The organism is Cohnella sp. GCM10012308 (assembly GCF_042649185.1).
Taxonomy (GTDB): domain Bacteria; phylum Bacillota; class Bacilli; order Paenibacillales; family Paenibacillaceae; genus Cohnella.
In genome coordinates, this window is the sequence record NZ_JBHRYU010000001.1 from 115344 (window position 1) to 173014 (window position 57671).

Annotated in this window: 55 protein-coding genes (2 of these 55 cut by a window edge); all 55 read right to left on the minus strand. The window is 59.8% G+C overall.

The features are described from left to right. On the minus strand, window positions 1–487 hold the beginning of the coding sequence (gene dapG, locus ACFOTD_RS00540; protein ID WP_378114749.1) for an aspartate kinase. It extends 731 nt beyond the left edge of the window; 487 of the gene's 1218 nt are visible here — the first part of the coding sequence; its start codon is at window positions 485–487; its stop codon lies beyond the left edge, outside the window. A 133-nt stretch (window positions 488–620) separates the two neighbouring features. Beyond that, window positions 621–1661: an aspartate-semialdehyde dehydrogenase gene (locus ACFOTD_RS00545; protein WP_378114750.1), complete on the minus strand. Its 1041-nt coding sequence runs from the start codon at window positions 1659–1661 to the stop codon at window positions 621–623. Between the two features lie 49 nt (window positions 1662–1710). Beyond that, complete coding sequence (locus ACFOTD_RS00550) at window positions 1711–2307, minus strand: dipicolinate synthase subunit B (RefSeq protein ID WP_378114751.1); 597 nt, start codon at window positions 2305–2307, stop codon at window positions 1711–1713. Next, window positions 2304–3200, minus strand: a complete 897-nt coding sequence (dpsA, locus tag ACFOTD_RS00555) for a dipicolinate synthase subunit DpsA (protein WP_378114752.1) — start codon at window positions 3198–3200, stop codon at window positions 2304–2306. The genes ACFOTD_RS00550 and dpsA overlap by 4 nt, the downstream gene beginning before the upstream one ends. A gap of 213 nt (window positions 3201–3413) precedes the next feature. After that, window positions 3414–4772: a DUF4179 domain-containing protein gene (locus tag ACFOTD_RS00560; protein WP_378114753.1), complete on the minus strand. Its 1359-nt coding sequence runs from the start codon at window positions 4770–4772 to the stop codon at window positions 3414–3416. Then, complete coding sequence (locus tag ACFOTD_RS00565; RefSeq protein ID WP_378114754.1) at window positions 4735–5364, minus strand: sigma-70 family RNA polymerase sigma factor; 630 nt, start codon at window positions 5362–5364, stop codon at window positions 4735–4737. The genes ACFOTD_RS00560 and ACFOTD_RS00565 overlap by 38 nt, the downstream gene beginning before the upstream one ends. Before the next feature lie 108 nt (window positions 5365–5472). Then, window positions 5473–5916, minus strand: a complete 444-nt coding sequence (gene dut / locus ACFOTD_RS00570; RefSeq protein ID WP_378114755.1) for a dUTP diphosphatase — start codon at window positions 5914–5916, stop codon at window positions 5473–5475. Further along, window positions 5879–7159 carry a M16 family metallopeptidase gene (locus ACFOTD_RS00575; RefSeq protein WP_378114756.1) on the minus strand — a complete coding sequence of 427 codons (1281 nt, stop codon included), beginning with the start codon at window positions 7157–7159 and terminating at the stop codon, window positions 5879–5881. Before ACFOTD_RS00575 ends, dut begins: the two co-directional genes overlap by 38 nt. Before the next feature lie 92 nt (window positions 7160–7251). After that, the gene (locus ACFOTD_RS00580) at window positions 7252–8307 is read right to left on the minus strand and encodes a polysaccharide deacetylase family protein (RefSeq protein ID WP_378114757.1); all 1056 of its coding nucleotides are present in this window, start codon (window positions 8305–8307) and stop codon (window positions 7252–7254) included. A gap of 201 nt (window positions 8308–8508) precedes the next feature. Continuing rightward, a complete protein-coding gene (pnp, locus tag ACFOTD_RS00585) occupies window positions 8509–10614 on the minus strand; it encodes a polyribonucleotide nucleotidyltransferase (protein WP_378115671.1) in 2106 nt (701 codons plus the stop codon). Between the two features lie 167 nt (window positions 10615–10781). Further along, window positions 10782–11051, minus strand: a complete 270-nt coding sequence (gene rpsO / locus ACFOTD_RS00590) for a 30S ribosomal protein S15 (RefSeq protein WP_090115765.1) — start codon at window positions 11049–11051, stop codon at window positions 10782–10784. Window positions 11052–11225: 174 nt separating this feature from the next. Next, complete coding sequence (locus ACFOTD_RS00595; protein ID WP_378114758.1) at window positions 11226–12200, minus strand: bifunctional riboflavin kinase/FAD synthetase; 975 nt, start codon at window positions 12198–12200, stop codon at window positions 11226–11228. 58 nt (window positions 12201–12258) lie between these two features. Continuing rightward, window positions 12259–13191, minus strand: coding sequence for a tRNA pseudouridine(55) synthase TruB (gene truB, locus ACFOTD_RS00600; protein WP_378114759.1), 933 nt, complete (start codon window positions 13189–13191; stop codon window positions 12259–12261). Beyond that, window positions 13169–14173, minus strand: a complete 1005-nt coding sequence (locus ACFOTD_RS00605) for a DHH family phosphoesterase (RefSeq protein ID WP_378114760.1) — start codon at window positions 14171–14173, stop codon at window positions 13169–13171. The genes truB and ACFOTD_RS00605 overlap by 23 nt, the downstream gene beginning before the upstream one ends. Further along, on the minus strand, window positions 14170–14526 hold the full coding sequence (rbfA, locus tag ACFOTD_RS00610; RefSeq protein ID WP_378114761.1) for a 30S ribosome-binding factor RbfA: 357 nt from the start codon (window positions 14524–14526) through the stop codon (window positions 14170–14172). Before rbfA ends, ACFOTD_RS00605 begins: the two co-directional genes overlap by 4 nt. A 33-nt stretch (window positions 14527–14559) precedes the next feature. Further along, complete coding sequence (gene infB / locus ACFOTD_RS00615; RefSeq protein WP_483862629.1) at window positions 14560–17505, minus strand: translation initiation factor IF-2; 2946 nt, start codon at window positions 17503–17505, stop codon at window positions 14560–14562. After that, the gene (locus ACFOTD_RS00620; protein WP_378114762.1) at window positions 17498–17830 is read right to left on the minus strand and encodes a L7Ae/L30e/S12e/Gadd45 family ribosomal protein; all 333 of its coding nucleotides are present in this window, start codon (window positions 17828–17830) and stop codon (window positions 17498–17500) included. Before ACFOTD_RS00620 ends, infB begins: the two co-directional genes overlap by 8 nt. Then, window positions 17814–18134: an RNase P modulator RnpM gene (rnpM, locus tag ACFOTD_RS00625; RefSeq protein WP_378114763.1), complete on the minus strand. Its 321-nt coding sequence runs from the start codon at window positions 18132–18134 to the stop codon at window positions 17814–17816. The genes ACFOTD_RS00620 and rnpM overlap by 17 nt, the downstream gene beginning before the upstream one ends. 48 nt (window positions 18135–18182) lie before the next feature. Continuing rightward, window positions 18183–19280: a transcription termination factor NusA gene (nusA, locus tag ACFOTD_RS00630; protein ID WP_378114764.1), complete on the minus strand. Its 1098-nt coding sequence runs from the start codon at window positions 19278–19280 to the stop codon at window positions 18183–18185. 26 nt (window positions 19281–19306) lie between these two features. After that, window positions 19307–19768 (minus strand): ribosome maturation factor RimP, encoded by a 462-nt coding sequence (gene rimP, locus ACFOTD_RS00635; RefSeq protein WP_378114765.1) that lies wholly within the window; start codon window positions 19766–19768, stop codon window positions 19307–19309. Window positions 19769–19995: 227 nt separating this feature from the next. Further along, window positions 19996–24312: a PolC-type DNA polymerase III gene (locus ACFOTD_RS00640; RefSeq protein ID WP_483862630.1), complete on the minus strand. Its 4317-nt coding sequence runs from the start codon at window positions 24310–24312 to the stop codon at window positions 19996–19998. A 171-nt stretch (window positions 24313–24483) separates the two neighbouring features. After that, on the minus strand, window positions 24484–25416 hold the full coding sequence (locus ACFOTD_RS00645) for a Gfo/Idh/MocA family oxidoreductase (RefSeq protein WP_378114766.1): 933 nt from the start codon (window positions 25414–25416) through the stop codon (window positions 24484–24486). Beyond that, on the minus strand, window positions 25413–26639 hold the full coding sequence (locus ACFOTD_RS00650; protein ID WP_378114767.1) for a M20 metallopeptidase family protein: 1227 nt from the start codon (window positions 26637–26639) through the stop codon (window positions 25413–25415). Before ACFOTD_RS00650 ends, ACFOTD_RS00645 begins: the two co-directional genes overlap by 4 nt. Continuing rightward, on the minus strand, window positions 26636–27523 hold the full coding sequence (gene sdaAA / locus ACFOTD_RS00655) for an L-serine ammonia-lyase, iron-sulfur-dependent, subunit alpha (RefSeq protein ID WP_378114768.1): 888 nt from the start codon (window positions 27521–27523) through the stop codon (window positions 26636–26638). Before sdaAA ends, ACFOTD_RS00650 begins: the two co-directional genes overlap by 4 nt. Continuing rightward, complete coding sequence (sdaAB, locus tag ACFOTD_RS00660; RefSeq protein ID WP_378114769.1) at window positions 27520–28203, minus strand: L-serine ammonia-lyase, iron-sulfur-dependent subunit beta; 684 nt, start codon at window positions 28201–28203, stop codon at window positions 27520–27522. Before sdaAB ends, sdaAA begins: the two co-directional genes overlap by 4 nt. Before the next feature lie 36 nt (window positions 28204–28239). Continuing rightward, on the minus strand, window positions 28240–29310 hold the full coding sequence (locus ACFOTD_RS00665; protein ID WP_378114770.1) for a dihydrodipicolinate synthase family protein: 1071 nt from the start codon (window positions 29308–29310) through the stop codon (window positions 28240–28242). Beyond that, complete coding sequence (locus ACFOTD_RS00670) at window positions 29310–30326, minus strand: NAD-dependent epimerase/dehydratase family protein (RefSeq protein WP_378114771.1); 1017 nt, start codon at window positions 30324–30326, stop codon at window positions 29310–29312. Before ACFOTD_RS00670 ends, ACFOTD_RS00665 begins: the two co-directional genes overlap by 1 nt. A gap of 126 nt (window positions 30327–30452) precedes the next feature. After that, complete coding sequence (locus ACFOTD_RS00675) at window positions 30453–31775, minus strand: hypothetical protein (protein ID WP_378114772.1); 1323 nt, start codon at window positions 31773–31775, stop codon at window positions 30453–30455. 70 nt (window positions 31776–31845) lie between these two features. After that, window positions 31846–33294, minus strand: a complete 1449-nt coding sequence (gene proS, locus ACFOTD_RS00680) for a proline--tRNA ligase (RefSeq protein ID WP_378114773.1) — start codon at window positions 33292–33294, stop codon at window positions 31846–31848. 31 nt (window positions 33295–33325) lie between these two features. Further along, window positions 33326–34588 (minus strand): RIP metalloprotease RseP, encoded by a 1263-nt coding sequence (gene rseP, locus ACFOTD_RS00685; protein ID WP_378114774.1) that lies wholly within the window; start codon window positions 34586–34588, stop codon window positions 33326–33328. A 96-nt stretch (window positions 34589–34684) separates the two neighbouring features. Continuing rightward, window positions 34685–35833, minus strand: coding sequence for a 1-deoxy-D-xylulose-5-phosphate reductoisomerase (locus tag ACFOTD_RS00690; RefSeq protein WP_378114775.1), 1149 nt, complete (start codon window positions 35831–35833; stop codon window positions 34685–34687). 82 nt (window positions 35834–35915) lie between these two features. Next, entirely contained in the window at window positions 35916–36758 is an 843-nt protein-coding gene (locus ACFOTD_RS00695; RefSeq protein ID WP_378114776.1) for a phosphatidate cytidylyltransferase, read from the minus strand. Further along, window positions 36706–37509, minus strand: coding sequence for an undecaprenyl pyrophosphate synthase (locus tag ACFOTD_RS00700; RefSeq protein WP_378114777.1), 804 nt, complete (start codon window positions 37507–37509; stop codon window positions 36706–36708). The genes ACFOTD_RS00695 and ACFOTD_RS00700 overlap by 53 nt, the downstream gene beginning before the upstream one ends. Window positions 37510–37642: 133 nt before the next feature. After that, entirely contained in the window at window positions 37643–38197 is a 555-nt protein-coding gene (frr, locus tag ACFOTD_RS00705) for a ribosome recycling factor (protein ID WP_378114778.1), read from the minus strand. Further along, window positions 38198–38926, minus strand: coding sequence for a UMP kinase (gene pyrH, locus ACFOTD_RS00710; protein ID WP_378114779.1), 729 nt, complete (start codon window positions 38924–38926; stop codon window positions 38198–38200). It abuts the gene before it with no gap. Window positions 38927–39040: 114 nt separating this feature from the next. Continuing rightward, a complete protein-coding gene (tsf, locus tag ACFOTD_RS00715; RefSeq protein ID WP_277535778.1) occupies window positions 39041–39691 on the minus strand; it encodes a translation elongation factor Ts in 651 nt (216 codons plus the stop codon). A gap of 139 nt (window positions 39692–39830) precedes the next feature. Continuing rightward, window positions 39831–40529 (minus strand): 30S ribosomal protein S2, encoded by a 699-nt coding sequence (gene rpsB, locus ACFOTD_RS00720; RefSeq protein WP_090117358.1) that lies wholly within the window; start codon window positions 40527–40529, stop codon window positions 39831–39833. Window positions 40530–40741: 212 nt separating this feature from the next. After that, entirely contained in the window at window positions 40742–41341 is a 600-nt protein-coding gene (locus ACFOTD_RS00725) for a hypothetical protein (protein WP_378114780.1), read from the minus strand. Then, the gene (locus tag ACFOTD_RS00730) at window positions 41338–41955 is read right to left on the minus strand and encodes a hypothetical protein (RefSeq protein ID WP_378114781.1); all 618 of its coding nucleotides are present in this window, start codon (window positions 41953–41955) and stop codon (window positions 41338–41340) included. Before ACFOTD_RS00730 ends, ACFOTD_RS00725 begins: the two co-directional genes overlap by 4 nt. A gap of 27 nt (window positions 41956–41982) precedes the next feature. Beyond that, window positions 41983–42312 carry a hypothetical protein gene (locus ACFOTD_RS00735; RefSeq protein WP_378114782.1) on the minus strand — a complete coding sequence of 110 codons (330 nt, stop codon included), beginning with the start codon at window positions 42310–42312 and terminating at the stop codon, window positions 41983–41985. Between the two features lie 21 nt (window positions 42313–42333). Beyond that, complete coding sequence (locus tag ACFOTD_RS00740; RefSeq protein ID WP_378114783.1) at window positions 42334–43746, minus strand: FapA family protein; 1413 nt, start codon at window positions 43744–43746, stop codon at window positions 42334–42336. A gap of 21 nt (window positions 43747–43767) precedes the next feature. Continuing rightward, complete coding sequence (locus tag ACFOTD_RS00745; protein ID WP_378114784.1) at window positions 43768–44553, minus strand: FliA/WhiG family RNA polymerase sigma factor; 786 nt, start codon at window positions 44551–44553, stop codon at window positions 43768–43770. A gap of 16 nt (window positions 44554–44569) precedes the next feature. After that, window positions 44570–44989 (minus strand): hypothetical protein, encoded by a 420-nt coding sequence (locus ACFOTD_RS00750; RefSeq protein ID WP_378114785.1) that lies wholly within the window; start codon window positions 44987–44989, stop codon window positions 44570–44572. A 1-nt stretch (window position 44990) separates the two neighbouring features. Beyond that, on the minus strand, window positions 44991–45485 hold the full coding sequence (locus ACFOTD_RS00755; RefSeq protein WP_378114786.1) for a chemotaxis protein CheD: 495 nt from the start codon (window positions 45483–45485) through the stop codon (window positions 44991–44993). Next, window positions 45485–46102 (minus strand): chemotaxis protein CheC, encoded by a 618-nt coding sequence (locus ACFOTD_RS00760; RefSeq protein ID WP_378114787.1) that lies wholly within the window; start codon window positions 46100–46102, stop codon window positions 45485–45487. Before ACFOTD_RS00760 ends, ACFOTD_RS00755 begins: the two co-directional genes overlap by 1 nt. A gap of 4 nt (window positions 46103–46106) precedes the next feature. Next, on the minus strand, window positions 46107–46568 hold the full coding sequence (locus ACFOTD_RS00765) for a chemotaxis protein CheW (RefSeq protein WP_090117367.1): 462 nt from the start codon (window positions 46566–46568) through the stop codon (window positions 46107–46109). 27 nt (window positions 46569–46595) lie between these two features. After that, window positions 46596–48686: a chemotaxis protein CheA gene (locus ACFOTD_RS00770; RefSeq protein WP_378114788.1), complete on the minus strand. Its 2091-nt coding sequence runs from the start codon at window positions 48684–48686 to the stop codon at window positions 46596–46598. Between the two features lie 31 nt (window positions 48687–48717). After that, window positions 48718–50379 (minus strand): chemotaxis protein CheB, encoded by a 1662-nt coding sequence (locus tag ACFOTD_RS00775; protein ID WP_378114789.1) that lies wholly within the window; start codon window positions 50377–50379, stop codon window positions 48718–48720. A gap of 37 nt (window positions 50380–50416) precedes the next feature. Further along, window positions 50417–51283: a MinD/ParA family protein gene (locus ACFOTD_RS00780; RefSeq protein WP_378114790.1), complete on the minus strand. Its 867-nt coding sequence runs from the start codon at window positions 51281–51283 to the stop codon at window positions 50417–50419. Then, window positions 51276–52880, minus strand: coding sequence for a flagellar biosynthesis protein FlhF (locus ACFOTD_RS00785; RefSeq protein ID WP_378114791.1), 1605 nt, complete (start codon window positions 52878–52880; stop codon window positions 51276–51278). The genes ACFOTD_RS00780 and ACFOTD_RS00785 overlap by 8 nt, the downstream gene beginning before the upstream one ends. Continuing rightward, window positions 52877–54910 (minus strand): flagellar biosynthesis protein FlhA, encoded by a 2034-nt coding sequence (gene flhA / locus ACFOTD_RS00790; RefSeq protein ID WP_378114792.1) that lies wholly within the window; start codon window positions 54908–54910, stop codon window positions 52877–52879. Before flhA ends, ACFOTD_RS00785 begins: the two co-directional genes overlap by 4 nt. Before the next feature lie 48 nt (window positions 54911–54958). Next, entirely contained in the window at window positions 54959–56077 is a 1119-nt protein-coding gene (flhB, locus tag ACFOTD_RS00795; RefSeq protein ID WP_378114793.1) for a flagellar biosynthesis protein FlhB, read from the minus strand. Window positions 56078–56092: 15 nt separating this feature from the next. Then, window positions 56093–56881, minus strand: coding sequence for a flagellar biosynthetic protein FliR (gene fliR, locus ACFOTD_RS00800; protein ID WP_378114794.1), 789 nt, complete (start codon window positions 56879–56881; stop codon window positions 56093–56095). Between the two features lies 1 nt (window position 56882). Continuing rightward, a complete protein-coding gene (fliQ, locus tag ACFOTD_RS00805; RefSeq protein WP_282909079.1) occupies window positions 56883–57152 on the minus strand; it encodes a flagellar biosynthesis protein FliQ in 270 nt (89 codons plus the stop codon). Window positions 57153–57179: 27 nt separating this feature from the next. Beyond that, window positions 57180–57671, minus strand: partial view of a flagellar type III secretion system pore protein FliP gene (fliP, locus tag ACFOTD_RS00810; RefSeq protein WP_378114795.1) — the 3' portion only. Its footprint extends 255 nt past the window's final position; 492 of the gene's 747 nt are visible here — the last part of the coding sequence; the start codon falls outside the window, past its right edge — the gene reads right to left on this strand; its stop codon occupies window positions 57180–57182.

A 57671-nucleotide genomic window follows, 5' to 3' on the forward strand; every position in this document is an offset into this window, starting at 1 on the left:
CGGTAGCCGACGTATCGCTGCCGCCGCGTCCGAGCGTGGTGATCTCTCCGTCTGCCGTAGCGCCCTGAAATCCCGTCACGATGACGATCTTGCCTTCCGTAAGGCTTGCAAGGATCCGATCGGTCTTCACCTCGACGATACGCGCGGCACCGAACTTGTTATCCGTAAGGATGCCGGCTTGCGCGCCCGTTAAGACAACGCTCGGCAGGTCATGGGCACCAAGCAGACTGCATAAAGTAGCTGCGGAGATTAACTCTCCGCAGCTCATCAGCAAGTCCTTCTCCCGTTCGGCCAGACCGGCGCCGTTCGAGCCGATCCACTCCAGCAGCGTATCGGTCGCATACGGCTCGCCCCGCCGTCCCATAGCGGATACCACGACGACCAGCCCGGCACCCGCTTCGTATTCTCGCCGAATATGACGGAGGACGTGCCTCCGAGCATCAGCATCGGACAGCGACGTCCCTCCGAACTTTTGAACCGTAACCATCGATACATCCTTCCTCGCCTCAAAAATGTCGGAACCGCGTTTTTCCTGGGCGCCGTTCAGAAAAGGGAGGGAATGAGACCGCAACCGTCAGACCAGCCCTCCCCGGCTTCGGGAAGGGCTGGGGGTTGTCGATTTAGGCGCGGGAAGCTGCGATGTGTTCGGCGATCTGTACGGCGTTCCAGGCTGCGCCCTTGAGCAGATTGTCGGATACGATCCACAGATTAAGCGCGCGCGGGTTGGAAAGGTCGCGCCGGACGCGTCCGACGAATACCTCGTTCTTGCCCGCCGCATCGGTCGCAAGCGGATAAAGCTGGCTGTCCGGATCGTCCTGGAGCACGATGCCCGGCGAACCGGCGAGCAATGTCTTGATCTCGCCGATGTCGAAGTCTTGCTTGAGCTCTACGTAGACCGACTCGGAGTGACCGTACACGACCGGGATCCGTACGCAAGTCGCGGTGACTTCGAGCGCGTCGTCGTCCATGATCTTTTTCGTTTCCCGGATCATCTTCATCTCTTCGAGCGTGAAGCCGTTGTCCTGGAACTTGTCGATCTGCGGGATCGCGTTGAAGGCGATCTGATGCTTGACCGGCAGCGATCCTACCGGCAAAATGTCCGGCTGCGGATCGTTGCCAGCGAGCACTTCCTTCGACTGCCGAAGCATCTCGTCGATCGCGCGAGCGCCGGCGCCGGAAACGGCTTGGTACGTCGACACGATGATGCGGGAAATGCCGTAACGGTCGTATAGCGGCTTAAGCGCTGCGACCATCTGGATCGTCGAACAGTTCGGGTTCGCAATGACGCCCTTGTGCTCCGCTACCTTGCCGATGTTAACCTCGGGCACGACGAGCGGTGTCGTCGGGTCCATCCGGTAAGCGTTCGTATTGTCGATGCACACGGCTCCATGCTCGATCGCGTGCGGAATAAGCGCCTTGGATACGTCCCCGCCCGCGCTGAAAAGCGCGATCTCGACGCCCTTGAAGCTGTCCGGCGTCGCCTCTTCGACCGTGTAGGTCTGGCCTTTAAATTCGATCTTCGTTCCGGCGGAGCGCGCCGAAGACAGAAGCTTCAGTTCCTTGATAGGGAAGTTGCGCGCTGCGAGCTGCTTCAGGATCTGTTCCCCAACGGCACCGGTGGCTCCCACGACGGCGACGTTAAACAACGTAGGCGTAGACATGATGATGACTCTCCCCTCTAATCAAAAGACAATCTCTATATGGATAAGTTCAAGCGAATAAAAACCGTTCGATAAGCATCGGCTGCAGCTGCTTGCCCTGAAGGGCGGCTTCGCACGTATCGATCGCCAGATCCATTCGTGCGACAAGCGAGTTGGGCTTCTGCTGCGGATTGTCCTGGCCGAACGGCACGAAGAAAATATTCTTCGCGACGAGCAGCTTCGCGATATTCGCGGCGTTAAGGCCAAGTCCGTCGTTCGTGGAGATCGCCAGCACGAGCGGCCTACCGTTGCGCATCTGGGCCTTGGCGGCCATCAGCACCGGTCCGTCCGTCATCGCATTGGCCAGCTTGCTCGTCGTATTGCCCGTGCAAGGCGCGATGAGCATAACGTCGAATCGCTTGGAAGGACCGAGCGGCTCGGCGTCCACGATCGTACTGATGATCTCGTTGCCCGTCATGCGGGTCAACTCCGATCGCCAATGCGCCGATGCCCCGAAGCGGGTGTCCGTCGTCAGCACGCTCTGGCTGACAACCGGCACGACGTTTGCTCCGGCATCTACGAAGCGCTGGATCTGAGGCATGATCTCCGGCAACGTGCAGTGCGAGCCGGATAGCGCGTATCCGACCGTGATTCCTTGCCAATTCATGGCGCTTCCCCCTGTTTGTAGTCGTCCAGAATGCTCTGGCACAGACTGTTCGCGATGATGCGTCCTGCCGTCTTGGGGGCGACGATGCCGGGCAATCCGGGTGCCAGAAGCGCCTTGATGCCGCGCTTCTCCGCGAACCGAAAATCGGTGCCGCCGGGCTTGGATGCAAGGTCGATAATGACCGCGCGAAGGGGAAGTTTGGAGATCACTTGTGCTGTGACTATCATATTCGGTATCGTATTAAAAATCAAGTCAATATTCCCCGCCAGGCGCGCCAGATCAGCGATGTTGAAGGGCTCGAAGCCCATCTCGTACGCCCTTGCGAATGCGTCTTCCCGACGCACGCCCGCCATCACGACCGCCCCGAGTCCCTGCAGCGACCGGGCCATCGTCATCCCCGTCCGGCCGAGTCCGAGCACCATGCATCTCGAACCGTGAATCGTAATGTCCGTATGCTGAATCGCCATCATCAAGGCGCCTTCCGCCGTCGGTATCGAATTGTAAATGGCTACGTCGTCCCGCTCGAACAGCTCTACGACCGTCAGCCGGTGCTTTTCTCCGATCTTGCGCAAATAGGATCTGGCAAGTCCGGTATAAATTTTGCACGTTTTCGGCAATGCGGCGGCGTAATCGTCCGTAAACTTCAACTCTTGATCCGTGAAAATCGCCGAGACCGCACCGTCCTCTTCCGTTCCGGCCACAGGCAGCAGCAGCGCGTCCGCGCTTCGCAGCGCTTCCGGCGTCCACTCCGCCTTGGTCACGCCCGAAAAAGGCGTGTCGAGACGCTCGAATCCCATCAGCGTTACCGTCGCATCGAGCTCGGTAAGCCGCCTTATGACCTCGAGCTGCCGCGCGTCGCCTCCGGCGACGATAATATGCACGCCCGTAAGCATGACTTCTCCCTCCTTTGACCTTGGCGCCTGGCGGCTTCCTCAGCGCAGACGGCCGAGGCCGATGCCCCCGGGCGTTGGCTCGCGGCTCGGGCGGCACGCATCGCGACTTGCATAGCACATCGTATGCAGACGCCCCCCGGCGGGTGCGGATGCGCGGGGAAACGCGAGGGCAACGAAAAAGCGCGAAGCGACTATCGCCTCGCGCGGAATAAATCATTGATCTAGCGGTATTTCGATACGGTACGGCTTCTCGATGTATTGCGGATACATGTACACGTCGAAGGTTAGCGGCTGGACGTAATCGCCGGTCGAAAGTTCGTACCGATCTTCCTCGAGCATGTATTCTCCGCCCGCAAAGCCCATTGACGTTCCCAACGCCGTAGCTGTCCCCTTTTTCCCGGCCGCGTCGACGAACGGTCCCGCGAGCAGCATGTAACCCATATTGTCGTCTTTGCGCGACCGGGTAAGCTTGAACGTAACGAACGTTTTTCCAAAGCTTGTGTTTACGTCACTCACCGCCACCTGGCCGTCCGGCGCTTGGACGATCGACTTATGATCCGTGTCGACGACCAGACGAAGCTTGCCCTTGTCGACGGCTCTGAACCAGGAGCCGGTCAGATACAGCTTCTTGGGCTTGCGGAAATAGCTGCTCTTAAACTCGAAGTGCGCCTCATTCTTCTCGGCTGCGCCTAAGCTAAAATTCGGGAGGTTCCATTCCTTGCCGGCGTCGTCTACGATCCGCATGTCCCCGCCGCCGAATATCGCTTTCGTGTTGCTTTCCGCGTAATATCCGTCGATCGCAATCTGCAGCGGCGAGATCCGTGCCTGCTCAATTACGATTGTTTGTCCGTCGACTTCGATCGTTTCATTCAAAGGAATCGTCCGTCCGTTTCCCGCGAACAGCTTCTTGTTAACGGGAAAGGAGACGGCGTAGGTCGCATTCCGCAGCTTGACCGACAAGCCCAGAACATCCGGCAGCGGCTCGCGCTCCGGGAATAATATCTCGATCGAGTCCGTCTGGGATCGCGCCTCCTCCGCGCCTTGAACATTGCCGGCCGTTCCGTAACCTAGCCCCAGCTTACGTCCCGTACCGTCTGTCCAGTCGATGTCTTGCATGGACAATTGTTCGCCGGGCGCGAGTCCATCCAGCGTGTATACGAGCACCATGCGAGACTCGTCGGCGACGATGCCTTCTACCGTCAGCTTGAGTCCGTCATGCTCGTCGGACACGCCCACCTTTTGCAGGTATCCGTTGTCGATCGCGTCCTGCAGCGTATCGTCGTTCGGATAATCGTGACGAATCGCTTCGACGAGCGCTTCCATGCCGGGAATCTGACGAATGGCCGACGCGAAGGCGGGAGATACCCGAATTGAAGCGAAACAAACGATCAGCGCTAAACAGGCAGCCGCACCGGCGAATAGTCTTCTTCGAAATTTAAAGCGTTGCCTTTTTACATGCACCTTTCCTAACTCCAACCCGGCCATAATCGCATCGTCCGTCCGCCGGAGCAGATCGGAATCGGAGGCCCGCTCCTCAATCCGCGCCCAAAAATCGCGCCGCTCCTTCTCCATCCAGCGTCCCCTCCTCCCCCAGCTCCCGCCTTAATTGAGCGAGCGCTCTGTTCAGCCAAGTTTTAACCGTCCCCTCCGGCCGCTCCAGCAGCTTGGCGATATCGCTTAATGTCATGTCTTCCGCATACTTTAATATGATGACTCGTTTCCATTTCGGGTCCAAGTCTGCAATCGCTTCTTCGAACTTCATGGAATCTCCTGGCTCCGAAGCGAATGCAGCCGGCTCAGGCACTTTCTCCACGGGCCGCTGCCGCTTGCGACGCTTCTGCTCGTCGGCGCACACATTCATCAAAATGCGGATCAGCCAAGTTTTGAAAAAAACCGGTTGCTTTAAACCTGGCAGCTTGGCATACGCGCGGCAAGTCGTTTCCTGGATCGCTTCCAGCGCCGCGTCCTCGCTAAGCAGGTATGCGAACGCAACGCGCAGCAGCGTACTGCGGGCCAGGCCCATCAGCTCAAGAAAAGCTTGGTCGTCGCCATTTTTTGCGCGTGCGGCAAGCAGCCGTTCCGTTTCCTGATCCGCAGCTTGCAGTCCTTGCGGACCGTCCGGCGCCCGCTGACCGGTCAGCCTCGCCTCTCCCTCTTCCTTCAAGCGACCCGACCTCCATTCCCAACATTAGACTGCCGAGAGCCGCTAACGGTTTCGAAAACCATAAAAAAAGTCTTGCAGGGCATGGATGCCCTGCAAGACTTTTTAAACTTAAACTCCCGTATGGCCGAAGCCGCCGGCGCCCCGCACCGTATCCGGAAGCTCGTCGGTCTCCTCGATCGTAACCTGAGGCACCCGCTGAAACACCATCTGCGCTATGCGCTCGCCGCGCTCGATCGCGAAGGGCTGCTGCCCCAGGTTCACGAGCAGCACCTTAACCTCGCCCCGGTAATCGGCATCGATCGTGCCCGGCGAGTTCAGGCAGGTAATGCCGTGCTTAAAGGCCAGACCGCTGCGCGGTCTGATCTGGGCCTCAAGTTCCGCGGGCATCGCCATTGCGAAGCCTGCCGGAATCAATGCCCTGTCGCCCGGCGCGAGCACGACCGGCTCGGCCACGGCGGCATGAAGGTCAAAACCCGCAGCCCACTCGGACATGCGGCGCGGCAGCGGAACGTCTTCATTCCCCGGCAGCCGCTTCAACTGGATTGGATACAACGAATTCCCTCCCTATTCCCGACAACACCTTATCTTGCGAACCGACAAGCGCCAAAGCCGCGGGCTGGCTCATGATGCGGTCCATCATGTGAGCGACGTCATCCATCGTGACCGCGTCGATTCGTTCGATCATCTCGTCGAGCGTCAGATGGCGTCCGAGCATAAGCTCGTTTTTGCCGAGCCGGTTCATGCGGCTGCTCGTGCTCTCGAGGCTCAGAATCAGGTTGCCCTTGAGCTGCTCCTTGCCGCGGTTCACTTCGGCTTCGCTCATTCCTTTGGCATGCGCCTCGGAGAGCATCTCCATCGTCAGATCGTAAACGTCCCTCGTCTGCTTCGGCGCCGTGCCCGCATATACGGTGAACAAACCGCTGTCCGCATAACTCGTATGGTACGAATAGACCGAATAAGCAAGACCGCGTTTTTCCCGGATCTCCTGGAACAGACGCGAGCTCATTCCGCCGCCGAGCGCATTGTTAAGCAGCGTCATCGCGTACATTTTCGGGTCGTCGATCGGACAGCCTGGAAAAGTAAGGCACAGATGATTCTGCTCCGTTTTTTTCGTATGGAACAGCGCATCGGACCTGAAGGCTGGCGCAGATAGCGTCGGCGCTTCCGAATGAATCGCAAAGTCGCCGAAGTGCTTTTCGAGCAAACTCAGCACGCTCTCGTCCACGTTGCCCGCCAGGCTGACGACCGTATTGTCGATCGTATAGCGGCGAGTCATATACCCTCGCAGATCGTCCGGGCCCATCGCATGCAAGCGCTCGGCCGTCCCCAGGATCGAGTAGGCCAGCGGATGATCGCCGTACGCAGCCGTAGAGGCCAGGTCGTGAACCGTGTCGTCCGGCGTATCGTCGTACATGGCGATCTCTTCGAGGATCACGTTTTTTTCCTTGGCCAGCTCTTCCTCGGCGAGTTGGGATTCGAAGAACATGTCAGATAAGATGTCCACGGCGATCGGCAGATGCTGATCAAGGACCTTGGCGTAATAACACGTATACTCCTTGGCGGTGAAGGCGTTGACGTTGCCGCCGATGCCGTCGAAGCGGTCGGCGATATCCTTCGCCGAGTGGCGGCGCGTACCCTTGAACAGCATATGCTCGACGAAATGCGAGATTCCGTTGTCCGCCGTCGTCTCGTATCGGGACCCCGTCTTCACCCAAATGCCGAACGCAACCGACCTGCTGGTCGGGATATTCTCAATCATCACGCGCAAGCCGTTCTTCAGCGTGTACTTGTTCAACCGTTCTCCCCCTTGCCATGAATGATAACATGATATCAAAAATCGACATCCCTCACAACCGAAGATGCGCCGCAAAGCGCTTCCTTGAAGATTTAATTACCCAGCGCCGACGCATCCAACCGCCGCTCCGACAGCACCTCGGATACCGTTCCGGGCACGAGCCCCTTCGACCTGGTCTGACGGATGATTCCCTTAAGCGCCTGCTCCGTCGTCGATGTCGGATGCATCAGAATGAGCGTTCCCGGCCCAACTCCCGCACCGATCTTCGCGATGACGCCCGCAGCGGGCGGACGCTTCCAGTCGACGGTATCCAGCGTCCACAAAACGGTAGTCAGGCCGAGTCCGGCCGCGATTCTAACCGTTCTTGCGTCGAAATCGCCGGAGGGCGGCGCAAACAGGCGGTTGTCGACGTTTAGCGACTTTTTCAACAGCAATTGCGTCTTGGCGATCTCCTCGAGCTGCTTGGCGTCCGTAATCGTGCTCATGTTTTTATGCGTGTACGCATGGTTCGATACCTCGTGACCGCGCCGGATGATTTCTTCCGCCGCTTCCTTGTTTTTGCTGAGCCAGCTCCCGTCGAGGAAAAACGTCGCTTTGACATGCTCGTCGTCCAGCGTCTTTAATATAGAAGCTAAATATTCGTTGCCCCATGCGACATTGATCATCAACCCCACCGCAGGCTTCGCCGGATTGCCGCGATAGACCGGCGAAGGCGGCAGATCCCGCAGCGATACTTTTGGTGCGATCTCCTTGTACACCCAGGGAACCTTGTCCGCGGCGCCTGCTGCCGATTCGGCCGTCCACCCCGCCGCTTTTGCCTTCGCGTACGTCGCTTCCACGTCCACCGACCTGCCGTTGTACCCCGGTATCGCCTTCCATACCCGGTCGACCATTGCATCCTTAGCCGGGATCTCGCGTTTTTGCGCTTCTTTCTTAAGCCACGCCATCAACGGTTCTTCCCCGTACGATTGCTCTTCCGCCGTCGGCCGGTCCTTGCCGCCGAGGAATCCCGTCTCCGCGTATGTCGCCTCGCCGCTTGCAGACTTGGCTGACTCCACGTATGCGTGCAGCGGACCGTACCGGCCCGCCCCAAGCAGCAGGACGAGCAGCGCCAGCATGACCGCGGGCGGCCAACGCGTTTTGCTCATGGCAGGTTCCCAGCTCCTATCCGGGCGCGGACGCGCCCCTCGCTTGTCTACATCCTATGCAATCGCGGCGGATATTATGAACCGTGGCAAGATGCAGATGCCTTCATTGCGAGGGGCAACGCTTCATTCGCAAATAAAAAAAGAGACTGAAAAAACCGGTCTCTTTTGCTTATCGTATGCGATTGAAGAAGCGAGCGGCGATTACTGGCCGCTCTGGACCTGCTCGGTCGTGAGCAGCGCCTTGCGGGAAAGGTTGACGCGACCCATGTTGTCGATCTCGGTGACCTTGACCATGATCTTGTCGCCGATCGCGACGGCGTCCTCGACCTTGGCTACGCGCTCGGTCGACAGCTGGGAAATGTGAACCAGGCCGTCTTTGCCCGGCAGGATCTCGACGAACGCGCCGAACTTCTCGATGCGCTTAACCGTGCCGAGATACGTCTCGCCGACGATGACTTCGCGGACGATGCCTTCGATGATCGAACGCGCCTTGTCGTTGGCTGCCGCATCCGAAGAGGCGATGTAGACGGTGCCGTCCTGCTCGATATCGATCTTGACGCCGGTCTCCTCGATGATCTTGTTGATGATCTTGCCGCCGGAACCGATGACGTCGCGGATCTTGTCCGGGTTGATGTGCATCGTAATGATTTTCGGCGCGTATTTGCTCAGTTCCTTGCGCGGCTCGGTCATGACTTCCATCATCTTGCCGAGGATGAACATGCGGCCTTCCTTCGCTTGCTCGAGCGACTGCGTCAGGATGGAACGGTCGATGCCGTCGATCTTGATATCCATCTGGATCGCGGTGACGCCCTTCGCCGTGCCTGCCACCTTGAAGTCCATGTCGCCGAGATGGTCTTCCATCCCTTGGATATCCGTCAGGATCGTGAAGTGGTCTCCGTCCTTGATGAGGCCCATCGCCACGCCTGCGACAGGCGCTTTAATCGGCACGCCTGCATCCATCATCGCCAGCGTGCTGGCGCAGATGCTCGCCTGGGACGTCGAACCGTTGGATTCGAGCACTTCGGAGACAAGACGAATCGTATACGGGAACTCAGCTTCAGACGGGATGACCTTCAGCAGCGCGCGCTCGCCGAGTGCGCCGTGACCGATCTCGCGGCGTCCCGGCGCGCGGAGCGGACGGGCTTCGCCGACCGAAAACGGCGGGAAATTGTAGTGATGCATAAAGCGCTTGGATTCTTCGAGACCGATGCCGTCGAGAATTTGCACTTCGCCGAGCGGACCGAGCGTACAAATGCTGAGGGCTTGGGTCTGACCGCGGGTGAACAGGCCGGAGCCGTGCGTGCGCGGCAGCAGCGATACGTCGCCGGAGATCGGACGGATCTCTTCCGGCTTGCGGCCGTCGGGGCGCACCTTATCGTGCGTAATCAAGCGGCGAACTTCGTTTTTGACGATATCGTAGAGCACTTCCTTGACATCGCCGAGCTTGCCAGGCTCGTCCGCGTAAACGGCGGAAAAATGCTCGACCGTCTCGGCGTTGACCGCATCGATCGCTTCCTGACGGGCATGCTTTTCCTCGATGCGGACGGCTTCGACGAGTCTTGCTTGCGCAAACGCGCTGACGTCGCTCTCAACGGCGGCATCGACGGTATGCAGCTTGACCTCCATCTTCGGCTGGCCGGCGACCGCGACGAGCTGGTTAATCGTGTCGACGATCTTCTTGATCTCGTCGTGGCCGAACATGATCGCTTCGAGCACGTCGGCTTCCGGCACTTCGTCGGCTTCGGCTTCGACCATCATGATCGCGTCCTTCGTGCCTGCGACGACGACGTGCATGTCGCTCTTCTCTTCCTCGGCAACGGTCGGGTTAATAATGAACTTGCCGCCGACGCGGCCGACGATGACGCCGCCGATCGGTCCGTCGAACGGAACGTTGGAAATGGCGAGCGCCGCGGAAGTGCCGATCATCGCCGCGATCTCCGGCGGACAATCCTGGTCAACGCTCATGACGAGGCTGACGATCTGCACGTCGTTGCGGAAGCCTTCGGGGAACAGCGGACGGATCGGACGGTCGGTCAGACGGGAAGCCAAGATGGCTTTTTCGCTCGGACGTCCTTCGCGCTTGATGAAGCCTCCGGGAATTTTGCCGACGGCATACAATTTTTCTTCATAATTGACGGTCAGCGGAAAAAAATCCAGGTCCTTCGGTCCGGAAGAAGCCGTAACCGTGGACAGAACGACCGTATCTCCGTAGCGGACGACAACGGCGCCGTTCGCCTGCTTCGCCAGGCGACCCGTCTCGAGCGATAACGGACGGCCGCCGAGCGACATCTCTACTTGGTGTGCCAGTGCAATCCCTCCTCAAATTAGACATATGTAAATTCGACATACTCTCTATTATTTCCTGCCGCACGAATCTTAGGCGCTTGGAACAAGCCTTAAGCTTGAAAAAAGCAACCCGCCGCCCCGGGTCGATACCCGTCTGGCTAAGCAGGTTGCTTGTGTCGCGAAGCAAATTAACGGCGCAGGCCGAGCTTCTCGATCAGCGCGCTGTAACGCTTGACGTCCTTGTTCTTCAGGTATGCCAGCAGCTTGCGACGTTGGCCGACCATCTTAAGCAGGCCGCGGCGCGAGTGGTGGTCTTTCTTGTGGGACCTGAAGTGGGTCGTCAGGTTGTTGATGTTTTCCGTCAGGATCGCGATTTGAACTTCCGGGGATCCGGTGTCCGAAGCGTGCGTCTTGTGCAGCTCGATCAGTTCTTGTTTGCGCTCTTGCGTCAATGCCATCCCAATCACCTCCGTGTTCGATTTGTCTAATCGCCTGTGGCCGAGCTGTCGCCGGTGAGAGCGTCCGGCCAAGCCAAGGTTCTTATGAAGCCGGCATAGCCGACAACGTACAACATTATAGCACAAAGCCTAGGATCATAGCAACAAGCGTCTAGTACGCGACGGTCGACTATCTCAACGTAATCCGAGCGACCGCAATTCCTCGCGCGCCCGCTCGGCATCTCTGCCGATCTGCGACTTGAGCTCCTCGAACGAAGCGAACTTCGTCTCCGGACGCAAAAAGCGGTGGAACCGCACGGTCAGCGTGCGGCCGTACAGGTCGCCCTGGAAGTCGAACAGATTGGTCTCGAGTCTCGGCGCGCCGCCCGGCGCGTCGAACGTCGGACGGACGCCGACGTTGATGACGCCGGAGAGCTCGCGCTCCCCGTCGTCCGCGCCGCCCACCGTCACCGCGTAGACGCCGTGCCGCGGAATGACGTAAGGCACGGCCGGCAGCATGTTCGCCGTCGGAAAGCCGAGCAAACGCCCGCGGGCGTCGCCATGTACGATCTCGCCCGAGATCGCATAAGGACGTCCGAGCAGCAATGCCGCAGCTTCGCAATCGCCTTCCGCCAGACACGCGCGAATCCGCGTGCTGCTGATCTTGGCATCGCCCTCGAACACCGGCTCGACGACGCGAACCGTGATGGCGTCGTCGCTCAGCTGCCGGAGCGCCTCTGCATCGCCTTGCCCGCGATGGCCGAACCGGAAGTCGAAGCCGACGACGGCGGTCCGCACCCCGAGCGGCAGCAGCAGGCGACGGACGAAGCTCTCCGCGGACACTTCAGCGAAGCCGTGATCGAAAGCCACGACATAAGCCAGTTCGATCCCAAGCTCCGCGAACAGCGCCAGCTTGTCCTCAAGCGGCGTCAAAACGGTATGGTAACCGTCCTTGCCGAGCACGGTACGCGGATGCGGGCTAAACGTCAGCACCGCCGGCGTGAATCCCTGCTCTCTCGCGGACGCTACCGCCTGGCGGATTACTTCGGCATGCCCTCTGTGCACGCCGTCGAAAAAGCCGATCGCCATGGCAATGCGGTCCCGGCAGGCGCCGGACGGCAGCCCGCCGTCCATCGTCAACATCGTATGCGTCAAATCGTAACGTTCCACCCTGCTGTCCCCCTGCATCTTCGAAAGAGCAAGGACCGCCGCGGGGCGGTCCCTTACTTCACTCTTCCGGATGAAATACTTTGACAGCCTTGAGCCGGCGGCCCGGCATGTCCGACTCGAACAGGCCCAGAAAAGCGCCGTCCTCGCGATAGAGACGCCACAAGCCGGCTTGCTCCGGCAACAGCGAGAGCAGCTCGAACGGAATGGCCTTGCCCTGCTTCGCATTCAACGCAGCCAGTGATCCGCCGGTCACGCGCGGAAAAGGAACGAGATCGTCGGCCGGAACCAGCCGGTCCCCGAGCCCGCCGTTCTCCCGCAAAAGCGCGATCTCCTCCAGCGTCAAACTGTCGCCGGGAGAGAGTCCCGCGCTTTCCGTCCGCTTAAGAACCGCCATCGCTGCAGGCACGCCGAGCTTGCGGCCGATATCGACGCAGAGCGTGCGGATGTAAGTGCCCTTGGAGCAGCGAACCGAAAAAGAAGCCTCGGGCTGCGGTACGCCCGCCTTGATCTCTCCGATCCGAATCTCGTGGATCGTCACCGGACGCGCCGGGCGTTCGATCGTAACGCCCTCCCTGGCGAGCTCGTAAAGCCGTTTGCCGTCGACCTTCAAGGCGGATACCATAGGCGGCACCTGCATGATGTCGCCGACGAAAGAGAGAATCGTCTCCCGGATCCCGGCTTCCGTCAATCCCCCGGCATCGCAGGTTTCCAGCACCTCGCCAGTCAGATCCTCGGTATCGGTCGCGATGCCGAAGCGAATCGTCGCTTCGTACGTCTTGGGGAGTTCCTGCAAATACTCGACCATCCGCGTCGCTCTGCCGATGCAAATCGGCAGCACGCCGGTCACGGCCGGGTCAAGCGTCCCGGTATGTCCGATCCGCTTGACGCCAAGGATTCTCCTGGCTTTGGCCACGACGTCGTGAGAAGTCCACCCCGCCGGTTTCCATACCGCCAGCACGCCTTCGTAGCTATGCGTTTTGGCTTGCGTCATGCGATTCCAGCGCCTTTCCTACCGCAGCCGTCATTTGGCCGATCGCGTCATCAAGCGCAGCCGCCACCCGGCAGCCCGCCGCGCGCACGTGGCCGCCGCCCCCGAACTGCTGGGATACGGCCGCGACGTCGACCTTGCCTGCAGAGCGCAGGCTGACCTTGACGGATGTCTCCGCGTTTTGCTTGAACAAGATGCCGACCTCGACGCCCTCGACGTTGCGAGGAAAGTTCACGATGCCTTCCAGGTCCTCGTTTTTGGCACCGGTGTCCGCCATGTCCTCGGGCGTTACCCAAAGCCAGGCGATGCGCTTGTCGGCGCTGAACGTCAGACGGGACAACGCCCGCTGAAGAACGAGCATCTGCTGAAGCGTCATCCGCTCGAGCAGCAGCTCGGCCAGCATCGGGCCGTCCACGCCCAGATCGATCAAGCGGGAAGCGATCGCGAGTACGTTCGGCGTCGTGTTACTGTAGCGGAATCCGCCCGTGTCGGTGAGCATGCCCGTATAAATCGCCGTTGCGGCGTCCTTATCCAGGGCAATGCCCGCGCGCTCAATCAATTCATATAGAATCTCGGCCGTCGCCGCGGCGTCCGAACGCAGCAAATTAACGAGGCCGAAGCCATTGTTGGTCGGATGATGATCGATGTTCAGCATCTCGAACTGATCCTCGAACCGCTCCTGCGCATTGCCGACGCGGCTGAAATCCGCGCAATCGACCGCGATGACATGACGATAGGCGCGCCCGGCCGTGCCGGACGCGTTCGTCTCAATCTGGTCGCTCCCTAGCAGATAATGCAGGCGCTCGGGAACGGGGCCTTCATTGTACATGGCGTAGCTTTTGCCCAACTTGCCCAGCAGCCAGGCGACGGCCACCGTAGAGCTGATGGCGTCGCCGTCGGGCTGAACGTGCGAGACGACGAGGAAGTCGTCCCGCTCCCGGATAAAGTCGACTGCGGCGTCGAGCTGCGCGGTCCAGGCGTTCATGAAGGCTGGTTTCCTTTGTTGATGTCCGCCAGCAGCGCTTCGATCCTGCTGCCGTACGCGATCGAACTGTCGAAACGGAATTCGATCTCCGGCGTATGCCGCAGCCGCATGCGGTTGCCGAGCTCCGAACGCAGGAACCCTTTGGCCCTGGCCAGCGCATGCAGCGTAGCTTCTTTCTGTTCGTCGCTGCCCAATATGCTTAGATACACGCGAGCCTGGGACAGATCTCCCGTCACGTCGACGCCCGTCACCGTGATAAAGCCGATGCGCGGATCCTTCAGCTCGGTCTGGATCAGCGAGCTGATCTCTTTCTTGATCTGTTCGCCGACACGGCCGACGCGGAATTTAGCCACTGTCCATCCCCTCTTCCCTGCTTCTTGCTCGGATTAACGCTCGACGGACTCCATGATGAACGCCTCGAGAACGTCGCCGATCTGAAGATCGTTGAACTTGTCGAGCGTAATGCCGCATTCATAGCCTTCCGAAACTTCCTTCGCGTCATCCTTGAACCGCTTGAGGGAATCGATCTTGCCTTCGAAGGCGACGACGCCACCGCGCACGAGGCGCACTTCGGCGTTGCGGGCGACCTTGCCGTCCGTGACCATGCAGCCGGCGATCGTGCCGACCTTGCTGACCTTGAACGTCTCGCGGACTTCGGCGTGGCCGATGACCTTCTCCTTGAATATCGGATCGAGCATGCCCTTCATCGCCTGCTCGATCTCCTCGATCACCTTGTAGATGATGCGGTGGAGACGCAGGTCGACCTTTTCCTGTTCCGCGGCTTGCGCGGCGCGCGGCTCCGGACGGACGTTGAAGCCAATAACGATGGCAGCCGACGCGAGCGCAAGCGACACGTCAGACTCGGTGATCGCGCCGACGCCGCTGTGGATCGTTTTGACGCGCACGCCTTCGACTTCGATCTTCTCGAGAGAGCCCTTGAGCGCTTCGAGCGAGCCTTGAACGTCCGCCTTCAGGATGACGTTCAAATCCTTGATCTCGCCTTCCTTGATCTTGCTGAACAGGTCCTCGAGCGTAACCTTCTGGTTCGAGCGCATCGATTCCTGACGCGTCTTGATCGAGCGCTTGTCGGCGATCTCGCGCGCCTTGCGCTCGTCCTCGAACACCATGAACGGATCGCCTGCTTGCGGCACTTCCGTCAAACCGGTGATCTCGACAGGCGTCGAAGGCCCGGCTTCTTTAACCCGGCGTCCGCGATCGTTGGTCATCGCGCGGATCCGTCCGAAGCAGTCGCCGGCAACGAACGCGTCGCCGACCTTCAGCGTACCGTTCTGCACGAGAATGCGGGCGATCGGCCCCTTGCCCTTGTCGAGCTCGGCTTCGATGACCGTGCCGCGCGCACGCTTGTCGGGATTGGCCTTGTAGTCGTTCACTTCGGAGACGAGCAGGATCATCTCGAGCAAGCCGTCAAGGTTCAGGCGCTGCTTGGCGGACAGTTCGACGAAGATCGTATCGCCGCCCCAGGCTTCTTGAACGAGACCGTACTCGGTCAGCTCTTGCTTGACCTTGTCGGGATTCGCGCCCGGCTTGTCGATCTTGTTGACTGCCACGATAATCGGCACGTTCGCCGCCTTCGCGTGGTTGATCGCTTCGACCGTCTGCGGCATGACGCCGTCGTCGGCCGCAACGACCAGAATCGTAATATCGGTAACCTGGGCGCCGCGCGCACGCATCGTCGTAAACGCTTCGTGACCCGGGGTATCCAGGAACGTAATTTTTTTGCCGTGCACTTCGACCTGGTATGCGCCGATGTGCTGGGTGATGCCGCCGGCTTCGCCGCTCGCGACCTGCGTCTCGCGGATCGCGTCGAGCAGCGTCGTCTTGCCGTGGTCGACGTGGCCCATGATCGTGACGACCGCGGGACGGGTGATCAGATCGGCATCTTCGTCGTTCTCTTCGATCGTCTCGAAGTTGGTGTCTTCGACCGCGATCTTGACCTCTGTCTCGACGCCGAATTCGCCTGCGATGAGCAGGATCGTATCCATGTCGAGATCCTGGTTGATCGTCGCCATGACGCCCATCATGAACAGCTTCTTGATGACCTCGGAAGCGTCCTTATGGAGCAGCTTAGCCATATCGCCGACAGTCATCTCGCCGCGGATAATGATTTTCTTCGGCGTATTGTCGATCTTCTCGCGCGGAGGCATGTTGCTGCGGCCTCTGGCGTTTTTGCCGCCTTTGCCCTTGCGGGGGCCGCCGCGCCCGGATTCCTCAAAGCGCCGGTTGAAATCGTTGTCCTTGCGCTTGGCACCGGCAGCGCCGCCCCGGTTGAAGTCTCCGCCGCGATTGTCCCCGCCGCGGTTGTCGCTGCGCTGTCCGCCCGGACGGCTGCCGAAGCCGCCGCCTTGGCCGCCGCGTCCTGCAGCTGCCGCCGGAGCCGGTGCCGGGCCTCTGCCCGCGCCGCCGCCAAAGCCGCCGCCGCCCGCAGGACGGTTGCCTTGATAACCGCCGCCGCCTTGACCGCCCGCAGGACGGTTCCCTTGGTAACCGCCGCCGCCTTGACCGCCCGCAGGACGGTTCCCTTGGTAGCCGCCGCCGCCTTGACCGCCCGCAGGACGGTTCCCTTGGTAGCCGCCGCCGCCTTGACCGCCCGCAGGACGGTTGCCTTGATAGCCGCCGCCGCCTTGGCCGCCCGATGGACGGTTGCCTTGGTAACCGCCGCCGCCTTGGCCGCCCGATGGACGGTTGCCTTGGTAACCGCCGCCGCCTTGGCCGCCCGATGGACGGTTGCCTTGGTAGCCCCCGCCGCCCTGGCCGCCGCCTTGACGGTTGCCTTGGTAGCCGCCGCCTTGGCCGCCGCTCTGACGATTGCCCTGGTAGCCGTCGCCGCCCTGCGGACGATCCGAAGCAGGCGCGGAAGGCGCAGCGCCGCTCGGCGCGCTAGGCTGCGAAGGGGCAGCCGCTTGCGGGGCCGGCTCCGATGCTTGCGGTGCCGCCGCGGGCGCAGGCGCGGGAGATGGCGATGGCGCCGTCGGCGCAGGCTGCGCCGGACGGGACGCTACGGAAGCGGTCTCCTCCGAGCGACGCGCCGGCTGTTGGCCGCCGCCCTGACGGTTCTGGCCGCCTTGCTCGCCTGCCGGACGGTTGCCGGCCGGCTTGTTCTGCGCCATCTTGGCCGCCGCGTTCGCCTTGACGTCGCGGAAAAACTTTTCCACGGCGCCGACCATGCCGTCTTCCATGACGCTCATGTGGTTGTTGACGGGCTTGCCTACCCGCTCGAGAATTTTCTGCACTTCTTTGCTGCTCATGTTCAACTGCTTGGCGTATTCGTACACCCGCAGCTTATCTTTGTTATCCGATTGTTTATTACTCAATATTCTCCACCTCCGAATGTTGAACGAAGCCCTCGCGAACGAGATTCGCAAAGCCTTGGTCCGTGACGGCGAACAACACGCGCTCGGGCTTGCCGACGGCGCCCCCGAGGTCGTACCGGGAGTAGCCCGTCAACAGCTCTACGCCATAGCTTGCGCATTTGTCCGCCACTTTCTTGCGCGTATTGTCGGAAGCGTCCCGGGCAATCACCACCAGCTTCGCTTCGCCCGCGCGAATGCTCTTTAGCACCGTCTCGTCTCCCGAGACGAGCTTGCCCGCCCGCATGGCGAGCCCCAGACGCGACAGCGTCTTATCGCTTTTCGTCATCGCCGTCATCCAACTCCTTCGCGGCGATGAATTCGCCTTCCAGCTTCAAGAACTCTTCCTCCAGCCTGTCGTAAACCTCGGGCGGCACGGGCGCCTTAAGCGCGCGCTCCAGCGCCTTCGTCTTCTTGGCCAGCTTGAAGTAGGACAGCTTGCCGCACAGATAGGCGCCCCTTCCGGGCTTTTTACCCGTCAGATCGAGGGAGATCTCCCCCGTCGGCGACCGGACGATGCGGATGAGTTCTTTTTTAGGCATCATTTCCTGGCTCGCGATGCATTTGCGCTGCGGTATCTTCCTCGGTCTCAAGGTTCCTCGCCTCCCATGCGGACCGTCTATATGATTGCCGCTTGAAAATTAGTCGATCGTCACGCTGTCCTGGTGCATCGCGTCGCCTTCGGTCCGCTGCCGGCCGTATTCCTGCTCCGCCTGCGTCTCGCTCTTGATATCGATCTTCCACCCGGTCAGCTTCGCGGCGAGCCGCGCGTTCTGTCCCTTGATGCCGATCGCCAGCGACAGCTGGTAGTCCGGCACGATGACGCGCGCCATCTTCTCGGCCTCGAACACGATGACTTCGAGCACCTTGGACGGGCTGAGCGCATTGGCGACGTATTCCTCGACGGAATCGGACCAGCGAACGATGTCGATCTTCTCGCCCTTAAGCTCGTTTACGATGGTCTGTACCCGCACGCCCTTCTGTCCGACGCAGGAGCCGATCGGATCGACCTCGTCCGCGCGCGAATGAACCGCGATCTTGGAGCGGAAGCCGGCTTCGCGCGCGACCGAACGGATCTCGACCGTGCCGTCGAAAATCTCCGGCACCTCGAGCTCGAACAGGCGCTTGAGCAGTCCGGGATGCGTCCGCGAGAGAATGATCTGCGGTCCCTTGCTCGTGTTCTCGACCTTCGTGATATAAGACTTTACCCGGTCGCCCTGCTTGAACTTGTCGGTCGGCATGAGCTCGGTGAGCGGCAGCGCAGCCTCGACCTTGCCCAGGTCGACGTACAGGTTGCGCATGTCGATCCGCTGGATGATGCCGGTCACGATATCCTGTTCTTTGTCCACGTACGCATGGTAGATGAGTCCGCGCTCGGCTTCCCGGATGCGCTGGGTCACGACCTGCTTGGCCGTCTGCGCCGCGATCCGTCCGAAATCGCGCGGCGTCACCTCGATCTCGGCGATATCCTCGATCTGATAGTGCGGGTTGATGGAGCGGGCCGCGTCGATCGCGATCTCGAGGCGCGGGTCCAGCACCTCGTCGACGACCGTCTTGCGCGCGTACACTTTGATCAGGCCGGTATTGCGGTTAATATCGACGCGAACGTTCTGCGCCGTATTGAAATTGCGTTTATAGCTGGAGATAAGTGCCGCTTCGATGGCCTCGATGAGGACATCCTTGGCGATGCCTTTGTCGCGCTCGATCTCGCCTAAGGCTTCAATAAACTCCATGCTCATAGCTGCTGCTCTCCTCCTTTCGCAAATTAAAAGACGATGGCCAGCCTCGCGGAAGCCACTTTATCGTAAGGAATCTCATGGCGCTTGCGCCCGACGGTCACGGTCAGCACGCTGCCGTCGAACCCGTCCAGGCTGCCTTCGAATTCCTTGGCGCCGTCCACCGGCTCATAGGTTGTAACGAATACATGTCTGCCGACAGCAGAAGCGACGTCCTCCGCTTTCTTCAGGGGACGTTCGGCGCCCGGTGAGCTCACCTCGAGGAAGTAAGCTTCGGGGATCGGGTCGGCTTCGTCAAGCTTCCCGCTTAAATATTCGGACACGCGGCCGCAGTCGTCGATATCGATGCCGCCCGCTTTGTCCACGAATACGCGCAGAAAGTAGTTGCTGCCTTCCTTGACGTATTCTACATCCACCAGCTCGAAGCCGTTCTCCTCCACGAAGGGGGCGACCAGCTGTTCGACCGTGGATTTGATCTTTGAAACGCTCAAATGACCAGACCTCCCGATTGCTTCAAATGGATATCTGCAGCATCGCACATGCAAAAGTGCCTATGCAAAACGTAAAGAGTGGGTTTCCCCACTCTTCTGCAGACAGTGATATCCACATGATTACCAGAAATAATATACCATAACCGCCAGGCCCCTTGCAATGCATTATTCAGGCAGCGGCGGCCGGCGAGGACGCCTGTCCCCGCCGCCACCTGGCGCGCAGTCGCCTAGAACAGCGCCAGTTGGTTGGATTCGGGCATGCCGCGGAAGCAGCCCATCGTCGTCAGCAGCTCGATAATCGTCTTCGTCGCCTTGGAGCGCTGCTGGAAGTCCTCGATCGACAGGAAGTCTCCGTCCCCGCGAGAGGCGGCAATGTTGCGCGCAGCGTTTTCGCCGATGCCGGCGACAGCCGAAAACGGCGGGATCAGCGCGTCGCCCTCCACGATGAAGCGGGTGGCGTCGGACCGGTACAAGTCCAGCGGCTTGACCTTGAAGCCTCTCGCGGTCATCTCCAGCCCCATCTCGAGAATCGGAATCATGTTCTTTTCCTTGGGCAGCGCCTGGAAGCCCTTGGCCTCGATCTCGGTCATCCCCTTCAGGATCGCGTCATACCCCTGGCAGAACAGCTCGACGTCGAAGTCGGCCGCCCGCACGGAGAAGTACGTCGCATAATAATGAATGGGGTAATAGAGCTTGAAGAAAGCGGTCCGTACGGCCGAGATGACGTAGGCGGCGGCGTGGGCCTTCGGGAACATGTACTCGATCCGCAAACAGGAGTCGATGTACCACTGAGGCACGCCGCAGCGCTTCATTTCCTCGATCCATTCGGGCGTGAGCCCCTTGCCCTTCCGCACGCTCTCCGTGATCTTGAAGGCAAGCGACGCGTCCATCCCGGCCTTGTAAATCAGGAACAGCATGATATCGTCTCGGCATCCGATTACGGTCTTGATCGTACACGTGTTGTTCTTGATGAGCTCCTGGGCGTTGCCCAGCCATACGCCGGTGCCGTGCGACAAGCCCGAGATCTGCAGCAAGTCGGCGAACGACGATGGCTTCGTCTCCTCGAGCATCTGGCGCACGAACCGGGTGCCCATCTCGGGCACGCCGAAGGTGGCGACCTGGGACTTGATCTGACTCGGCTGGATGCCGAGCGCCTCGACCGAGTTGAACAAGCTCATGACCTTCGGATCGTTCATCGGAATCGTCGTCGGATCTACGCCGGTCAAGTCCTGGAGCATCCGCATCATCGTCGGATCGTCGTGCCCCAGTATATCGAGCTTGAGCAGGTTGGCGTCGAAGGCGTGATAGTCGAAGTGGGTCGTCTTCCACTCGGCGCTCGTATCGTCGGCCGGATACTGAACCGGCGTTATGTCTTCGACCTCCATATAATCCGGAACGACGACGATGCCGCCCGGATGCTGTCCCGTGCTCCGCTTCACGCCCGTCACGCCCTGGGCCAGACGGTTCAATTCGGCGCCGCGCCAGTTTTTGCCGTGCTCCTCCTGGTACTTCCTGGCGAAGCCGAAGCCGGTCTTCTCTGCGACCGTGCCGATCGTGCCCGCCCGGAACACGCCCTTTTCCCCGAACATCTCCTTGGTGAAGTTGTGCGCGTGCGGTTGATATTCGCCGGAAAAGTTAAGATCGATATCGGGCACCTTGTCCCCCTTGAAACCGAGGAACGTCTCGAACGGAATGTCCTGGCCTTCGCCGCGCATCATCGTGCCGCAGTCCGGGCAGGCTTTGTCCGGCAAGTCGAACCCGCTCGGCACGCTGCCGTCTAGGAACCATTCCTGGTGCTTGCACGCGGCGTTGCGGCAAAGGTAATGCGCGGGCAGCGGGTTAACCTCGGATATGCCGAGGAACGTCGCGACGACGCTCGAGCCGACCGATCCCCGCGAGCCGACGAGATAACCGTCGCGGTTGGATTTTTTGACGAGCCGCTCGGAGATCAGGTAGTTCGCCGAGAAGCCGTACTTGATGATCGGCACGAGTTCCTTTTCCAGCCGGTCGATAACGACTTGGGGCAGATCGTCGCCGTACAGGCTGCGCGCAGTGGCATAACAAGTATTGCGAATCTCTTCGTCGGCTCCCTCGATATTCGGCGTGAACAGCTCGTCGGGGAACAGCTTGATGTCCTCGAAGCGGTCCGCAAGCGCGTTCGTGTTGGTCACGACAACCTCTGCCGCTTTGTCCTTTCCGAGAAAGGAGAAGGCGTCAAGCATCTCCGGCGTCGTCCGGAAATGCGCGTCCGGCTTGCGCTGGTCCTTGAGCGGACTGAAGCCCGTAATGCCGTGGATCGTGATGTCGCGGTACAGCTTGTCCCTCGGCTCCAGATAATGCGTATTGCCGGTCGCGATGACGGGTTTGCCGAGCCGTTCGCCGATGGCGACGATCCTGCGCAGCGCCTGTTCGAGCTCCGCTCTGCTGCCGACGAGCCCCTTGTCGAGCAGGTGCATGTAAAAATCGATCGGCTGAATCTCGAGAATATCGTAAAATTCCGCGACCTCTGCGGCTTCTTCCTCCGACTTGTTGAGCACCGCCTCGAAAAATTCGCCCTTCTCGCAGCCGGAAATGACGAGCAATCCTTCCCTGTGCTCGATCAGCTTGCTGCGGGGAATGCAGGCGACGCGGTGGAAATAGTCGGTGTGGGACAGCGAGATCAGCTTGTACAAGTTCTTTTTGCCGGCCGCACTCAGCATGTAAATGCAGCAGTGGAACGGGCGCGTCGTTTTCCAGCTGTTCTCGTTCACTTCGTTGAGCCGTGCCATCCGTGTAATGCCGCGGGTCTGCGCATCCTTGAGCAGCCCCTCCAGCACGCCGGCCAGGGCGATCGTATCGTCGATGGCGCGGTGATGGTTTTCGAGGCTGACTTTATATAAATTCGACAGCGTATTGAGCCGATGGTTTTTCATCGTCGGATGCAGGTAACGCGCCAGCTCCAGCGTATCGAGTACGGGATTGCTAGGCTGGGGCAGTCCGAGCTGCTTGCAGTTGTGCTGGATAAAGCCGATATCGAACCTGGCGTTGTGCGCCACGAGCACGGCATCGCCCGCGAATTCGAGGAATTCGATCAGCTTGGGCTCAAGCTCCGGCGCGCCAGCCACCATCTCGTCCGTGATGCTGGTCAACTGCTGAATGTTGTAAGGAATCGGCTCATGCGGGTCGATGAAGGTAGAGAATCGTCCGATCTCGCGCCCGCCCGTCACCTTGACGCCAGCTAGCTCGATAATCTTGTTCGCCGTAACGGACAGCCCCGTCGTCTCGATGTCGAACACGACAAATGTCTCTTCGGCGAGCACGGTGTCGCGGGCGTTCAGGACGATGTCGACCGCGTCGTTGACAACGTTGGCCTCCACGCCGTAGATCATCTTGATGCCGTTTTTCTTCGCGGCCTTGGCGGCTTCGGGGAAGCACTGCACGTTCGCGTGATCGGTGACGGCGATCGCCTTGTGTCCCCACTTGGCCGCCGTCTTGATATAGGCGTCCACCGGCGCGATCGCGTCCATCGTGCTCATGGACGTATGCAGGTGGAACTCGACGCGCTTGTCGCTCGCCTCGTCCCTGCGGGCCTTGGGTCCGTTGATCTCCTTGAGGTCGCTCGGCATCATGACGAGCTCGGGCGGATTGAGGAACCGGTCGTACTCGACGCGCCCGCGCAGCTTCACCCATTTGCCGTTAGAAAGGAGGTTCAGCATCTTAACGTCTTCCTTCGTCTTGCCGAACATCTTGACGGTGAGCGAATCGGTATAATCGGTCACATGGAACAGGTACAGCGTATTCCCGTTGCGAAGTTCCTTGACCTCCAATCCGAACACGATGCCCTGAACCGTCGCTTTCTTTTCTTCCTCTTGAATGTTGGCAATCGGCACGGCGTCATCCTTGATCTCGTAGCCGTGCTGCAGCGACTGCGGCGCTGCGCCGCCCGTGTCTTCCGGCGGCTCCTCCTCGGGCATGCTCTCCATGAGCTTGCGGACGTGCAGCCGCTCCTCCTCGAGCTGCCGCTGCATGAACGCTTCCACGGCCTCCTGCTGCTTCTCCCCCACGGCCAGCTTGATCCGGCAGGCGCGGCCGAACCGCTCCTCGAAAAACTTGGCCGCATACGTGTCGACCGTCTTCTTGCGCGCCATCTCCAGGCTCGCCTCGTTCAGCATGAACAGGGTGAGCAGCTCGCCTTCCGCCTCGGGCCTAGCCTTGCCCAGCCAGCCGTTGACAGAAGCGAACTCGCTCTGCATCCACTCCACGAACAGGGGCCAATAATGCAGCAGCAGCTCGCTCGTGGCGATCGTCTCTTCGTGACGCAGGCACATCTCGATCGTCGCAAGATGGCCGAGCTTGTCTCGCACGCGGCTGTGGAATCCGGCATAGACGGGCGGCGGCAACAGCGCCTCCTTGACGAAGTGAAACCGCCAGCTGCGGTTCGCCTTGCTCACCTCGACTCTATCTATGTAACCGTCGCGGAAGTGGGCGTCGATCCAATCGCCCGGAATCTCCGCTTGCGCCAGCAGCAGTTCGAATCTTTTCCTCTGATCGGGCTTCGGCAACATAATCGGAGACTTCATCCCTTTCAACAACAAAAGCCCCCGACCGGCCCTCCCGCAAGACGAACGCCTGCGGCAGGTTAAAGTCGGGAAGCTTTCTGTTCTCGTACTTGTTCTATTATTCTACCTGATAGACTTTGCGGCAGCAATAGTCAAAGAACGACATTCCGGGGACGATCAGGAACGGCTCGCGCAAGCGTCCGGCGACACCGGGGCGCCGCCCGCGCCAAGGCTGATCTCGGCGGCGTTCAGAAAACGGATGATGGCCAGCGTCTCTCCCAGCGGGACCGGCGCGATGCCCGTCTCGAAAAAGGATACCGCGTCCGCGATCAGCCCGGCATAATGAACTTTGAATTCCGGATCGAGCGCCAGCGTCCTCGTTTCTTCGCCCCCGGTCCGAACTTCGGCCTCGTAAGCGTAACCCGCTTCCGGCCGCTTGCATAGCGCTGTTCCTGTCCGGCCGTCCCGCCACTGGCCGACGATCCGGTCGAATTCATCGCTGCTCTCCGCCCGAACGGACTGGCAATCCGGCCCCAGCAGCGCGAACAGCATTTCGGCCAGGTGAATGCCGTACCAATAATAGACCGACTGCGTCGGCTCGATCTGCAGCGGACCGCCTACGGTCGCTCCAAGTATCGGCTCATCCCCGGGCAAAGCTTGCTTCATGGCGCCTAGCACGGCGTAGCGAAGCGCGGAAACGCTGAAAACCGGGATTTCGCAAGCGTTTGAAATCGCCTCGATCTCGGCGGCTTCCCGTCCGGAAATGGCCAGCGGCTTGTCGACGAACACAGGCTTGCCATAAGGCGCGATACGTCCGAATAGCTGCGTGCGCTGCCGGCCGTCGATCGACAGCAGCATGAGCGCGTCGCAGGAAGCCGCGACTTCTTCCGGCGTGTCCGCCCGCCGGATGCCGTGTTCGGTCTCTAGTCGATCCATGATCGTCCCGACGCGCGACGCGCTGAGCGGAAAGTCCGGCGAACCGCCCGGCCATGCCGTCGTGACGCGCCAGCCGGGCACATGCAGGGGATCGCCAGGATTGTTCAACAGCTCGGTAAACGTGGTCGCATGAGAGGAATCGGTGCCGATCAGCCCGATCGTGCGGATGTTCACGCGCGCTCGCCTCCCTTGGCAGGCGCACCGGACGCCAGCGGGCCATCTTCCAGCCTGCGCGCCGCGATGCCGGCAAGGAGCGCCGCCCCGAGCGGCAGGCAGGCTTCGTTCAGCTCGAAGCGGGGATGGTGCAGGCCGAACGCGCGCTCGGCCCCCTCGGCCGGACCCGAGCCAAGCCAGAAGAAGCATCCGGGCACATGCTTCAAATACGCCGAAAAATCCTCGCCCGCGAGCGTCGGGGCCGCTTCCAGCCTATTCCCCGGTCCCGCTACCGCGTCGATCGCCTCGCCGACCCGGCGAGCCGCTTCGGGGTGGTTCACCAGCACCTGCGTCTGGCGGATATAGGTCAGGCTCGCGCGGCAGCGGTATCCGTCCGCGATTCGCGACACGATCCGCTCGATGGCCCCGGGCAAGCGTTCCCGAACGTCCGGATCGAAAGCCCGGACAGTCCCTGTCATCCGGCAGGCGGACGGGATTACATTGTTCGCGTCTCCCGCGTGGATGCTCCCGATCGTCACGACGATCGGATCGAACGGCGACGTCTCCCGCGAGACCAGGCTCTGCAGCGACATGACGATCGCGCTGGCGCAGACGATCGGATCGATGCCCTGATCGGGGATGGCGCCGTGCGCGCCTTTGCCTTCGACCAGAATCTCGATCCGATCGACCGAGCCCATCAGCGGTCCGGGACGGACCGACGCCAGACCGGCGGACAGCGTCGGCAGGTTGTGCAAGCCGTAAATCTCGTCGACGCCCTCCAGCACCCCTTCGCGAATCATCGCCTTGGCGCCTTCGTTGATTTCTTCCGCCGATTGGAAAATGAGCCTGACCGTGCCTTTCAGCATAGGCCGCGCCTGGACGAGCAGCTCGGCCGCGCCGAGCAGCATCGCCGTATGCGCGTCGTGCCCGCAGGCATGCATCGCGCCCGGACGCTCCGAGGCGAACGGCAAATCCGTCTCCTCGGCGATCGGGAGCGCGTCCATGTCGGCGCGGAGCGCGACGACCGGTCCCGCGGCGTCGCCGACGATGTCGGCCACGACGCCGTGACCGCCGAATCCCGTGCGGCATGACAAGCCGAGCCGGTTCAGCCGCTGCGCGACGAGAGCCGCCGTTTCGCGCTCCTCGAAGCTAAGCTCCGGAAACCGGTGCAGCTGCCGGCGGACGGCGGTCAGCTCGTCTGCGAGCAGCGCCGCTTGGTCCTTCCATGCGGCGACCGCGCTCATGAACGCCCGCCTTTCTTGCGCAGGTCGCTCAGAATCGCTTTGCCCGTAGGCGTCTGGGCGAGGCCGCCCTTCGCCGTCTCTCGGTGCGCTTCGGGCATGGCTGCCCCGATATCCTTCATGACGCCGATGACTTCGTCCGACGGAATGACGCTGCGGACGCCGGCCAGCGCCATATCGGCCGCGGCGAGCGCGGTCACCGCGCCGAAGCCGTTGCGTACGATACAGGGGATCTCGACGAGTCCGCCGACGGGATCGCAGATCAGGCCGAGCGAATTTTTGAGCGCGAGTCCGACCGCATGGACGGCCTGCTCCGGCGTGCCGCCGCGCAGTTCCGTCAACGCGCCGGCCGCCATGCCGACTGCCGATCCGACTTCCGCCTGACAGCCGCCCTCCGCGCCGGAAATGAACGACTGGTTGGCGATGACATAACCGATGGCGCCTGCCGCGAACAACGCTTCGACCATCTTGTCGTCGGTCCAGCCGAATCGCTCCTGCGTGCTCACGAATACGCCCGGAATGATCCCGCACGAGCCCGCGGTCGGCGTAGCGATGATGCGGCCCATCGAGGCGTTGACCTCGGACACCCCGAGCGCATAGGCCAGCGCCGCGCTGGCTTCGCCGCCGAGCGCCGTCCCGCCGAGGGCCCGGTATTCCATCACCCGCTTCGCGTCTCCGCCCGTAAGCCCGCTGCGCGACTTTGTCTCCTCCGTCGTGCCCTTGCGGACCGCTTCCTTCATGATTTGATAATAGCTGGCCATCTGACTTACGACCGTTTCTTCCGTTTGATCCGATTCTCTGACTTGTTCCCCGATCATATAGCGGCCGATCGTCATATCCGCTGCCCGGCATTGCGCCGACAGTTCCGCAAGCGTGGCGAATCTCATTGTTGCCCCTCCTCCTGGTTCAGGTCGACGAGGCGAACCCGCTCGACTTGCGGGAGCGCCTGAAGCTCGCGCCTCACTTCGTCCGGCACCGCCTGGTCCATCTCCATCACGGTGAGGGCGCGGCCGCTTCTGCTCTGACGGTCGACGTCCATCGCCCGGATATTCAGGTTCGCTCGCCCGACGATTATCGCCATCGCGGCGACGGTCCCCGCCATGTCCTGATGATTGATAAGCAGCGTCGGACAATCCGCTCCGAATTTGACGTCGAACCCGTCTACGCCGACGATCTCGACGTTGCCCCCGCCGATCGAGCATCCGATCATAGTCAAGTCTCGTTCGCCCTTGCGGAGCGCGAACCTGACCGTATTGGGATGCCCGCCGGGTCTTAGCTCCGTGCCGAATCGCAGCTGCATGCCGGACGCTTTGGCCAGCGCGATCGAATCCCGGATCCGCTCGTCGTCCGGCGCGCAGCCGAGCAGTCCGGCCGTCACGGCAAGGTCGGTGCCGTGGCCCATGTACGTTTCCGCGAACGAACCCGAAAAGATGACGTCCGCTTCGTCCGGCTGACCGCCCAGCGCCTGCCGCGCCGTCAGCCCAAGCCTTGCGGCGCCTGCCGTATGCGAGCTCGAAGGGCCGATCATGCTCGGACCCATAATCGAAAATACGTCTTTAAATCGCATGTCCGCCCCTCTCCCTTCGCTTTTTCGATCGGACGTTTAACGTTCCTGAAGCCATTTCTCAAGATGAGACGCGACGAAGGCATCGTCGTTCAAGTCCGGATACTGGGCGTAAACGCGGTCGATCTCCTCCGCTTGGCCCGGGGACAGCTCTTCGTGGGGATTGAGACACCATGTTCCCTCCAGCAAGCCTTGGCGGCGCAGCACTTCATGGATGCCCGGGATGCAGCCTGCGAACTGGTGCGATGGATCGAAGAAAGCGGCATTGGAATCGGTCACCTGGATGTTGCGGACCAGCCATTCCTTCGCGATCGACGGCTCCCGTCTGGCCGTCTTGATCTCTTCGAGAAGCGTCACCGCCTTCTGCGTCCATACCGCCCAGTGGCCCAGCAGACCGCCGACGACTTGCTTTTCTACCGTTTGGCCGTCAATCGTAAAGCGGAAGGTCGTGAACAGGTCCGCGACGATGTTGTCGTCGTTGCCGGTGTAGAGAGCGATCTCGTCCTTGCGGATCGAATGGCACACGGCGCGCGCCACGTCAAGTGTCTGGTAGCGGTTGAACGGCGCCATCTTGATCGCCACGACGTTCGGAATGTCGGCGAAAGCCCGCCAGAAATCGTAGGTGAAAATCCTGCCTCCAACCGAAGGCTGCAGGTAAAAGCCGATGACCGGCATGACTGCGGCGACCTGCCGCGTCCGCTCGAGCAGTTCTTCCTCGGACAGCTGTCCGAGTCCGCCCATGCTGAGCAGCACCGCGTCGTAACCCAGCTTGAGCGCGATCTCCGTCTCGTCCAGCGCTTGCTCGGCCGGTCCGCAAACGCCCGCTACCTTGATAAACGGACGGGAAGGCGCAGCCTTGTCGACCTCCTCGGCGGCCATGCGCAGCACGGTCTCGTACAGATCGTGCTCCGGATCGCGTATCTCGAATTGCGTGGAATGGACGCCGACGGCAACGCCGCCCGCACCCGAAGCGACGTAATATCGGGTCAGCGCCCGCTGCCGCCGCTCGTCAAGCTTGCGGTCCGCATTGAGCGCAAGCGGGTGAGCCGGGATAACAAGGCCGTCGTGCAGCGCCGCGTTCAGCGCGTCCGGCAAATAGGCGGTCGCCATCAGAATTTCCCCTTTCGTTCCTGGAAGTGGGTCGGCTTGTTCCACGTCGCGCCGCCTTGCAGCACCCATTCCGCCGTCCAATCGATCATCTGGAGCAGCGATACGCCCGGATAGCCGAACAGCTGATGGGACTTCGACGCGTTGTTCAGCAGCGCGGTCTCGGATTCCTTGCCTTCGAAGGTCGCTTCCTTGCCGAGCCGCTTGGACAGCTGGCCCGCCGCCCACCGAATGGACATCGTCTCCGGTCCGGTCACGTTCAGGAGCGCCGGAGGACTCGAAGCGATCGCAAGGCTTTGCAGCGCCATCGCGTTGGCGTCGCCCTGCCAGATGACGTTGGCATAGCCGGTCGTCAGATCGATCGGACGCTCTTCGCGGATCGCCCGCGCCAGCTCCAGCAATACGCCGTAACGGAGGTCGATCGCATAATTCAGTCTGAACATCGTCATCGGCGTGCCGTTTTTGTGCGAATGATATTCGAAGATCCGCTCTCTGCCCAGCGTCGATTGCGCATATTCGCCCAGCGGTTCGGGCGCGACGGATTCGTCCGCGCCGCCGCCGCCGACCGGCATGAACGGATAAATGTTGCCCGAGGAGAAGACGACGATTCGAGAATCCTTGTATTTATCGGCTACCCGTCCGGGCAAATACGCGTTCATCGCCCAAGTGAAATGCTCGCGGCCCGTCGTGCCGAACTTGTTGCCCGCCATGTAGATGACGTTCGCGGCGTTCGGCAGCGCCTTCAGCGCCTCGTCGTCCAGCAGCTCGCAAGAAATCGTCTCGACGCCGGCGGATTCCAGCTCTTCGCGCGTCTCGCTGCTGCTGAAGCGCGATACGCCGATGACGCGCTTGTTAAGTCCCCCTGCGCGTACGGCATTGGCCGCCAGCCTTGCCAGGCTGGGCCCCATTTTTCCGCCGACGCCGAGCACCACGATGTCCCCGTCGATCGCCGACAGCTGCTTGATCAGCGCCTCCGACGGTTCAGCTAGCTTTGCTTCCAATTGCTCTATCGTATACATGAGACCAGTCTCCTCTCGACTTGTACCTGATCCCATCATACGTGTCCTCGCTATATAAAGACAGGTCTATTTATCGTCTTTAAATTAGCATAGAACGATCTGCGTGCCGGAGCAGACCAAGTCCATTCATAAATAGTGATCCGCCAAAAAGGAGAAACGATACACCTGGCGAGGCCGACCCTTCGGCATTTTTTCCATGCCGGCAACGCCGACGAGTCCCGCATCGGCCCACTGCAGCAGCAGCCGATGCGCGCTGCGCACCGTCACATTAAGCATGGCCGCGAGTTCGTGCACCTGATAATCGTATTTGCCGTGCCTGGACATATAGGCGAGCAGCTTGCTCAAATAAGCGCCCGTCATCCCGGCATCCTCCGCGCGCCGCAGAAGCTCGGCATCGAGCGGCGCCGTAATCGACGATACCGGGTCCGCCATCTCCAGCGGTCCGATCAAGGTACGATCCTCGCGCACGATAAAACAGGCGTTGCCTCCTGCGGCGACCGACTTGCGAAGCGCGCTCCGCGCGTTCGATCCGGCCTCGCTGGCGGTCGCGCCGAAGCCGATGCCGATGCTGAGCGAGAGGCCGTAGGACAGATTGGCATCCTTGGCGAGCGGGATCGTCTTGTAGCCGCCCGTCTCCCGTTCGAAAATGCCCCGCGTCGTAAAAAACAAATATTCGTCTCCGCCGACGGGCGTCAGATAACCGTCAAGCGATTCGACGTAGTCGAGCACCATCCGGTGAATGTCCAGCTTGAGCTTCTGGATCTCGTGCTCGCTCGCGCTCCGCTGCACGAGCTTGCCGAATTCGTCGACCGTCACCATGCCGACGACGATCTGCGACTCCTTGCCTTTGCGCGACTCCGTCGACAGCAGCGCGCGTTCCAGCGTAACGATGATGTCTTCGTCCGACGGCAGCAATCGCGCATGCGGAACGTTCAGCCGCGACAGCTCTTCGGCGACCCGCTCCACGCCGGTAAAGGCGAACACGCCGGCATGCGCGGCGGCGACTTTGCGATGGTGCGCGACGAGCTTGTCCGGCGTAGCGTAGGACGGACCGTCATAAACGGCTACCGTCAGCTCTTCGAGCGCCAAGTCACGAAGCGTGCGCATGACCATCGTCTTGGTGAGCGAATCCACGGACAAGACCGCCTCCGGACCGAGCCGCCCGGATCGCTCCGCTTCGAACAGCGCTTTGTACAAGCCGGCCCCGGTTAGCGGCACATGATGCACCGGCACGGTTCCAGGTCTTTTTTCCTTAAGCAGGCGCGTAGACGCCGGGCCCGAGAGCAGCAATGCTTCCACTTCGTTCTCAAGCGCTGCTGCGATGTCGGTCGCCTCCCGCTCCTCTTCGGCAATGCGAACGACGGGCTCGAACGATGGGAACGCATTCAAAACTCTTAATACGCGTGAGACGACGGCCTCAGTCCCTACGACGCCGATCTTGATCTGCATGCGGTTTCCTCCTGTGAAAAAGACCCCCGAAGCCGGCGCTGTCGGGAGTCCTTGGTTTACACGGTTATTTTTAATACGCTCTGGCAAAGACGACCGTATGCGCGGCAGGCTTGCCGCAGCAAAGGCAAACGCTCTTGGTCGTCTGCGGCTCGAACGGAATGTTGCGGCTCGTCGCGCCGGTCTCTTCCTTCACCTTGCTCTCGCAAGCGTCGTCGCCGCACCAGCCGGCGTATGCGAAGCCGCGCTTCTCTTCGAAAGCGGCCTTGAGCTGGTCAAGCGTCTCGACATCGAACAGGTGCGACTCGCGGAATTCAAGCGCGCGATCGTACATCTGTACGTGCACGTCCTCGAGCATCTCCGCTACGGATGCCGCCAGATTGTCGAGCGGCACCTGCTTTTTCTCGCCCGTCACGCGGGACACGAGCACGCAGACGCCGTTCTCCAGATCGCGCGGGCCAAGCTCAAGACGAATCGGAATGCCGCGCATTTCGTATTCGTTGAACTTCCAGCCCGGCGACACGTCGGAACGGTCGTCGACGCGTACGCGAATGCCGGCGGCCTTCAGCTGCGCGAACAATTCGTCCGTTTTGGCGATGACCGTCTCGCGCGTCTTGGGCGGGCCGATCGGGATCATGATCACCTGCGTCGGCGCGACCTTAGGCGGCAATACGAGGCCGCGGTCGTCGCCATGCACCATGATCAGCGCGCCGATCAAACGCGTGCTCACGCCCCAGGAGGTCGTATGGCAATACTCCTGTGTGTTCTCCCGGCTCAAATACTTGATGTCGAACGCGACGGCGAACTTGGTGCCAAGGTAATGCGAGGTGCCTGCCTGAACGGCGCGGCCGTCCTTCATCATCGCCTCGATGGAATACGTGTCGACGGCGCCTGCGAAGCGCTCGGACGGCGTCTTCTGTCCCTTGATGACCGGGATGGCGAGCACGCTTTGTACGAAATCCGTATACACGTCCAGCATCTGCATCGTCTCGCGGCGGGCGTCCGCCTCGTCCTCGTGCGCCGTATGTCCTTCCTGCCACAGAAACTCGCTCGTCCGCAAAAACGGCATCGTGCGCTTTTCCCAACGGAATACGTTCGCCCACTGGTTAATGAGCAGCGGCAGATCGCGGTAGGAATTGATCCACTTGGCGTACATGTGCCCGAACATCGTCTCCGACGTCGGACGCACGGCCAATCTCTCCTCCAGAATCTCTCCGCCGGCCTCCGTCACCATCGGCAGCTCGGGGTTAAAGCCCTCGACATGCTCTTTTTCCTTCTGGAAAAAGCTCTCCGGGATGAGCAGCGGGAAATAGGCGTTGCGGTGGCCCGTCTCCTTGAAGCGGCGGTCCAGATCGCGCTGGATATTTTCCCACAGCTCGTAGCCTTCCGGCCGGAAGACGATACAGCCGCGTACCGGCGAATAGTCCATCAGCTCGGCTTTTTTGATGACGTCGATATACCAGCGGCTGAAGTCCTCGGCCTGCGGCGTTATTTCCGTTACGAACCCTTTATCCTTCGACATAAGCTCCCCTACCCTTAAAAACGTCTGAAATTCAGCCTTTGACCAACCTGATAATATCGTTGTAAGTGACGACGACCATGAGCAGCATCAGCGCCGCGAAGCCGATAAAGTGCACGAGGCTCTCGCGGTTCGGATCGACCGGGCGGCCCCGGATCGCCTCGATGCCGATGAAAAGCAGGCGGCTGCCGTCGAGCGCCGGGATCGGCAGAAGGTTAAAAATGCCGAGATACAGGCTCAAAATCGCGCCCCACCAGGTCAGCTGCGTCACGCCTTGCTTGGCGATCTCCACGGTTACCTGCGCCGTTCCGACCGGCCCGTTGAGTTCTTCAAGCTTGACCTCGCCGAAAATAATTTTGCGGAAGCCCTCGAAAATTTTCTTCGTGCTGTCCACCATCGCATGGCCGGCCAGCGAGAAGGTCTCTCCGAAGGCCGGGTGACGCATCTCCGGCGCCATGACGATGCCCACCTTGCCTGTGTCCGCGTTCGGCGTCACCGTTATTTTCACTTGCTGACCGTCGCGGTTCACGATCCAGTCCATCGGCTTGCCGGCGCTGCCCGTAATCGCCTGGGACAGCTTTTGGCTATCCCCTTCGACAGGGGTGCCGTTAACAGAGACGACTAAGTCGCCCTTCTGCAGGCCGGCTGCTTTTGCCGCCCCGTCGGCCGTCACTTCGTTGATGAAAATTTTCGTATTGGGCTCTACCGCGACGCCGTACGATTGGAAAAAGACTGCGAACAATACGAATGCCAAAATAAAGTTCATCAGCGGTCCGGCGAAAATCGTCATCGCCTTCTTGCCTGCCGAGGCACTGCCGAACTGACGGTCCAGCGGCGCGATCTGCGTGTCTCTGCCCTTCGCGACGATGAGCGCCTGCGGGTGCACGTCATAACGCTGCACATCGCCGTCCACGTCCAGCGTCAGGTATAGATGGCGCTCCAGATCGATCGCCGTAACTTCGCCGCGCAAGATTTGCGTCCGCTCGTCAAGCCGGTCCAAATAAATCCGCGTTACCTTGTCGTCCTTGATCCGGACGCCTACCGTATGTCCCGCCTGCACCTCGACGACCTCGGGATCTTCTCCCGCCATTCGTACGAAGCCGCCGATCGGCAGCAGCCGCAGCGTGAACCGGCTCTCTCCGCGCTTGATCGAGAACAGCTTCGGGCCGAACCCGATCGCAAACTCCCGCACCAGCACGCCGGCCCGCTTGGCAAAATAAAAGTGTCCGAACTCGTGAATCGAGACGAGCACAAAAAAGACGAGAACCGTTAGAAAAACAACCTGTACCATTTCCATGCAAGTTACCCTCCGTCCGCCCTAACGGCTGTCCTTAGATTAACATTATTCGCCGAGGCGATACAAGAGAATACGGGTCTTGCGAAAGGTCGGTTGCTATTTGCGCCACCCGGCCGCCTCGTCGCGCGCCCGGCCGTCCGCGAAGGCGATCTCCTCGAGGCTCGGCTCCGCTGTCGTCTCGTGCGCGGCGAGCGCCGTTGCGATAATCTCTTCGATTGCGAGAAACGGAATCTCGCGATTCAGGAAGCGGGCCACCGCGACCTCGTTCGCCGCGTTGAATACGGTCGGGGCGGTCCCTCCCGCTCTCCCCGCCTCGTAAGCCATTCTAAGGCATGGGTACCTTTCAAAATCCATGTCCTTAAAATGCAGCGTGCCTGCGCGCAGCAGATCAAGCGGAGACGCGGGCGACGGACGGCGCTCCGGGTAGGTGAGCGCGTATTGGATCGGCACCCGCATGTCCGGGTTGCCGAGCTGCGCCATGACGCTCGTGTCGACGAATTCGACCATCGAGTGCACGATGCTCTCGGGATGCAGCATAACGTCGATCCGGTCGTACGGGAGATCGAACAGCCAGTGCGCCTCGATCACTTCGAGCCCTTTGTTCGCCATCGTCGCCGAATCGATCGTAATCTTCGCGCCCATCGACCAATTGGGATGCTTCAGCGCGTCCTCGACCGTCACGCCGGCGAGCTCGCTGCGGGCGCGGTCGCGGAAGCTGCCGCCGGAAGCGGTAATGACGAGGCGCCGGATCGTACCGCGTTCCTCGCCGTTCAGACACTGGAAGATCGCGGAATGCTCGCTGTCGATGGGAAGCAGCGGTACGCCGCGCTCGGCGGCTCTGCGCATCACGATATGCCCGGCCGTAACCAGCGTCTCCTTATTCGCCAAGCCGATCGTCGCGCCGGCATCGATGGCGGCCAATGTCGACTTCAAGCCGAGACTGCCGAGGAGCGCGCAAACGACATAGTCCGCATCGGCGCCTGCCGCTGCTTCGATCAAACCCTCTTCGCCCCATGCGAGCTTCGTGCCGGCCGGCAGGTCTCCCCTGATCTTGTCGGCCAGCGCCTTCGAGCCGATCGATACAAGCCTTGGCCTGAAGCGATGGGCTTGTTCGAGCAGCTGCTCGTGTCTCGTACCGGCCGCCAGGCTGACGACCTCGTACGCGTCCGGTTCCCGCGAGATAACGTCCAGCGTCTGGGTGCCTATCGAACCGGTGCTGCCGAGCACCGCCACCTTTTTTCTCAAGCCGTTCCCTCCGTTATGTATGGCTGTGCTGCAACAGTTGTCCGTTCATAGAATGAGCGGAGCACGCGAACATGCTTAACATTCAGATCAGTCCAAGCAAATGAACGAGCGGAAATACGATCAGCCAGCTGTCCGTGCGGTCGAGCACGCCGCCGTGTCCGGGAAGCAGGTTGCCCGAGTCCTTCACGCCGCGCAGCCTTTTGTAAGCGGATTGAATCAAATCGCCGAGCTGACCGGCGACGGCGGCGGCAAGCGCGACAGCGAGCGCCGTTCCGAAATCGATCCAGTCCGGCCATACGACGGCGAATACGACGGATACAAGCAAGGCGATGACCAAGCCGCCAAGCGCACCTTCGACCGTCTTGTTCGGACTGATCGACGGCCACAGCTTCGTCCGACCGATCGCCTTGCCGACAAAGTAAGCGCCGGCGTCCGAAGCCCAGATGCAAAAAAAGACGAGCAGCGGCCAGAATACGCCGTGCGGCATCTCGCGGGTCAACGCCATGTAGCGAAATCCGAGTCCGATATAAAAAGCGCCGACGAATAGCAGCGCCGATTGATCGAGCGTAATTCTGTTCTTGCTAAAAACGGTCGCCGACAGCAGCACGAACATCAGCACCCAGGAAACCGCCTCCGCGCTTGGCGTCGCCCAACCGAACGGCAAATGCGGCAGGGCAAGCACGAGCGTAGCCGCAAAGCCGCAGAGCACGTCAAGACGGCTCGCCGGCAGCTTGTTGAGCTTGACGAATTCATGGTACCCGATAAGCGCGAGCGCCGCGAGCATGAGCGAATAATACCATCCGCCCAGTCCTAGCAACGCTAAGAAAGCGGCGCCGGCGACGACGCCCGTCACGATCCGTTGCCCCATCGCCTTAGATCCCTCCGTAACGGCGTGCGCGCCGTTGGTATTCGCGAATCGCCTCATGGAGATGCGCCTCCGAAAATTCCGGCCAATAGACGTCCGTAAACCAAAATTCGCTGTAGGCAAGCTGCCACAGCATAAAATTGCTAAGACGCAGCTCTCCGCTGGTGCGGATGAGCAGATCCGGATCCGGAAGGTCTCCGCTCAGAAGCGACTGCTGGAACGTTTGCTCGTCGATCTCATCCGGCGATAATTCGCCCGCAGCCGCGCGCTTCGCGATCGTTCTGGCCGCCTCTACGATCTCCATCCGGCTCCCGTAGTTCAGCGCGAAATTCAGGACGAGTCCCGTGTTGTTCGCCGTGCGGCGCACCGCCTCTTCGATCGCGTCAAGCGTAAAGTCGGGCAGCAAGTCCCGCACGCCCATCATTTTCACTTGCACGTTGTTGCGGATCAAATCTTCGAGCTCGATCGACAGAAACTCCTGCGGCAGCTTCATCAGAAAGTCGACCTCGGCCTTGGGCCGCTTCCAGTTTTCCGTAGAAAACGCGTACATCGTCAAAAACTCTACGCCAAGTCGATCTGCGGCTTGAGTAATGCGCTTGACGGCCTTCATGCCGCTATGGTGTCCCGCCACCCGCGGCAGTCCGCGGGCTTTGGCCCAGCGTCCGTTGCCGTCCATGATGATGGCCACGTGCCGGGGAATTCGGCCTTCTTTCAGCAAATCCTCGGACGCCTGGGACTGCGAGCCTCCTGCCCGCCCTTGCCCGCCGTCCTCCTTTTTGCCGAAAAGACCGCCTAAGAATCGATTGCTCATGGCTGTTCCCCCTGGTTTTGCGACCATTAAATAACCCCACTGAGTGGGGCGTTGCGGAGCTTGGATCCACTGCGATGCGGGGATCCCCGAAAATTCAAACGAACCCCACCTTTCGGAGGGGCCGCTCGAATGCTTAAACTTCCATGATTTCTTTTTCTTTGGCGGCCAGGATCTTGTCCACCTCGGCGACGAAGCGATCCGTCGACTTCTGGATATCGTCCTGATGGCGGCGGGACTCGTCTTCGGAAATCTCGCCTTTTTCCTTTTTCTTGATGTCGTCGTTCGCGTCGCGGCGAATGTTGCGGATGGCAACCTTCGCTTCTTCGCCGAATTTTTTGGTCGACTTGACGAGGTCGGCGCGGCGCTCTTCGGTCAGCGGCGGGATATTCAGCCGGATGATCGTGCCGTCGTTCGCTGGAGTCAGGCCGATGTCGGACTTCAAGATCGCTTTTTCGATCGCGGCCAACGCCGATTTGTCCCAAGGCTGAATGATCAGCGTGCGGGAATCCGGCGTGTTAATCGTGCCGAGCTGGTTGACCGGCGTAAGCGCGCCGTAATATTCGGCTTGGACGCGGTCGAGCATCGCGCCTGATGCGCGTCCGGCACGCAGCGTAGACAAGTCGCGGCGCAGTGCGGCCAGCGCTTTGTCCATTCGTTCTTCTGCATTTTTCTTGATCGTTTGAGGCACTTAATTCACGCTCCCCTTGACGATTGTTCCGATTTTCTCGCCCAGCACCGCGCGCTTGATGTTGCCCGGCTCGGTAATGGCGAAGACGAGAAGCGGGATATTATTGTCCATGCACAGCGAGGACGCCGTCGAATCCATGACGCCCAGATTTTTGTTAAGTACGTCGAGATACGTCAGCTGCTCGTACTTTTCCGCCGTCGGATCCTTGAACGGATCGGCGCTGTATACGCCGTCGACCTTGTTCTTGGCCATCAGGATGACTTCGGCTTCGATCTCGGCAGCCCGCAGCGCGGCCGTCGTATCGGTCGAGAAAAACGGATTGCCCGTTCCCGAGGCGAAAATGACGACGCGTCCCTTTTCGAGGTGGCGAATCGCCCGGCGGCGAATGTACGGCTCTGCGATTTGCTGCATGGCAATGGAGGATTGTACGCGAGTCGGCACATCGATCTGTTCCAGCGCGTCCTGCAAGGCAAGCGAATTCATCACCGTCGCCAGCATCCCCATGTAGTCGGCCGTCGCGCGGTCAATGCCCTTCTGGCTGCCGGAGATGCCGCGCCAGATGTTGCCGCCTCCGCATACGATGGCGACTTCTACGCCGAGCGCTACGACTTCTTTGATTTGTTCGGCGATCGAGATGATCGTCGTCGCGTCGATCCCGTAACCGGTCGATCCCGACAACGACTCTCCGCTTACCTTCAACACCACGCGTTTGTAGACGGGTCGATTCAACGTTAGTACCTCCACCTGGTCGATTTCTGTGCGGGAAGCACCCTTCCCGGCATTACTGAACGGATAAGCGCTCTTTAAAAAAGGGAACACCGCGTGTCCCCCCTGGCATTCCGATTAAACTTTGACTTGCGCCATAACTTCTTCGACGAAGTTATCTTGCTTCTTTTCGAGACCTTCGCCGAGTTCGAAACGAACGAAGCGACGGATGGAGATTTGCTCTCCGATCGTGGAGATCTTCTCGTTGAGCAGCGTTTGGATCGTCTTGTCCGGATCCTTGACGAACGATTGCTCGAGCAGCACGTTTTCTTCGTAGTACTTGTTCAGGCGGCCTTCGACGATCTTTTCGACGATTTTCTCCGGCTTGCCTTCGTTCAGCGCCTGGTTGCGAAGAATCTCGGCTTCCTTGTCCAGGTCGGCTTGTTGCACTTCTTCGCGGCGAACGACCAGCGGGTTGGCTGCCGCGATATGCATCGCAATGTCGCGTACCAGTTCCTTGAATTGATCCGTCATGGCGACGAAGTCGGTCTCGCAGTTGACTTCGACAAGTACGCCGATGCGGCCTGCGCCGTGGATGTAAGATTCTACGCGGCCTTCGGTAGCGATGCGGTCGCCCTTCTTGGCTGCTGCTGCAAGTCCCTTCTCGCGAAGCAGGTCGGCTGCTTTGGCGATGTCGCCGCCGGCTTCCTCGAGCGCCTTTTTGCAATCCAACATGCCTGCTCCCGTTCTTTCGCGGAGCGCTTTTACGTCTGCTGCGTTAACTGCCATGGGATTCCCTCCTGGTATGTGGCCGCCGGACGCAACTCGCGCGGACGGCTATCGATTGGTTTATGTTTTCAAAAAAAGGGCGGTGAGAAGGTTCTCTTCTGACCACCCTTGACCTCGCAATGCTGTAAGAACCGGATACTTAGGCGGTCGTTTCTTCGCCTTGGCGGGATTCGACGATGGCATCGGCCATCTTGCTCGTCAGCAGCTTAACGGCGCGGATCGCGTCGTCGTTGCCCGGAATGACGTAGTCGATCTCGTCCGGATCGCAGTTCGTGTCGACGATGCCGACGATCGGGATACCCAGCTTGCGGGCTTCGGCGACGGCGATGCGTTCTTTGCGCGGATCGATGATGAACAGCGCGTCAGGCAGTCTGCGCATATGCTTGATGCCGCCGAGGAACTTCTCGAGACGCTCTTTTTCCTTGCGAAGGATGATAACTTCCTTCTTAGGCAACACTTCGAACGTGCCGTCCTGCTCCCACTTGTCGAGCTGGTGCAGACGATCCGTACGCTTTTGAATCGTGGAGAAGTTGGTCAGCGTGCCGCCGAGCCAACGTTGGTTGATATAGAATTGGCCGCTGCGCTCCGCTTCTTCCTTCACGGAATCTTGCGCTTGCTTCTTCGTGCCGACGAACAGCATCGTGCCGCCTTGCTCGCCGAGCTGGCGAACGAAGTTGTACGCTTCGTCGACTTTCTTGACCGTTTTTTGCAGGTCGATGATGTAGATGCCGTTCCGTTCGGTAAAGATGTACTTGTCCATCTTCGGGTTCCAGCGACGCGTTTGGTGACCGAAGTGTACGCCAGCTTCGAGAAGCTGCTTCATCGAAATAACTGCCATTTTAACTTGCACCTCCGTATGGTTTTGGATCGTGAATCTCCTCCGCCGGTTCGCGCTTCCCGTCAGAACTTCGCTTATGCGAAGCACCGCTGACGGAATTGAACGGCGTGCGTTTTTTCACACCGTTTAACAATATAACATATGGATGCCCGGCTTGCAACACAAGCCGGGCATCCGTTCGGAGGCCGCCTTGAGGACGATGACCGGCCGTATTATTTATTTTTGTCGCGAAGCAGCTCCGCGATAATCCCGTCGTACGTTATTTCGCCTTCGAATACGCTGAGTCCGACTCGCATTTTGCCGCTATAAGGCTTGGCAGCCTTGACGAAAGCCGTCTTGTCCCGAATGACGCCGAGCGCCTTCAAGCCGGTCGCGACTTTGTCGAGCGAGTCCCCGGCCGCGACATACAAACCAAGACGCGTCTCTGGGCCGGATCCCGCCGCCTTGGTTGCCGAGGCGCTTGGCGCAGGAGAACTCGAGGGCACGGGGGTAGTTGTGGGAGCGGGCGTGCCCGCCGGCGCCGCCGTCCCGCCGTCAGCTTGTCCCGGCTTACTCCCCTTAACCGCAAGCGCGTCCTCCTTAGCCTTGGCAGCGGCCGCATCCAGCTGCGCCTGCGTATACATCGGCTCGCTTAGCTTGTACATGCCGTAGCCGTTTCCCTCGGCTTGTTCCTGAAGCTGGACGACCGTAAGCGGCTCCGGCAGCGCAGCGCCGGAACTAAGCCCCTGACCGTAGGTCATGAGCTGGAGCAGGGCGGCGCCGGCCATCAGCCCGACGCCGAAGCCGACCAGCAGCGCGCGGCGCTTGTTCATGGCCGGTTCACCTCCCGCTTGGCGAGCTGCAAAACAAGCTGCACTTCGCCTTTATTCATGTTCATCGCCTTGGCTACCTGCTCTACCGAGCGCCCCCGCTCGTATAGCTCCAGCAGTTCTGCATAGCGCTCGCGGATCGCTGGCGGCCTGTCCGCAGGACCACTGGCAATATCCGCTGCAGTTGTTGCGGCCATGTCGATCGCCTCGTCTTGACGCGGACTGCTCCCGGCTTCCTTGATGTATGCTGCCGATAACCTTTCGGATCGGGCTTCTGCAGCGGCCGGCGGCTGCGCCGGCAATCGAACGTGCTCGCTCGCCGCAGCCGGCTCCTCGCGACCGTAAGCGTCCGATTTCCGGTAAGCGGCAGATTCCTCCATCTGAAGCTCCAGATCCCGAATGCGCCGGCCAAGACGGCTCACCGTGTCGTCCTGCTCCCGTTTGAAAGCCGCGACGGCGTCCACGAGCTCTTTATTTTCCGTCTCCAGGTCCTCGAGCAGCCTGTCATACGCTTCTTCATTTACGATTGCGGCCGACTGCGCCTTAGGTTCAGGCTTCAGCCAGCCGTAACCCGCAATTGCAGCCCCGGCGATTACGAGCGTAACCCACGGCTCCATGTCCAATGCACTCTCACCTTCCCGATGCTATAGCGACAGGTCGATATGATGTCCTTTATAGGGATGTTCGGCCGCATGCGTCTCCGTTTGTTCGTTCTCGTTCTCGTCCGACCGCTTTTTTTTCGCGAAAGGTCTCTTTTGACGGCTTTCCTTGGGATCGTCGTCTTCCGAGATCGATTTGTGCCCGGTGCCTTCCGACTTGGCATTCCTCTTGGCATCGCGCTCGGCCAGCTTCTGGGCCTGAACGCCAAGCGCGGCCTGGTCGGTAGACTGGCGAAGCTGCTGGGCAGCCTGCAGCGGCGTCAGTTCGATGGAACGGGGAATCGAGGTTTGCACGTCGATCGGCTTGTAGCTCACGGCCGTTCGCCTCCTGTCGCGTTATAAAAGCGTCGCCATCGCAATCTCGCCTTCGGCGTAGCGGAAAGTCACCCGCTTGGCGCTGTCCTTGACGAAGCGCGTGTAACGGCCGATGACGATTTTCGTGCCGCCGTATACCGTATGTAGTACGTTGACCCTCGCCTGATCCGTGTCCTCAAGCGAGCGTTCGATCTCTAGAATGTTCGCTTTGGCCGTCTTGAGCTCCTCGGTCACCTGCCTGCGCGTCGAATTGAGCTTGATCCGCATCGCCAGCCGATCCGCCGATAACTGCCCGGCAGCCGCCAGCTGATCGAGCAGCACAAGCGCTTTTTCCGTCTTGTCCAGACTTTCGGACAATTGGCGCACTTGCTGGCGAAGCTCTCCGAGTTCTTGCCGCAGCTCAGGCTTCAAACCGACCTCGATGGAGGTGACCGTGGACATCGAATTGCCGATCGTGCGAGCCACGACCAGATCGCCGGCTTGCATCAAGCCGCCCACGACCAAGCCTTTGGCGCCTTCGCAGCGAATGCTCCTGGCCGCCCGGATGTTCGAATGCATGATGCTCTGCGACACCAGGATGTCCTGGCCCGCCGACACGTTGCTTTCCTGTACGAACGAGCACTTCACGTCGACGCCCGCCTTGACGTGACCCTTGCCCGAGCCGATAATGCCGCCCGAGATCTCGATCGAGCCGTCCGATTCCAGCTCCGCTCCCTCAACGCCGCCGGTGACCCGGATGTCGCCGGAGGCGCGTACGCGGAAGCCCGTCAGCACGTTGCCGCGAATGACGACAGTGCCCACAAAATCGATGTTGCCCGTATGGTAATCGATATCTCCGTTAACCTCGTAGACGGGAAAGACATTCAGCTTGTCTTTGTCCGTCCATGTGACGAGTCCGTCCATCGCGGCATACATGGCCGTCTTGTCCGGATTGACGACGACGTTTTTGCCGACCTTGAAGCTCGCTTCTTTGCCCTCTTTGGGCATGACGGCGTCGCCCGTTACCGCAATGCCCTCCGTTCCGGGAAGCGGGGGCACCCGCGTTGCGATCAGTTGGCCCGTTTTGACGTTGGGCAGCTGCCTCATCTCTCTGTAATCGACGCTGCCGTCCTCGCGCTCGGCCGGCCTTTTCGCCTGGCCCTGGTCCTCGAACAATACTTTGACATAACCGTTGACGCCCTGGACCGGCTGCAAGCCGGAAGCCACGACGTTATCGTTGTAAAAAAACGCTTTCGGATTGTCGGCGATCTGAATCAACAAGTCTTGCCGAATGCCGTATCGAACGCCTGCGGACGCGAGCAGCGCCTCGAGCTGCCAGACGTTCACGCTTTTCGCGTCCTCGGTCGGCTTGATCAGTAGCTGAGCCGCCATGCGGTCTTCCGATATTTTAACCTGATAGACCTGGTCGATCGCGAACGCCTCTTCCCCTTTCATTATAAATCCCCCTTTCCCGTTTTATTTTTGAAGCAGCTGGTCCTTATGCTTGCCGAGCGCGCCGCGCAGCCGCAGAATCGCTTTGGAATGAAGCTGGGAAATGCGGGACGGCGACAACGACATCACTTCGGCAATCTCGCTGAGCGACAGATCCTCGTAGTAGAACAGAGACACGACCGTGCGCTCCTTCGGCGTGAGCTTGTCGATGCCGGACGCAAGAGAGTCTCTGAGATATGTCTCGTGCACCTTCGATTCCGGGCTCTGGGCCTTGTCGTCCACGAGCAGCGACATCCGCGTCTCGGCATCTTCCTCGCGGATAGGCTCTTCTAGCGAACCGACCGTTGCGACCGCAACCTCCTGAAGCATCTGCTGGAATTCCCTGTCCGTTATATTTAAGTAGCTGCATATTTCCTCGTCTGTGGCGGAGCGTAAATTGCGCTGCTCGAGGACGGCGTATGCATCTTCCATTTTTTTCGCTTTGTCCCGAACGGACCGCGGCACCCAGTCGCCCTGGCGCAGCCCGTCGATGATCGATCCGCGAATTCGCCAAGAGGCATAGGTCTCGAACTGCAGCCCCCGCAGATGATCGAATTTTTCGATAGCGTCGATCAGGCCCATGGACCCGTTGCTGACCAGATCGTCCTTGGATACGTTTTTGGGCAATCCCGCAGCCATGCGGCTGGATACGTAATCGACGAGCGGAATGTACTTTTCGATCAAGCCCTTTTTAGCTTCGGTGTCGCCTTCTTCCTTCCAGCGGCACCACAGGTCGTAATGGGACAGCTTGGAACTCTTGGGTTCTGCCATCGCTGCATCACCTTCCTTAATCGTCGTTCAGGCGCCGGATCGCCTGTGCGACTTGTTCCGGATTCGACTCGTCGATCGAGACGAGTCTTGGGGGCTTCAGCGGCTCGAAGCTGGCGGATTGCTGCTCTTCATTGCCCGTCCATTGTTCCCGCATCAGGCGGGAAAGCGATTCGTCGTCTTCGGCCGGCGTCGTCATGTCCAGAACGATTCCTCGCTCTTCTTCTTCCCGCTCCTTGTCACCGCCAAGCGTTTTGGCGGGCTGCAGCAGCTGCTGCAGGACGAGGCGGACGAACAGGCCGAGCAAGCCAAAAGCTAGAAATCCGTACAAGCCTCGCACAAGCGAAGTGAGCGGCGGATTGCTGGACGAGGAGATCAAGAATATCAAAACGGCCCCGAAAAACGCGAACCCTAAATTCCATCGCCATGGCACGCTCATTTCAAATCTCCTTTACCCCGTTCTGCACGCTTCGGATCGTTAAAATTCCGCTCGCGCTGCTGAATTCGATCGTCCTCCCGAAATTGCCTCCCGTATCCTCGGCGATAACGGGAATATCGTACGAGGCGAGGGCCAGCTTCGTGGACTCCACGTTGCGGGGACCGATGCGCATGCTGTCGCTGCCGCTCGCGAATGCGAACATCTGAGCGCCGCCCGCGAGCTTCGCGACAAGGCGCCTCATGTTGGCGCCGCCGGCCTTCAGCCTGGACAACAGCTCGGGAATGGCCGTATCCGCGTACTTCGCGACATTGAGCTGTCCTTCCCGCGCGATATCCGAGCTCGGAAGCATGATGTGCGCCATGCCGGCTATGCCGAGATTCGCGTCGTGAAGCGTCAGTCCGACGCAGGAGCCCAGGCCTGTCGTCTTGAGCGAGTCTCCGCCCGAGGCGACGTTCAAGTCCGCCATTCCGATTTTCACGATGATGACTTCTTTCATTAGATAGGCACTCCTAGCGCGCGGAACAAGCGCTCGAACGACTCTGGATCGGGAATAAAGAAAAAATGCCCCTCCGCCCGACGGTCGTCCTCCAAAAATGTCGTATCGATAAGCAGCGCTTCGTCGCCCATCGTGCCGAATTGAACCAACCCATAGCTCAGGATCGCGCCGGCCATATCGACGGCGATCGCAGGCACCGTCGGCGACAAGGGCAAGCCCGTCAGATCGGCGAGAGACGACAGATACGAGCCGGCCAGGATATTGCCGATCTCGCTGAGGGCCGACATCTCCATCTCCGTATAATCGGGACCTTCCGAGAGCTCGAAGTGTAACAGGCCTTGCAGCAGCAAGCGCGCCTGATTCTGGCTCATCAGAAAAAACATATTGCCCGGCGCCTCGCCTTCCACGCGAAGGAAGATGGCGACCACGACCTCTTCGGCGCCGCCGACGCGGTCGGCGATATCCTCGAAGGGAATAAAGCTTACTTTGGGGACGGCCATGTCGATCGGCTTGTCGAGCAGACGGGAGAGCGCCGTAGCCGCATGTCCCGCCCCGATGTTGCCGACTTCGCGAAGCACGTCCATTTTGAATTCGGCGTTATGGCTGAACAGTTCCATGCCGTTAAGCTCCGAACTGTTCGAGCTGGATGATCTCCGACCGGTTGAGGACTTCGGACAGATTCAGAAGAATAAGCAATCGGTTTTCGCCGAACTTTGCCACGCCGCTCAGGTATTTGGCCTTGATGCCGCCGACGACTTCAGGCGGGTTCTCGACCATGTCCGTATTCAGGTCGATAACGTCGTTCGCCGAATCGACGATAAATCCGACTTCAAGCTCGTTCGCCGCGACGATGATGATCCGCGAGTTTTCCGTCGGTTCGGATTCGGGAAGTCCGAATCGGCTGCGCAGGTCGATGACCGGCACGACGACGCCGCGCAGATTGATGACGCCTTTAACGAAAACCGGCGTCTTCGGCACGCGCGTAACCGGCGTCATGCGTTCGATCGTCCGCACTTTGTCAACCTCGATGCCGTATTCCTCGTGAGCGAGCGTAAAAACGATAACCTTAAAATCTTCTGCCATGACAGCATCCTCCTCGGATAGGAACGATTATTTGATGAGCGCGTTCGGATCTACGATCAGCGCGACTTGCCCGTCGCCCAAAATCGTCGCTCCGGAGATGACGTCCAGGTTCGTCAGATACTTGCCGAGCGTTTTCAGCACGATCTCGCTTTGTCCGATCAGCTCGTCCACCAGTACGGCGGCAAGCTTCTCGCCCTTGCGGATGACGAGCATCTCCGTCTCCTGCTCGTTTTCCTCGGAGTAATCCGGCGAGTCCAGCACCGCCGCCAGGGATAACACCGGTATGATCGACTTGCGGTATTCGATGACCTTCGCGCCGTGCAGATCTCGTATCGCGCTGCGCTGCACGATGCCCGTCTCGACGATGGAGGTAAGCGGAACCGCGAACTTCTCCGAGCCGAGCTTGACCAGCATGGCCGTAATGATCGACAGCGTGAGCGGCAGCTGAATCGACCACTTCGATCCTTGCCCTGCCTTGGAGGTGACCGATACGACGCCGCCGAGCGATTCGATCTTCGATCTGACCACGTCGAGGCCGACGCCGCGTCCGGATATGTCCGAAATCTTGTCCGCCGTGCTGAAGCCCGGTGCGAAGAGAAGCATATTGATCTCGTCGTCGCTCAGCTTTTTGGCTTCATCCGGAGAGACAATGCCCTTTTTGACGGCGATGTCGAGTACCTTCGGCTGGTTGATGCCGCGCCCGTCGTCCTCGATCTCGATGAAGACATGGTTGCCGCTGTGAAACGCCCTCAGGTTGACGACGCCCGTCTCGGATTTGCCTGCCTCGATCCGGCCTTCGATCGTCTCGACGCCGTGGTCGACGGAGTTGCGGATCAGATGCACGAGCGGGTCTCCGATCTCGTCGATGACCGTCCGGTCCAGCTCCGTCTCTGCGCCCGTGATGACCAGGTCAAGCTTTTTGCCGAGCGACTTGGCCAAATCCCGCACCATCCGCGGGAAACGGTTGAACACGCTATCCACCGGAACCATCCGCAGCTTCAGGACGATATTTTGGAGGTCGCTGCTAACGCGCGCCATATGCTCGACCGTCTCGGTCAGGTCGTTACGCCGCACCTCGCTGGCAAGCTGCTCGAGCCTGACGCGGTCGATCAGCAGCTCGCTGAACAGGTTCATCAGCGAGTCGAGCCGTTCGATATCGACGCGGATCGTCTTATTCGCGACAGGCGCCGCTGCCGGCGCCCTCGCGGGCGCTTCGGGGGCGGCCGGCTTGGCTGCCCCAGTCGCCGCAGGAGGCGGGGTCGCCGTCGCCGTCGCGGCCGCTTGCTGCGCGGCCTCCTGGATTTGCTGCTCCGCGCTCCGCGTCTCGTCAAGCTCGCTTAAGCTCTCGAGATCGAGCGGAATGATACTGACCGAATCGAGCTCGGAGATTTTGTCGAGCGTGTCCTGCAGTTCCTTTTGCGGAATACGGGAGATGTAATAAACGGAAAACTGATGGCCGAATTGCTCCTGCTCGATATCCTGTACCGACGGATGCGACTTGACGAGCTCTCCATTGCGCTCTAGCGCATCGAATACCATGTAGGCGCGCACGCCTTTAAGCAGGCAATCCTCGCGAATGGTAACCTCGATATGAAAAGCTGGACTTCCGTTTTCGATCGACTGCCTGAGCACCGACAGCTGGAATTGGTCGAGCAGAAGATGCGTAGCCACCATCGCAAGCTCGGAAGCGCCGCCTGCGGCAGCCGCCTGGCCTGCTGCTGCCGCGGGCGCGGCGGGCTCGCCTTTTACGATCTGCTTGAGCTGCGCCACGAGCTCCTTGACGTCCGCGCTGCCGCTGCCCCCGCCGACGACATCCTGCACCATGCCTTCAAGCGAATCCAGGCACTTGAAAAGCGTATCGAAAATGTGTCCGTTCATTTTCAGCTTGTCGTTGCGCACCAAGTCGAGCACGTTCTCCATCTCGTGCGTCAGCGAGGCGAGATCCTCGAAGCCCATCGAAGCCGACATGCCCTTAAGCGTATGGGCAGATCGGAAGATAATCTGAACGATGCTGATATCCTCGGGCTGCTGCTCGAGACGCAGCATGTTTTCGTTAAGCGACTGCAGATGCTCGTTCGCTTCGTCGATAAAAATGGACAAGTACTGATTCATTTCCACTGGGCGTCACCTCCTGAATGGCACAACTGCTTTAAAGCTGTTTCGCTTTTGGCTTTTCAACCGCTTTGACCAACTCGGGGGCGATACGCTGCAGCGGCAGAGCCGTTTGCGCCGCGCCGTTTTCCATCGCCGAACGGGGCATGCCGTACACGACGCAAGTTTCTTCCGCTTCGGCGATCAGCGTTGCCGCCCCGTCCTCGCGCAGCGTCTTCATGGCCCTGGCCCCGTCGCTTCCCATTCCTGTCATGAGGACCGCGTGGCGCCGCAGCTCGCTTCGTCCGACCAGCGAACCGAACATGACGTCGACCGAGGGGCGATGGCCGCTGACCGGGTCTTCTTCGGTAAGTCCGATCTTGTAGCCGCCGCCGGCGTCTCTGATGAGCTTCAGATGTTTGCCCCCCGGCGCAAGGTAAGCTTGTCCGGGCAGCACCCGGTCGCCGTCCGCGGCCTCGCGCACTTCGATCGCCGAGCACGAATCGAGACGCTGCGCAAGGGAATGCGTAAACTTGGGCGGCATGTGCTGCACGATCAGGATCGGCGCGGGAAACGAGGCCGGGATCGCCGACAGCACTTCGTGCAGCGCCCGCGGACCTCCGGTCGACGTGCCGATCGCGACGATGTCGGTGAACGAATCCGACTGCCGAGGAGCCGGCTGAAAAGGCATCGGCTTCGGCTTGTCCGGCTGCGGAGCTTGAATCGCCGGGTCGGACGCAGCCGGCTTCGCCGATTTCGACGGCTTGGATGCAGGCGAGCCTTGATCTGCGAACGTTTTTCCGGTCAAATCCGTTTTCTCGGACCGGCGGCGATTGGGATCGGACTGCTCGCCTGCTGACGCTGGGGTCTGCTTCGGAATCGTCCGCCGTGCGGGCGGAAGCTCCTGCGCGGGCTTGTCGGTCGCCCTCGGCCGCTCTAGAGCTGCCGCAGCTTCCTTTTTCGCGGCGGCGATGCCGGAGAGGCGAGGCTTCGGCGTCAAGCCGGCATGGTCCGCCGGACGCTTAAGCGGATCGCGGCCAAGGTTGCTCTGTGGCGCAGGTTGCGACTTTCGATTTTCGCCTCCAAGAGGAGAAGTTTCTCCGTCTTTCGCCTGAGCTTGATCTTTAGCTTCAGAATCAGCTTCTGTTACCGCCTCAATTACAGCATCAACTGCGGCTTCCGCCGCATTTCCCTGCTGCTCGGCGTCGTTAAACGTCGGGGCCGGCGCAACCTTAGCCTCGGAATCCGCTTCAGCTTGAAGCACCATCGCCTCGGCGCCTTCCTCCGTCATCCGCCGCAGCCTCAGTTCGCCCGAGGCCAGCAGTTCTTTTGCGATGTGCAATTTTTCGAGCAGCATCTCGCCCATCTGCGAAACGTCGAGCTTCAAAGCGCCGTCGGGTTTGCGTACGAAATCGAATGCCCCATACTGCAGCGCGCGTATCGTATCCCGCGTCCCCCTGTCCGTTACCGCCGACATCATGATGACCGGCGTCGGGCATTCGGCCATAATACGTTTGAGCGCTTCAAGCCCGTTCATCTTCGGCATTTCCAGATCCATAACCGCGATATCCGGACGCAGCTCCCGGATCTGCCGCACGGCCTCTGCTCCGTCTGCAGCGGTCCCCACGACCTCGAAGGCGGCGTCGCCGGCAACCAGGTCTCCGACTAATTTCCTCATGAAAGGGGAATCGTCAACGACCAGCACCTTAAATGCCATCATGCTTTCTCGTCCCCTTTCGGTCTTGTCGTTCGGTCCGTCAGCTCCACAGCTTGCGAACGCGCTGGAGAAACCCTTTAATGTTCGTTTGAACGGAAGTTTTCCGGCTTTCGTTTAAATATTCGGCGGCGATATCGTCAATTCCTTTGGACGCAGGACAATCGGGGTATAAATATGACAATGCCGTCTGTTTTTTGACGGCTTTCGACACATGCGCATCGTCCGGAACGAAGCCTAGCAGCGGGATTTCCAGCGACAAGTAGGTTCGGGCGACCTGCCGGATATTATCGGAGGTCTGAAGTCCCTCCCGGTTGTCGCCGACCCGGTTGATCACGAGCCGAAATTCGGCCTCTTGCCCCATTGTCTTGACCATCTTCATGAGCGCGTAAGCATCGGTGATGGATGTCGGCTCCGGCGTCGTCACGACGATGGTCTCGTCCGCCGCCTGGATGAAGCGAAGCGTTTCCTTGGACAATCCGGCCCCCGTATCGAACAGTACGTAATCGACTTCGCCGTAAAGCTTGGCGATCTCCGAAGCGAAGTACTCCAGCTCCTCGTCGCTCAGACGGATCAAGTCCTTGAAGCCGGAGCCTCCCGCGATGAATCGCAGGCCCCCCGGTCCCTCCTGGATGATCTCCCAGATCGACTTGTCCCGCTTGAGCAAATGAAAGAGATTGTAGGCTGCAGGCGTGCCAAGCAGCACGTCGATGTTCCCCATTCCGATGTCGGCATCGAACAACAGGACGCTGTGGCCCCTCTTTTGCAGCGCCAGCGCGAAATTCAAGCTGAAGTTGGATTTTCCGACGCCTCCCTTGCCGCTCGTCACCGTCAAAATCCGCGTTTGCTTGGCATAGTCGAGGTCGCGCGCCGATACCATGTGCCGCAGCGCTTCCGCTTGGTCACGCATGGGCCGGCGCTCCTTCCAACAGCTTGGCCGCGAGCCACGCCGGATCGAACGATCGGATGTCGTCTGGAACCGTCTGACCGAAAGTGACGTAAGGAATGCTAAATCCGAACTCGCGCACGAGATTCAGGATCGCTCCGTAAGATTCGGTCTCGTCCATCTTGGTAAGCAGCAGCCGGGATACGCCGTACTTGACGAATTGGGCGGACACCTGTCTCATGTCCTGGTATTTGTGTGTCAGGCTGAGGACCAGAATCTTCTCGGCCTCTTGACCCGGCGAGAGCAAGCTGTTGACCTCGGAAACGTATAGCTCGTTGCGGTAATTTCTGCCGGCCGTATCCATCAGCAGCAGGTCGCGGTCTTCGAGCTTTTTATAAGCCCTGGCCAGTTCCGAAGGAGAAAAGACGACCTCGAGCGGCACGTTCAGAATGTCCGCGTACGTACGCAATTGGTCGACGGCAGCGATTCTGTACGTATCCGCCGTAATAAAGCCGACGGTGCGGCGTCTGGACAGCGCCTGTTCGGCACCGAGCTTGGCGATCGTCGTCGTCTTGCCCACGCCTGTCGGCCCGACGAAATGTACGATATGCGTGTCCGGCGCGATGCCTTCGTCTTGAGCAGGCGCCAGCCAAGCTAGAAGCAGCGCCTGCGCCTCGTGCAGAGCCATCAGCTCGAGGTCGAAATCCGTATCTTCGCCCTCTCTATCCTCTTCCCGCTCCTTGAGCTTCATTGAAACAGCGGCGGCGAATTCTTCGACATATACCGGTTCCACGCCTTGCTGCGCCAGCAAGCGGCTAAGGCGCAGCACGGGCTCCGGCATGCGCTGAGGAGCCGGCTCGCGGCCGGCTTGCTGCCGCAGCAGATCCTTCATCGCTCTAAGCTCGGCCAGCAGCTCGGCCGTCTCGCCAGGCGCAGCCGCTTGCGGCTGCGGAGCCGGTATCGCCGGCGCGCTCGAAGGAATCGGTTCGGCGACTCGCAATGCCTGCGTCGGTTGAGTCGCCTCGGGCTGCGGCGCATCTGGCGCGGTACGATCCGACGCACCGAGGGCGCGCGCGGATGCGAGCGCTCGGCTCATCGCTTCGTCGAAGCTCGCCTGCGAGGCCGAGCGTTCGTCCTTCAATTCGGAATGCGGAATTGACCGCCCCTGGACTTCGCCAGCTTCGCGTAGCAGCGTTACGGCAGCCTCGGCAGCGGCGGAGGTCTGCTGCCGCTCCGAAGGCGGCGCGGATCCGACCGACGAGCCCCCTCCGTAGCGCTGTCGAATCGCGCTGGCGGGAAGCGGCTGCGGCGCCTGTTCGCCGGCGCCAAGCGCCGGATTCGCATTCGAAACCGGTTCCGCCCCTTGCATCGCCGGATTCGGCTGTTTTTTGGCGGCTTCCGCCTGGGGACGCAAGATCGGCTTGGCCGACGGACGCGCCTGCGGCTTGGCGGACTCGTCCACCGCAGCGATTACTTCCATCCTTTTTTTGCGAAACATGCCAAGAAACCCGCCTGTGCGGATTTCTTTGGTGTTCAGGATGACGGCATCGGACCCGAGCTCGCTTCTGATTTGTTGAACGGCCTGCGGCAAATCATCCACTAAGTATCGTTTGACCTTCATGCATTCACCACCCCGACGCTTTGTACTTCGATATTGGGCTCAAGCTCGCTATAGGAGAGCACGGGAATGTCTTGCAGGCTGCGCTCGATCAATTGACGCATGTACATCCGAATGTTCGGAGACGTCAGGATAATCGGCTGTTGACCGGCTTGGAGCGTCTTGTTGATCTGCTCGCTCAAGCGGTTGTAGATCGCTTGCGTCGACGAAGGCTCCATCGCCAGGTAGCTGCCCTGGTCCGATTGCTGAACGGATTCGGCAATTCGTTTCTCGACGCCGGGACTGATCGTAATCACGCGCAGCGGCTCGCTCGGATTGGCGTATTGCTGCGTGATCTGTCTGGATAGCGCTTGTCTGACGTATTCGGTCAGCACGTCCGGATCCTTCGTATACTTGCCGTAATCGGCCAGCGTCTCGAAGATCGTAACGAGATCCCTAATCGAGATTTTCTCCTTAAGCAGCTTGGCGAGCACCTTCTGGATGTCTCCGACCGTAAGGATGTTCGGCACCAGCTCTTCCACGAGCGTCGCATAGCTCTCGCGCACGCTGTCGACGAGCGATTTGGTCTCCTGGCGGCCGAGCAGCTCGTGCGCATAACGCTTGATGACTTCGGTCAGGTGGGTGGCGACGACCGAAGGCGGATCGACGACGGTGTAACCGGACAGCTCCGCGCGTTCCTTGGTCGCTTCGTCGATCCAAAGCGCCGGCAGTCCGAACGCAGGTTCCTTGGTCGCGATCCCCGTGATCGAATCGTCCTCGAAGCCCGGGCTCATCGCAAGGTAATGGTGCAGCAGCAATTCGCCGCGCGCGACCGTGTTGCCTTTCATCTTGATGACATACTCGTTGGGCTTAAGCTGGATGTTGTCGCGTATACGGATGACCGGCACGATCAGTCCAAGCTCCAGCGCGCATTGCCTGCGAATCAGGATAATCCGGTCGAGCAGGTCTCCCCCCTGCGACGTGTCGGCCAGCGGGATGAGGCCGTAGCCGAATTCGAATTCGATCGGGTCGACCTGCAGCAGGCTGATGACGCTCTCCGGGCTGCGTACCTCCTCGATTTCCTTTTCCTCGACGAGCTGCTCCTCGGCTTGCTGCCTTTTGGCATTGTTCAATTGCATGCGGTACGCGGCAATGCCGAGGATGAGCGCATAAGGAAGGGTCGCGATCGGTCCGATCGGCGTCGCGATGCCCAGCAATACGATCGTGCCTGCCACGATATACAGCAGCTTCGGATATCTGAACAGCTGTTTGGTCAGGTCAGCAGCCATATTGCCTTCGGACGCGGCCCGGGTAACGATGATCCCCGTCGCGGTACTGATAAGCAGCGCGGGAATCTGGCTGACGAGACCGTCGCCGATGCTCAGGATCGAGTACGTGCTAAGCGCTTCGCCGATCGGCATGCCGTGCACGGCCATCCCGATGATGAAGCCGCCGATCAGGTTGACCGTCACGATAATGATACTCGCGATCGCGTCCCCTTTGACGAATTTGCTCGCACCGTCCATCGCGCCGTAAAAGTCCGCTTCCTTTTCGATCTTTTCGCGACGTTCTCTCGCCTGCGTTTCGTTGATCAAGCCGGCATTCAAGTCGGCATCGATACTCATCTGCTTGCCCGGCATCGCATCGAGCGTAAAGCGCGCGGCGACTTCGGCGACGCGTTCAGAGCCTTTGGTGATAACGATAAATTGAACGATGACGAGGATCAAAAACACGATAAAGCCGATCGCAAGTTCGCCGCCGGCGACGAAGCTGCCGAACGTGGCCACGACCTTGCCCGCGTCGTGCTCCGACAGGATGAGACGCGTGGTCGATACGTTCAGCGCCAGTCTGAACAATGTCGTAATCAGGAGCAATGTCGGGAAGATGGAGAAATGCAAGGCATCCGTCGTATTCATGGCGATAAGCAAAATCATGAGCGCCGCCGAAATATTGACGATAAGCAGCAGGTCGAGCAAATGCGTAGGGATCGGGACGACCATCATCAGGACGATGCCGATGATGCCGACCAAAATGCTGATGTCCCGAATTTTCAAAAGTCTTCCCTCCCGGCTTCTCTTATCCCGCGCGGCGGCAGGCATACATTAAACATTGCGGCGTCCCTTGAGCCTATATACGTAAGCCAGCACCTCCGCTACAGCTTGGAACAGGTCTGCGGGGACGGTGTCCCCGATCTCTGCCTGTTGGAAGAGCGCGCGTGCAAGCGGCTTGTTTTCCATCGTTATGACGCCGTTGTCCTTGGCGATTTGCTTGATCCGAAGGGCCATGTAATCCTGGCCTTTGGCGATGATTCTCGGCGCATCCATGCGCGTGGCATCGTACTGGAGCGCCACAGCGAAGTGAGTCGGGTTCGTAATGATGACATCGGCCTTCGGAACTTCCTGCATCATCCGCATCATAGCCATGCGGCGCTGCTTTTCTTTGATTTTTCCTTTTATGAACGGATCGCCTTCCGAGTTTTTATGCTCGTCTTTAATATCCTGCTTGCTCATTTTCAAGCTTTTCTCGTATTCGTATTTCTGGTAGAAGTAATCTCCGAAAGCCAAAATCGCCAAGGCGACGCCAACGAGAAGACCTACTCTAACCATAAGACCGGCCACGTAAGAAAGCGTTTGCTCGATCGGCACGTACGCCAGCGACATGATTTTTTCTCTTTCGCCCCAGATGATCATATAGACGATAACGCCTACGATAATCAACTTGAGCGAGCTTTTCAGAAACTCCATGACGGACCGGAGTCCGAAGATGTTTTTTAAGCCGGAAAGCGGATTGAGCTTGCTGAACTTGGGCTGCAGCGGCTTGGGAGTAAACAACCAACCGATCTGAACGTAATTTGCGGCGAGCGCGACCAGCACGGTCACAATCAAGATCGGCGCGAGAATGAGCAGCAATTGCAGCGTATAGCTCGTGAACAACCCCATGACGTTGGCGTCGTTCACTTCCATCGACAACTGCCTTCGGAAGATGTCACCGAACAACGCGAATATTTTCTCGTGAAAATAAGGGCCGAGCGCCATCATGACACTGATCGTCGCCACTAATATAAATGCGCTTGCGATCTCCGGGCTTTTGGCGACTTGGCCTTTTTCGCGGGCATCCGAACGCTTTTTCGGCGTTCCTCTCTCCGTCTTTTCGCCGGCAAAGCGCTGAAGATCCATCCGCAAACGATTGGCGGTCAACGCGTTCTCTCCTTCACGGCTCATGTTACCGCCGCCGGATTATGTGGTCTTCATGATGACGAACAGCTTCTCCAGCGAATCGAACATGCGATCGAACACGATCTGAAATATCGTAGTGAATCCCGGCATCAACAAAATTAACAATGCCAAGCCTATCAAGATCTTGAGCGGAATGCCGATAACAAAAACATTGTATTGCGGAGCGGTACGTGCCAGCAGTCCAAGTCCGAAGTCGGTAAGAAACATCGCCACGACGATCGGCGTCGAGATCTGGAGCGCGAGCAAAAAAGTGTCCGCGAACGTACGCACCAAAAATTCCGTTAATCGCCCTTCCCCGACACCGCTAAACAGATCATTGTTCAGAGGCAGCCATTTATAGCTGTTCATAATGGCGCCGAGCAAATAGTGATGTCCGTTAATCGATAGAAACACCAGGATCATCATCATGTACTTCAGATTGCCGAACAGCGGCGCCGATACCCCCGATACGGGATCCAGAATATTGGCAATGCCGAGTCCCATCTGAATATCGATCAGCGTGCCGGCCGTTTGAATCAGGGTGAAAAACAATGAAGCCGTATAACCGATCACGAGTCCCGCCAATATTTCTTTGAATATCGAGAAAATATAAGTCGCGTCGGTTGGAACCCCCTGGTCGAAACCAACGGTCAAAAATACCAACAGCGCGATAAACACGCTGATGCCCGCTTTGAAGGGACCTGGAATGTTCCGCGAAGAAAACACGGGCGCGACGACAATAAAAGCCGAAATCCGACACAACACGAGCATGTAGGCAGGCACAACCTGCATGATGGCTTCGGTCGTCATATCATCCGATGTAGTTGGCCAGATTGCCTAAAAGGTGGCTCGTAAAATCGACCATCGTATTCAAAATCCATGGACCGAAAATGAGAATCGCCAAAAAGACGGCTACGATTTTCGGTATAAATGCAAGCGTCTGCTCTTGAATCTGCGTGGTCGCCTGAAATATACTGACGAGCAATCCGACTACGAGGCCGATGACCAGCATAGGCGCGCTTACCTTAAGAACGGTAAACAGCGCTTGGCCCGCCAGGCCGATTACGAATTCTGCGCTCAACTGCGATCTCTTCCCTTCTAGCCTCCATCAAGTCTGGAAACTCGTCAGGAGCGATTTGACGATCAAATACCACCCGTCGACGAGCACGAACAACAAAATCTTGAACGGCAGCGAAATCATGACAGGGGGAAGCATCATCATCCCCATGGCCATCAATGTACTGGAAACGACCATGTCGATTACGAGAAAGGGAATAAAGATCATAAAGCCCATCTGAAAAGCGGTCTTCAGCTCGCTGATTGCGTAGGCCGGGACGAGCACCGTGATCGGAATATCCTGGTAGGATGCCGGCTTCGCCGTCTTCGTGTAGTTCAAGAAGAGCAAGAGATCCTTTTCCCGCGTGTGCTTGTACATGAAGGCTTTCATCGGTACCGATGCCTTTTCCAAGGCGACCGTCTGCGTAATCTCGCCCTTGATATAAGGCTGGACTGCCTGCTCGTTCACTTGCGAGATCGTCGGCGCCATAATAAAAAAGGTCAAAAACAAGGCGAGTCCGATCAGCACCTGGTTGGGCGGCGT

Bases quoted from the DNA above. Each gene is read 5' to 3' on its own strand.
- ACFOTD_RS00670 (WP_378114771.1), bottom strand. From the start codon at position 30,326: ATGTATACGATAGAGCAATTGGAAGCAAAGCTAGCTGAACCGTCGGAG.
- ACFOTD_RS00620 (WP_378114762.1), bottom strand. From the start codon at position 17,830: ATGACGAAAAGCGATAAGACGCTGTCGCGTCTGGGGCTCGCCATGCGG.
- ACFOTD_RS00755 (WP_378114786.1), bottom strand. From the start codon at position 45,485: ATGAAAGAAGTCATCATCGTGAAAATCGGAATGGCGGACTTGAACGTC.
- flhB (WP_378114793.1), bottom strand. From the start codon at position 56,077: ATGAGCCGTGAAGGAGAGAACGCGTTGACCGCCAATCGTTTGCGGATG.
- rseP (WP_378114774.1), bottom strand. From the start codon at position 34,588: ATGGAAATGGTACAGGTTGTTTTTCTAACGGTTCTCGTCTTTTTTGTG.
- ACFOTD_RS00695 (WP_378114776.1), bottom strand. From the start codon at position 36,758: ATGAGGCGATTCGCGAATACCAACGGCGCGCACGCCGTTACGGAGGGA.
- nusA (WP_378114764.1), bottom strand. From the start codon at position 19,280: ATGAGCATGGAGTTTATTGAAGCCTTAGGCGAGATCGAGCGCGACAAA.
- ACFOTD_RS00665 (WP_378114770.1), bottom strand. From the start codon at position 29,310: ATGGCGACCGCCTATTTGCCGGACGCGCTGAACGCGGCGCTGCACGAC.
- proS (WP_378114773.1), bottom strand. From the start codon at position 33,294: ATGTCGAAGGATAAAGGGTTCGTAACGGAAATAACGCCGCAGGCCGAG.
- ACFOTD_RS00775 (WP_378114789.1), bottom strand. From the start codon at position 50,379: ATGATGGCATTTAAGGTGCTGGTCGTTGACGATTCCCCTTTCATGAGG.
- ACFOTD_RS00725 (WP_378114780.1), bottom strand. From the start codon at position 41,341: ATGAACAAGCGCCGCGCGCTGCTGGTCGGCTTCGGCGTCGGGCTGATG.
- ACFOTD_RS00740 (WP_378114783.1), bottom strand. From the start codon at position 43,746: ATGAAAGGGGAAGAGGCGTTCGCGATCGACCAGGTCTATCAGGTTAAA.
- ACFOTD_RS00745 (WP_378114784.1), bottom strand. From the start codon at position 44,553: ATGGCAGAACCCAAGAGTTCCAAGCTGTCCCATTACGACCTGTGGTGC.
- tsf (WP_277535778.1), bottom strand. From the start codon at position 39,691: ATGGCAGTTAACGCAGCAGACGTAAAAGCGCTCCGCGAAAGAACGGGA.
- ACFOTD_RS00545 (WP_378114750.1), bottom strand. From the start codon at position 1,661: ATGTCTACGCCTACGTTGTTTAACGTCGCCGTCGTGGGAGCCACCGGT.
- rpsO (WP_090115765.1), bottom strand. From the start codon at position 11,051: ATGGCATTGACGCAAGAGCGCAAACAAGAACTGATCGAGCTGCACAAG.
- ACFOTD_RS00730 (WP_378114781.1), bottom strand. From the start codon at position 41,955: ATGGAGCCGTGGGTTACGCTCGTAATCGCCGGGGCTGCAATTGCGGGT.
- sdaAA (WP_378114768.1), bottom strand. From the start codon at position 27,523: ATGAGATTCGCCACGCTTGCGGAACTGTCGGCGCAATGCCGGGCAGCG.
- sdaAB (WP_378114769.1), bottom strand. From the start codon at position 28,203: ATGCGATTTAAAGACGTATTTTCGATTATGGGTCCGAGCATGATCGGC.
- ACFOTD_RS00780 (WP_378114790.1), bottom strand. From the start codon at position 51,283: ATGCGTGACCAAGCGGAAGCGCTGCGGCACATGGTATCGGCGCGCGAC.
- ACFOTD_RS00650 (WP_378114767.1), bottom strand. From the start codon at position 26,639: ATGAGCGCGGTCGCCGCATGGAAGGACCAAGCGGCGCTGCTCGCAGAC.
- ACFOTD_RS00580 (WP_378114757.1), bottom strand. From the start codon at position 8,307: ATGAGCAAAACGCGTTGGCCGCCCGCGGTCATGCTGGCGCTGCTCGTC.
- ACFOTD_RS00560 (WP_378114753.1), bottom strand. From the start codon at position 4,772: ATGGAGAAGGAGCGGCGCGATTTTTGGGCGCGGATTGAGGAGCGGGCC.
- ACFOTD_RS00785 (WP_378114791.1), bottom strand. From the start codon at position 52,880: ATGAAGGTCAAACGATACTTAGTGGATGATTTGCCGCAGGCCGTTCAA.
- rpsB (WP_090117358.1), bottom strand. From the start codon at position 40,529: ATGGCAGTTATTTCGATGAAGCAGCTTCTCGAAGCTGGCGTACACTTC.
- dpsA (WP_378114752.1), bottom strand. From the start codon at position 3,200: ATGCTTACGGGCGTGCATATTATCGTCGCCGGAGGCGACGCGCGGCAG.
- fliR (WP_378114794.1), bottom strand. From the start codon at position 56,881: ATGACGACCGAAGCCATCATGCAGGTTGTGCCTGCCTACATGCTCGTG.
- ACFOTD_RS00640 (WP_483862630.1), bottom strand. From the start codon at position 24,312: ATGTTGCCGAAGCCCGATCAGAGGAAAAGATTCGAACTGCTGCTGGCG.
- ACFOTD_RS00700 (WP_378114777.1), bottom strand. From the start codon at position 37,509: ATGAGCAATCGATTCTTAGGCGGTCTTTTCGGCAAAAAGGAGGACGGC.
- ACFOTD_RS00550 (WP_378114751.1), bottom strand. From the start codon at position 2,307: ATGAATTGGCAAGGAATCACGGTCGGATACGCGCTATCCGGCTCGCAC.
- ACFOTD_RS00760 (WP_378114787.1), bottom strand. From the start codon at position 46,102: ATGGAACTGTTCAGCCATAACGCCGAATTCAAAATGGACGTGCTTCGC.
- truB (WP_378114759.1), bottom strand. From the start codon at position 13,191: ATGACGCAAGCCAAAACGCATAGCTACGAAGGCGTGCTGGCGGTATGG.
- ACFOTD_RS00675 (WP_378114772.1), bottom strand. From the start codon at position 31,775: ATGCAGATCAAGATCGGCGTCGTAGGGACTGAGGCCGTCGTCTCACGC.
- ACFOTD_RS00605 (WP_378114760.1), bottom strand. From the start codon at position 14,173: ATGAACGCCTGGACCGCGCAGCTCGACGCCGCAGTCGACTTTATCCGG.
- ACFOTD_RS00750 (WP_378114785.1), bottom strand. From the start codon at position 44,989: ATGAGCGTGCCATGGCGATGGAATTTAGGGTTCGCGTTTTTCGGGGCC.
- ACFOTD_RS00765 (WP_090117367.1), bottom strand. From the start codon at position 46,568: ATGGCAGAAGATTTTAAGGTTATCGTTTTTACGCTCGCTCACGAGGAA.